This is a genomic window from Oceanospirillum multiglobuliferum (assembly GCF_900167095.1).
GTDB lineage: Bacteria > Pseudomonadota > Gammaproteobacteria > Pseudomonadales > Halomonadaceae > Oceanospirillum > Oceanospirillum multiglobuliferum.
Window position 1 is genome coordinate 57,672 of record NZ_FUXG01000001.1, and the last position, 57,671, is coordinate 115,342.

Here is a 57,671-nt window from a genome sequence, read left to right on the forward strand (position 1 = left end):
ACAACCGCAGCCTCCATAATCGCAGGGTGTGAAAACAGAGTATTCTCGACCTCTATCGTCGAGATATTTTCTCCCCCTGAGATAATGACATCTTTGAAGCGGTCTTTGACTTCGATATAACCATCTTCATGGCATACCGCGATATCCCCAGTATGAAACCACTCATTTTTGAAAGCTTCTTGGGTAGCTTCCGCATTTTTTAGGTAGCCTTTCATAACTGTGTTACTACGGATCAAAACCTCACCCTGAGCAACACCATCTTTTGCAACCGGCAACCCCGTATTCATGTCTGCCACCATCAGACTGGTCACTCCCGGAGCACGTACACCTTGACGCGCCATCTTGGCAGCCTTTTCCGCTAATGGAAGCGTAGCCCAAGCCTTTTGAGGATCACAAAATACACTCGGCCCATAGGTTTCAGTTAGACCATAAGCATGCACGACTTGAATACCTAGGTTTTCCATGCCCTCAATGATGCTAGCAGCGGGTGCCGCACCACCAGTTGTCACAGTCACCGAGTGCTCTGCTTTAATCTGCTGATCGGCTGGAGCGTTGATCATCATATTAAGTACAACTGGCGCGCCACAAAAGTGCGTCACTTGATAAGCAGAAATTGCAGAGAAAATTTGATCCGGCTTCACATGACGCAAACAAACATGAGTCCCTGCTACCGCAGTTACAGTGAAACATGGGCAAGGTCCAAAGGTAAACCGCATGCTGTGGCAAGCCTTGCCCCATGATATTACTGAGTGCATTCAAGTAAGCGCCGCGATGGTGATAAACCACCCCTTTAGGATTACCTGTAGTGCCAGAGGTGTAATTTAAACTGATCGCCTGCCACTCATCTTCTGGTAGCTGCCATGCAAAATCATCCGCCCCTGTCACCAACAGTTGATCGTAGGTCATGATGCCTAAAAGCTCGCCTTGTACATAAGCATCATCAATATCAATCACTATTGGCGGTGCAGAACATATTGCCAATGCAGCTTTAACTAAAGGGGCAAACTCTTTATCGGTAAACAACACCTTGGCTTGGCTATGCTCCAAAGTAAAAGCGATAGTTTCTGCGTCTAATCGGGTGTTTTGTGCATTCAGAACAGCACCAAGCATAGGAACAGCAAAGTGAAGCTCTAACATTTCAGGGATATTGGGCAGTATCGCGGCGACGGTATCACCCTTGCCGATACCGAGTTGCGCTAATGCTGATGCAACTTTTACACAACGCTGATAGGTCTCACGCCAGTTTCGGCGTACATCTTGATAAATAACCGCAAGATGCTCTGGATAAATATCTGCGGTTCTAGCAATAAAATTAACTGGGCTTAAAGCGATGTGGTTAGCACCGTTAGTTTCTAAATTCAGGTCATAAGGACTATTGTTGTTATTGTTTGTCATGCTGTGCTCCTCAGTTTAGGCTTTCTTTGAACCTCTGCTTGCAGGGGATTAGCGTAAAAAGTTCAAACTAAAGGTTTTAAACTGCGGGGCATCTGAACGACGAACCCACTCAAATCCAACCATTTCACGGGTCACAATACGTACCCCTTCATCTCGTAGGCGTGCTAATGCATACTCTGTATCCACCGGATTACGTGCTGAAACAGCATCTGCTACGACATACACTTGAAAGCCTTCTTCTTTAAGGCGTAGTGCCGTTTGCAACACACAGACATGAGCCTCCATACCGCAAATCACGATTGATTTACGATCCATCGACTGAATACGTGAATAACAAGCATCTGAATCAACACAAGAGAACTCCGTTTTAGCGACAAAGTCATCTGCGGCTAATAGCTGACTTAAACGTTCTGTTGTTGGCCCTACACCTTTTGGATATTGCTCAGAACCTAAAACAGGTACACCCATTAACTGAGCCACTTCGATAAGCCAGTGACAGTTGTCTACCAGCTTCTCATTTTCATACACGCCAGACAGTAATTTTGCCTGCACATCAATCACCAGCAGGGCAGAGTTATCAGCACTGATCAACATAAGCTTTCATCCTAAATCTTTAATAGTTTCAAACAGTTAAAAGAGAGTTAAAAAGCAGGTGCGTGATGAGCTAACGCAAGCCTGCTTTTTAGTTCATAGATAACCCTGAGTTACTCTGCTGGGCGACGGTCGACCATATTCGTAGCAACACCTTGGGCAACAATTTTGTCTTTAACGCGACAGACTGTTTCTAACTTGACTCGACGACGCTGACTGTCAATTTCAAGCACAGTAGCAGTAGCAACAACGGTGTCACCAATATGTACCGGAGCTTTAAACGACAGTTGCTGGTCAATATAAATGGCACCCGGCCCAGGTAGGCGAGTTCCTAGTACGGCTGAAATCAAACCCGCGCTGAACATGCCATGAACAATGCGCTGTTCAAACATAGTTGAAGCAGCATATTCGGCGTTGATATGCACAGGGTTGTCATCCCCAGTGACGCCTGCAAACAACACAACATCCGCATCTGTAATGGTTTTGGCATAGCTGGCGCACATGCCCACTTCCAAATCCTCTAAGTAATAGCCGTGTAAATCTTTTAAGTAATCGTTAGCCATGCTAATTCCTCTTGGTTTTTATAATCATTAACAGGTTGCAGCCTCATAAATATAGATATAAACACTCAAAAAGCCAAGTAAAAACCCTTGGTTTTTTAAAAAAGCTTTGCTAACCTTGATCACAACATAGGCTTACAAGTGATTTTCACAGCCCTCATCTGGAGAACGTAGAGATGTCAGAACAAAGCAACAGCATCTTGGATAAAACCATCCGGAGACTGCTACCTCTGTGGCGTGATGTGACAAGCGGACGTCGATCAATTGACAAGCTGCCCCTACACCCAGAACTGAATGCTCAAGACAGTACTGAACTCAAAAACTGGATGGATGCCTGTCTATCTGATCAAGGTGGAGAAATAGCGGCAAGAGCTAGAGCGGCTACTCTGGGCAGAAGCTTTTTAGAGCTGAATGAAGAGGGACGTATTCGTTTTTTATCTTTACTGTCTGATCACTACGGCACAGATGACGACCATGTATCAGAGATCATTCAGCACTGGAAGATCTGCAAAGGCGCTGAGCGCATTTCATGTGCCAATGCACTGCGTTCAGCATTAGAACCTGCCAGAATGAAACTGCTAACACAGTTTAATGAGTTACCAGAGGGGATAAAGTTTTTGGTGGATATGCGAGCAGAGCTTTTAGGGCTGCTCAGTAAAAATCCCAACCTAAAACCCCTTGAACACGACCTAAAACGCTTACTGTCCTCATGGTTCGATATCGGTTTACTACAGTTAGAGCGCATCACTTGGCAATCCAGCGCAGAGCTACTTGAGAAGCTGATCGCCTACGAAGCGGTACATGAAATCAAAAGTTGGAACGACTTAAAAAACCGCTTAGATTCAGATCGTAGATGTTTTGCCTTCTTTCACCCCAGTATGCCAAACGAACCCCTTATCTTCGTAGAGGTCGCACTGGTAAATGGGTTGTCTGACAACGTGCAACATCTATTAGATGAGAACGCGCCAGTACAAGATATCAGCCAAGCTGACACCGCTATTTTTTACTCTATATCTAATGCTCAGAAGGGTTTAGCTGGCATTAGCTTTGGTAACTTTCTGATTAAACGCGTCGTTAAATTATTACAAGCAGAGTTCCCTCAGCTGACGCAGTTTTCAACCTTGTCACCTATTCCAGGCTTCTGTCGCTGGCTTAAAAACAGTACTCAAGACCCACTGGTTACCCAGCTATTAGCCCCTGAGCGTGAATGGCTTGAGCCCGCTATTGCTTCTGGCTTTAACAATATCAAATTGAAACAAGCTCACAAAGACAGCCTACAGAACCTAGCACTGTACTACTTAGCCAAAGCTCATAAAGAGAACAAAAAGAATCCAAATGCGGCAATCGCGCTTGATCCCGTCGCACACTTTCACCTGAGTAATGGTGCAAAAATTGAGCGTCTTAACTGGATGGCTGATAGCTCAGTCAATGGCCTTAAGCAGTCGGCAGGCATGATGGTGAACTACCTGTACGAGCTTCCCAAAATTGAATCTAACAGCCGACAGTACAGTGAGAAAGGTGAAAGAAGCTTATCAATAGGCGTGAAGAAGCAACTGAAGTCAAACCGCATTAAGCAAGCGATACCTAGCGAAGCCTAACCGTTTCGTTAAAAGCAAACATTAAACAGCCATTGTGCAAATAAGACGTAAAGGAGACTCAAAATGAGCAAAAGAATCGCTGTAGTAACAGGTGGTACAGGTGGTTTAGGCATCGCAATGTGCGAGGCACTCTGCGATCAAGGCCACACGGTTATTGCCACTTACTATCCTTCGCCAGAAACCGAAGCTCAAGCCAAAGAGTGTCAAGAATCAATGAAAGCGTGGGGAGCAGAAGTACTACTTTACCCGCTTGATGTATCAAGTTTTGAAAGCTGCCAAAACTTCATCACTACCGTTGAAGCGGAACATGGCCCTGTCGATATTTTAGTTAACAATGCAGGCATTACCCGAGATGCACCATTGAAGCGTATGGAGCATCAGCAGTGGCAAGATGTCATCGACACTAACCTAAGCTCAATGTTCAACATGAGCAAACTCGTATTCAACAGCATGTGCGAACGTGGTTGGGGACGCATCATTAACATCTCCTCTCTCAATGGCGAAAAAGGCCAGTTCGGCCAAGCCAACTATGCCGCTGCTAAAGCAGGTATTTATGGTTTTACTCGCTCAATCGCCCTTGAAGGTGCTCGTAAAGGCGTCACTGTAAACGCAGTTTCTCCAGGTTATATCGACACACCAATGGTACGCCAAGTACCAGAAAAAGTACTGAACAGCATTGTTGAAGGCATTCCTGTTGGCCGCTTAGGCAAACCTGTTGAAATTGCTCGTGCTGTGGCGTTCCTAGCAGCAGAAGACAGTGGCTTTATTACAGGCACCAACCTATCCGTTAACGGTGGCCAATATATGAGCTAAAGATAGTTTCATTAAAACTGAATCTAAATTCCAAAACATATCCCCCAATGGAGGTTGCTCACTATGACAGATTATATTGCTCCGCTTGATGATATGAATTTTGTGCTAAATACGCTGGTCGATTTTGAGCACTTAGCAGAACTTACAGATAACACTGATGCTAGCTCTGATTTAGTCGCCGCTATTTTAGAAGAGGCTGGCAAACTCTCAAGCTCAGTTATTGCACCTTTAAATCGAACAGGTGACCTTGCAGGGGTGCAGCTCACTGAACAGAATGAAGTCGTTGTACCCACAGGATTCAAAGAAGCCTACCAAGCCTATGTTGAGGGTGGCTGGGGATCTTTACAATTTAACCCTCAATACGGCGGACAAGGCCTACCCTTTGTTTTGGCAATCGCTGTGCAGGAGATGTGGCACTCTGCCAATATGGCATGGGGATTATGCCCATTACTCTCACAAGGTGCGGTTGAAGCCATTGCAGCCAATGCCAGTCCTGTTCTATGCGAACGCTTCTTACCCAAAATGATCAGTGGTGAGTGGAGCGGCACAATGAACTTAACAGAGCCACAAGCGGGCTCTGATTTAGCGGCTATCAACACAAAAGCCATACCTGAAAGCGAACACTATCGCATTACTGGCCAGAAAATTTTTATCACTTGGGGTGAACACCCCATGGCAGACAACATTGTACACCTCGTACTGGCACGCTTACCGGATGCCCCCGCTGGTGTAAAAGGCATCTCTCTATTTTTAGTGCCTAAGTTCTTAGTCAATGCTGATGGTTCGTTAGGTGCACGCAATGCCTGTAAAGCAATATCACTGGAACATAAGTTAGGTATTCATGCCAGTCCAACCTGCGTAATGAGCTACGGAGACAATGAGGGCGCCATTGGTTATTTAGTTGGAGAGGAAAACCGTGGTCTAGCCTGCATGTTTACAATGATGAACAATGCGCGTCTTACCGTAGGTTTACAGGGTGTCTCTATTGCAGAGCGGGCTTATCAGCAAGCCAAAGAGTATGCCCTAGAGCGAGTTCAAGGCGTTGCCATTGGCCGTGATAAAGCAGGGCCAATTATTGAGCACCCAGACGTGCGTAGAATGTTAATGACCATGACCAGCCTAACACAGGCGGCAAGGGCGCTGGCTTATACCGCTTGTAAAGAGGTTGACCTTGTTGAAGCTGAACTGCCTGATGCAGAGAAACAGCGCCATCAACGTCGGCTGGGCTTATTAACACCACTGGTGAAAGGCTGGTGTACTGAAATTGCTCAAGAAGTCACATCGCTAGCTGTTCAAGTACATGGTGGCATGGGCTTTATTGAAGAAACTGGCATTGCCCAGCATTTTAGAGATGCTCGTATTTTACCTATTTATGAAGGTACTAACGGCATTCAGGCTATGGATTTGGTGGGTCGTAAGCTGAGTTTTGATCAAGGACAAGCCGTTACTGAACTGTTAGAAGAGATTGATTCATCAATAGCGCAAATTCAGCCTTATGGCGCGCTAACCGCTGGACATATTCAACGTTTTTCTAGTGCGGCGAATGCACTGCGCCAAGCCTCACAAACGCTACTCAACAGTACGGATAAAGCAACCCCTGCTGCTTTAGCTTTTAACTACTTAATGCTGTCGTCTTACGTAGTTGCAGGCTGGCAGATGCTAATAGCTGCCGATAAAGCCAATAACCAACTTAAGCTAGAAGCCAATCAGCCCTTCTATCAAGCCAAAGTGCTGAGCGGTGCTTTCTTCTTAGATCAGCTTTTACCACGTTACCATGGCTACTTTGAGTCTATTAACAATGGTGCTGTCAGCACACTTGAACTACCGATTGACTGGTTTTAAATACAAAAAAATAAAATAACAACAACACAGGGTTAAACATAATGTATATCAATGGTAATTGGATAGAAAACACAGCACTTTCCCATTTTGCGGTAACCAATCCCGCTAACGGTGAGGTTATAGGTGAAGCACTGGAGTGTCAGGAAGCGGAAGTTGAGCAGGCAATACAAGCGGCTCAACAAGCTTTTAAAACTTGGTCTAAAACCACTGCTTATCAACGCTCAAAATGTTTATATCGAGCTTATGAATTAATGCTAGAGCAAAAAGATGCACTGGCTGAGCTGATGACTTTAGAGCAAGGTAAACCTCTAAAAGCAGCGCTTAATGAAGTGATTTACGGCGCAGACTTCCTACTTTGGTATGCAGAAGAAGCCAAACGCGTGTATGGCGAAACCATCCCTTCAGCACGTAGTGATCAAAGATTTTGGGTTAATCACAAACCCGTTGGCGTGGTTGCGGCCATTACACCGTGGAACTACCCAATCTCAATGATTGCCCGCAAGATTGCCCCTGCCGTAGCGGCAGGTTGTACTGTTGTATTAAAGCCCGCAGAAAGCACCCCTTTGTGTGCCATTGCTATGTTCAAAATTTTTGAGCAAGCAGGGTTTCCTGCTGGGGTTGTTAATCTTGTTACGGCGTCAAACCCTGCACCTATTGGCACAATATTTTGCGCTCACCCTGCTGTACGAAAGCTGACGTTTACCGGTTCTACTGCCGTAGGTAAACATCTAGCCACCTTAGCAGCCCCTCATTTAAAGCGGGTTTCAATGGAGTTGGGCGGCCATGCACCCGCTATTGTGTTTGAGGATGCCGATCCGGTGCATGCAGCAAAAGGCCTATCTTTGGTGAAGTTCCTCAATACTGGTCAAGCCTGCATCAGCCCAAATCGTATTTTTGTTCATCGCAGTATTGCAGATCCCTTCCTAGCAGAATTCAGCAAACGTGTTGATGCGATGCCAGTCGGTGATGGTATGAATCCTAGTGTCCGTATTGGGCCTTTGATTAATCAAGCTGCTATAGACAAGGTCGACACGCAGGTTAAAGACGCCATAAGCAAGGGGGCAACATTACTTAATGGTGGTGAGGCTGTGATCTTAGAGGGCTGTGAAAAAGGCCACTTTTATCGGCCAACATTACTGAGCAACGTAACGCCAGAAATGAAAATCTATCGAGAGGAAACGTTTGGCCCCGTTGCTGCGGTGATTATTTTTGATACTGAAGATGAAGTATTAGAGATGGCCAATGATACACATTATGGTCTTGCCGCTTACCTATATACCAACAATCTATCGCGTGCCATGCGGGTTTTTGAGGCTTTGGAGTTTGGCATTATTGGTATCAATGACATTAACCCAACCAGTGCTGCGGCACCATTTGGAGGTATGCAAGAAAGTGGTTTAGGCCGAGAAGGCGCTAAAGAAGGTATTTTTGAATATCTTGAAACCAAACTTGGTGGCGTTGCTATTTAAGGGGATTACTTAAATAGCAACCTGCTCAGTCACCCTGCTATCAGTCACTGATAGTAGGGTGTCGGCTACTCATACCGCGAATCAGTCGTGCAAGAATGTGGTATGGGTGTCGACAAAAGATAGGTGTCTTTAAGGCACCCTTCTTTCTGTATGTCACCCTGTCTTTGGGGGGGAGTTGGGAGCGATACCCTATCCCCCTCTTTTTTACCGCTAAAGGTCGCTCGATAATGCATTGCGCATCATTTCTTCGATAACCTTTTAATCGCATCGGTAATGCCGGTAATGGTTAAAGGATACATACGATTGCCAACCAGTTGCTTGGTCATTTCAATCGACTGTGTATAACCCCAATATTTTTCATCAACAGGGTTTAACCACACCACATTATCCCAAGTCTCCGTGACCCGTTGCATCCATTGTGCGCCACTTTCTTCGTTCCAGTGCTCAACACTACCGCCTGCAATGGCAATTTCATAAGGTGCCATAGAGGCATCGCCAATGAAGATCACCTTATAGTCAGCACCATATTTATGCATTACATCTAAGGTTGAAATGCGCTCGTTGTGACGCCGTAGATTGTCTTTCCAGACCGACTCATAAATAAAGTTATGAAAGTAATAATGCTCCAGATGTTTGAACTCTGTGCGGCAAGCTGAGAATAGCTCTTCACACATCCGAATGTAGCCATCCATCGAGCCGCCAATATCTAAGAACAACAGCACTTTTACACTATTATGACGCTCTGGCACCATTTTAATATCTAGCATACCGCCGTTATGAGCGGTCGCACGAATGGTGTCATCTAAATCCAGCTCAGACTCAGCCCCTGAGCGGGCAAACTGACGTAACCGTTTCAACGCCACTTTGATATTACGTGTGCCTAACTCAACACTGTCATCAAGATTCTTAAACTGGCGCTTATCCCACACCTTTACGGCGCTGAAGTTACGGTTACCCTCCTGACCAATGCGAATCCCTTCAGGGTTATAACCGTAGGCACCAAAGGGAGAGGTACCACCTGTACCAATCCATTTATTGCCGCCTGCGTGGCGCTTTTGCTGTTCTGCTAGACGTTCTTTAAAGGCATCCATCAGCTCTTTTAGGCCACCGAGCGATTTGATTTTTTCACGCTCTTCTGGCGTTAAAAACTTTTCAAACTCTTTGCGTAACCACTCCTCTGGAATCAAAGTATCCAAAAGGTCATCCAAGCCTTCAAGACCATTAAAATAAGCACCAAAGGCTAGATCAAAACGGTCATAATACTTTTCATCTTTCACCAAGCAGGTGCGCGCCAACAGATAAAAATCATTGATATCGGCAAAGGCTAAACCTTGCTCTAAAGCGGCTAACAGGTCTAACAACTCACGTAATGTGGTGGGCACGCCCGCCTTACGGAGGTCAGAAAAAAAATCGATCAACATAGATAAACTCCTGTAGACCGATGGTTAGCGGGTTTGTCGACGGTGCATAAACGCCAGTTTTTCAAGTAAAGAAACGTCTTGTTCGTTTTTCACCAATGCGCCATGCAGTGGCGGAATCGCTTTGCTAGCATCACGATTTTGCAGCATTTCTAAGCTCATTTGATCAGCCATCAGCAGCTTTAGCCAATCAATCAATTCAGAGGTAGACGGCTTTTTCTTTAAACCGCGCACTTCTCGCAAATCAAAGAACACCTCTAAAGCTTGCTGCACTAAATTCTGCTGAATATCAGGGTAATGCACATCAATAATGCGCAGCATGGTGTCTTTATCAGGAAAGCTGATGTAGTGGAAGAAGCAGCGGCGCAAAAACGCATCCGGCAGTTCTTTTTCGTTATTACTGGTGATGATCACAATAGGACGCTTGACTGCTTTGATGGTTTCTTGCGTTTCGTAAACAAAAAACTCCATCTTATCCAGCTCTTGCAGCAGGTCATTTGGAAACTCAATATCGGCTTTATCCACCTCATCAATCAGCAACACCACTTGCTCTTCTGACTCAAACGCCTCCCAAAGCTTGCCTTTGTTGATGTAGTTTTTAATGTCATGCACACGGTCATCACCCAGTTGTGAGTCACGCAGGCGCGACACCGCATCATACTCATACAAACCTTGATGCGCTTTGGTCGTTGATTTCACATGCCATTGAATCAAGCGTAAACCCAGTGCCTCAGCCAACTGTTCCGCCAGCATGGTTTTACCCGTGCCCGGCTCACCTTTAATCAACAAAGGGCGTTGTAGTGTAATACAAGCGTTAACCGCCATTTGTAACTCAGGCGTGGCGACGTATTGTTCTGTACCTTGGAATTTCATAAGACGCTCTTTTATTAATCTATTGTTATGCATCAGTAATTGCAGCTGCGAGCAGTTTACCTGCTCGCACTGACAACCAAAACCTGCAAGAACGTATTTTCGTGACCTTAAAGTCATTGACATTATTTCTAAAGAAACGCGTTAACCTGCCGATTTTTGTACGCAAGCCTAGTTTTAACTCGCTTAGGGAGAGCGTTGCCACATGCTATTCGTGAATACCAATGTAAGTGCACTAAAAGGAATGAACTATCTGTCTAATGTGACAGAGCGGATGAATCGTTCTTTTCAGGAGCTCTCCTCTGGATCACGAATTAACTCTGCACGAGACGATGCTGCTGGCCTACAAATTTCAGATCGCTTAGACACGCAAGTAATTGGTACTCAACAAGCCTCCCGTAATATCCAAGATGGTATTTCCGCGATTCAAGTTGCCGATGGCGCAATGGCAGAAATCACCAACATTGCTTTTCGGATGCGGGAAGTTGCCACGCAAATGTCGAACAACACTTGGAGCCAAGAGGACAGAGATGGCGCTCAAGCTGAGATGGAGAAGCTCATCAGTGCTGCCACTCAGATTGCTGAAAGTGCCAGTTTGGGGGGAACACCTCTACTTGAGGGGCCTACCGTCAATGAAAACTCCCCACCGGTTACAGATGAAGATATTTTAATCAAATTGGCAGGGGCAATGGAGCAGTCTGAAGCCAACATCAAAGCTTATTTCGGGCTGAAAGGAGACGGCGAGGATCAGTTTGTCATCAATCTTGGAGCAATTGGAGGAGCCGTTGCTTCCGTATCATTTAGCGGAGGCACTCACGACGTTACTGCGCTGAATATTGATCGAGCAGCCTTTTTAGCTGGATGGAACGGCGACACCACTCAAAATGATCGGGTTATTCAACACGAAATGGCTCATGCTGTTATGGTAAACCAGCTATCTACAGGCGTTCAGTCATCTCTATGGTTTATGGAGGGTACCGCAGAACTTATACATGGTGCTGATGACCGTTTAATCGTCGACTTAGGTGCCGCCTCACCAGATACTTTTATGAGCAGCTTCTCCAACGCAGCAGGCTCTAGCGCAAATTACTCAAGAGCCTATGTAGCGACACGTATGCTTCATGATGAAATGAAGAGCCTAGGCTACGGAAACGGTATTTCAAGTTTCATGGACTATTTGAAAGTAGATGGACGAACTGTAAGCAACGCCCTCGAGCACTTCCTTGGTATGACGGAGGCAGAGTACATTACCTACGTGCAGAATAGCGGCGGTAGCTACATCACAAATCGAATGGACTTGAACAATGCCGATGTTGGCGCTATTGGCGGCTTAGACGCTGATGGAATGGGTGTAAAAGATGCCCACGACTCTGTCGGTGATACCAACAGCTACTCCGATCAGCCATTAGATGGCTTTAAAATCAGCGCTTGGCCCACTGGCTTCACTCCCCCACATGATAAAATATTTCAACTGCAAACAGGCTCTAACGCTGGCGAACGCAGCGATTTCACAATCCGCGGCGGCACCGCAGAACGCATAGGCTTATCGGGCGTAAACGTATCTGCCAATGCACGCGGCTCTATGGAAATCATTGATAAAGTGATTGGCAATATCCACGAAATCAGAACCGAGCTAGGTGCCACCCTCAATGAACTCAGTTCTCACTTACGCAATAACACCAATACTATTGTGAATGTATCTGCCGCTAAGTCGCGAATCACAGACACCGATTTTGCCGTTGCCACCGCTGAGCTAACTCGCAACCAAATCATTCAACAAGCCTCTAGTAGCATATTGGCACAAGCCAATCAAAACCCAAACATCGCGCTCACTCTCTTAGGCCGCTAGGCACATCGGATTGTTATGAACTTAAAACCTTTTGGCATTAAGTTCCGATAGATTTTTCTCTCAACACTCCCTACTCTTATTGGCAATCCGCTACCCTCAAATGACGCTTGTTTTCCACAGCACTTAGCGGTCTAACCATTAGAATTATCAGGGATTTCTTATGAGCAAGGTTTTTGACGATAACTCGCTAACAATCGGTAATACACCTCTAGTTAAAATTAACCGCCTAAGCCAACATCCAAACCTATACGCCAAACTGGAAAGCCGTAATCCTGCCTTTTCAGTAAAATGCCGTATTGGTGCCAATATGATCTGGGATGCTGAAAAACGTGGTGTTTTAAAACCGGGCATGGAGATTGTAGAGCCCACCAGTGGTAACACAGGGATTGCACTCTGCTTTGTGGCGGCCTCTCGTGGCTATAAAATTACCCTGACCATGCCATCCAGCATGAGCTTAGAGCGTCGAAAAATGATGAAGGCACTGGGTGCAAACTTAGAGCTGACAGAGCCTGCTAAAGGTATGAAAGGCGCAATTGCAAAAGCAGAAGAGTTGGTCGCCTCCAACCCAGAGCACTACTTTATGCCACAGCAATTTGAAAACCCTGCCAACCCTGAGATCCATGAAAAAACCACTGGTCCAGAGATTTGGCAAGATACCGACGGTGAAATTGATGTCCTGGTTGCAGGTGTTGGCACAGGCGGCACTATCACAGGTATTTCACGCTATATCAAAAACACACAGGGCAAAGCCATTACCTCTGTTGCCGTTGAGCCTGTTGACTCCCCCGTGATCACTCAAACCATGCAGGGCGATGAAGTTAAACCTGCACCACACAAAATCCAAGGTATTGGCGCAGGCTTTGTACCTAAAAATCTAGACTTATCACTGATCGACCGCGTTGAACAAATCAGCAATGACGATGCAATTCAGATGGCAAGAGAGCTGATGCTCAAAGAGGGCATTATTGGTGGTATCTCTTGTGGCGCAGCGATGGCAGCCGCTATTCGACTAGCGGAACAACCTGAGTTTGCAGATAAAACCATCGTGGTAATTTTACCCGACTCAGGTGAGCGCTATCTGTCTACAGCGCTATTTGAGGGCGTATTCAGCGAAAAAGAGATGGTACAGTAAGTCAACATCAACCCTCTCTGCCTGAGTGTAGAGGGGGTTATTCTGGATTGTCTCAAGGATTGCCAAACAGCAGAAACAAAAAAACCGCAATTAAGCGGTTTCTTGTTTTAACTTGTTAAGTTCAAACAAGTTAAATAAATAGTGGCGTCCCATAGGGGGTTCGAACCCCTGTTACCGCCGTGAAAGGGCGGTGTCCTAGGCCACTAGACGAATGGGACACTGGCCACTTGAGATTTGGTGGAGCCTAGCGGGATCGAACCGCTGACCTCAACACTGCCAGTGTTGCGCTCTCCCAGCTGAGCTAAGGCCCCTCTCAAGTACGGGACGAATTATAGGGAGGCTTTTTTCTTGGGTCAACTCATTTTTTGAATTTTTTTATCTTTTTTACAAAATAAAGTTCAAATGAACCAATGAGTTAGCGAAAAGCCCCCCTCTAGCTAGGCCCTAAGACCTAGCCATTTAAATCCGCAAACTCTTTTTCCAGCTTCTTCGTTTGCTTCTTAGACACACCACCTAACAAGTTCACCGCATGACGCAAACGTGCGCGGGTCAAGTCTGGGCCAATAATCGCCATCGAGTCCAACACAGAAGACGAGGTAGGTGAGCCTGCAATCGCAATAAAGATAGGCTGTAAGAAATCTTTAATTTTCACACCAAAGTGCTCAGACAATTTCTTAACATCTGCAAAAATATTGTCTTTATTCCAGCTACGCTGTGCCTCCATCTGCCATAGCGTAAACTGTAGCTGTTTAACCAGCTCTTCTTTCTCTAGCTTGATATGGCTGAAATCACTTTCTGTGATTGGCAACATACCTGAGAAGAAGAAGCCAGCCAGCGGTGCAATATCACTGAACTTTTCAACACGGTTCTTGATTTGCGGTACGATTTGCGCCAAATACTCAGGTTGGAACGCCCACTGCTGCACCGCTTGAATAAACTGCTGATCATTCAGATCTTCACGAATATATAGACCGTTTAGCCAAGACAGTTTTTCAACGTCAAACACTGGGCCACCCAGAGAAACACGTTGAATATCAAAATGCTCAATCATCGTCGCCAAAGAGAACTTCTCGCGCTCATCCGGCATTGACCAACCCATACGCCCCAAATAGTTGATTACCGCTTCAGGCATAAAGCCCATTTTGCGATAGTAGTTAATTGAGGTCGGGTTTTTACGCTTCGATAATTTGGTTTTATCGGGGTTACGCAACAGTGGGAAGTGGCATAGCACAGGCATTTGCCAACCGAAGTATTCGTACAGCAGTTTGTGCTTAGGTGCAGAGTTAATCCACTCTTCACCACGCAGCACATGAGTAATCTGCATCAGATGGTCATCGACAACGTTTGCCAAGTGATAAGTCGGCATACCGTCTGCTTTTAGCAGAATCTGGCAGTCGATCTGCCCCCAATCAATCTCAATTTTGCCACGCAGCAAATCATCAACTTCACACACGCCCTCTTCAGGTACGCACATGCGGATCACGTAAGGTGCATCAGCGGCTTCACGCGCAGCTTGCTCCTCAGCAGGCAGCGCCAAATCACTTTGTTTTAAAGCCGTATGTTTGCCCTCTGCTTTACGACTCTCACGTAGCTCGTCTAGCTCTTCTGTGGTGCGATAGCAGCGGAATGCTTTACCTGCTTTTTCAAGCTGATAAGCATAGTCAGCGTACATATGCTTACGCTCGCTCTGGCGGTAAGGGCCAAACTCACCACCTACATCAGGGCCTTCATCCCAATCTAGGCCTAACCAACGTAGAGAGTCTAAAATCATCTGCTCAGATTCATTGGTGCTACGGGTCTGATCCGTATCCTCAATGCGTAAAATAAACTTGCCGCCATGTTTACGGGCAAAAGCCAAGTTAAAAAGTGCAATGTAAGCAGTACCAACGTGAGGGTCACCTGTTGGTGAAGGCGCAATTCGGGTGCGAACAGTCATAATAATCCGTTCAATCCTATGAGAATGATAAGTACAAAAAATAGTTCATCTGCACAAAGGCAATGGCGCAAGATTATAGTCGAGCCGACAAAGGACAAACAGCCTTTGTTCATCTCCATCGGTCGTCAAAGTTAAAGAGGCGCCTTCTGTGTGACCAATCGCCTACCTCTCAGCACTTCAGAGCCTACGATGTAACCATGCAGGTAATTGACGACGAACCTCATCAAAACGCTGTTTCGACAGTGTGCCAGTGACAATCCCCTCACCAAGATCCTGCTGACCGAGAATCTCCCCCCAAGGATCAACAATCATACTGTGTCCCCAAGTCACTCGACCGCTATCGTGTTGGCCACCTTGTGCAGGCGCCATTAGATAGCATTGGTTTTCAACCGCACGCGCTCTTAATAGCAACTCCCAGTGTGAACGACCTGTGGGTACTGTAAACGCTGCGGGAATCACCAGCAGATCCACATCATCTAAACCACGAAACAACTCTGGAAAACGCAAGTCATAACAGATCCCTAGCCCAACACGCGCCCAAGGTGTGTCAAAGCATACGGGCTGCTGACCCGCCTCAATACTGGCGGACTCTTGATAGCACTCATCACCCTTTTGAAAATCAAAGAGATGAATCTTGTCATAACGCGCAGCCACCGCACCGGAAGGGTCAAAAACCAAACTGGTATTGGTGACTTTATCAGCTTGCTTGCCTTTTAACGGTAACGAGCCTGCAACTAACCAAATACCCAGTTTTTGAGCCAACTGTGCTAAACGATCCTGCATCATGCCACTGCCAAAGTGTTCTGCCAGCGCAAACTTGGCCCGTTCATCTCGATTCAGCATTGGGAAATACTCTGGCAATGCAATAATCTGCGCGCCTTGACTGGCCGCCTCAGTAACCCAATATTCAGCTCGGGCCAAATTCTGTTCTGGATCTTCGCCCGAAACCATTTGAATCGCCGAAACTTTTACATCTGCTAACATTTTGCGGTTCTCATATTGGATTTTATTGTCATCATTGCGCTTGAAGCTGTGGATTATAGTCAATAAAGACCAAGGCTCGCATCGCAATCGCCTCCACGCCCTTAATTAATCAATCAATAAGCCTTGTACTTTTTGCTCAATGTCAGGGTATCGAAGTAACTCACAACTACCAAAACCTGCCAGTTGTCGCGCCTTGATCTGGGTGAACAAGGGTTGGGTTAAACCCGCTAAGAAACGGGCGCATAGGGTCTGTTTTTCTTGCCTTTGCAGCCTAATGACCTGTTCACTGTTCAGACGCTCTAACAGGGCCTCTAGGTTTTGTTTCAGCACCGCGTCTTCAGGCCAAATTGGCGGTTGCACATAGCTTAGATGTGCCACCTGTCCACGACAAACAGAGCAATGACCACAGGCTGTTGGGCTACTGCCTTCGTCAAAGTAGCGGGAGAGGTTGTGAGTGAGGCAGCGGTCGAGCTGGAAAAAACGAATTAACGCGCCAATACGTTCGATCTCTTTTTGCTCTTTCTCGACAACGTAATGATAGAGTTTAGCCACTGGCTCATCGTGGTTAAGAGCGGTCATGTTAACTCGAAACACTTCAGTCATTTTGGACGCCGACAGTTCGATTAACCCCTGCTCATGTAAGTAATCCAGTGCCGCAATAGCACGATGGCGCTCAGCACCATAGGTTTGATAAAGGTTGTCAAAGTGAGGGACACCCCAAGTTCTTTTAAACTCGGTCTGCTCAAACAGGCTATTTAAAAAGGCGGCACGCTCGCCCGAAAAACGCGCCAAAATGTCGGATCTCTCAGCAACCAATTTATATTTATACTCGGCGAAATAGCTGCGTAGGGGTTCTAAAATGCCCATCAGTTCTAATTGCACTAACAAGGTTTTCAGCGGCAGTTGGCGAATATTGCATTGATTTGACAGGCTGTTCAGTTGTAACTCCCACTGGTGCTGGTCATGCCCCTGCACAAAACTGTCTTGCTGTATGACCTCGATTAAACGGGCAATATCTGAGCGCTGCGGGGTATCACCATAGACAAAGTTTTCCAGTACCGGAATACCATCAAGGCTGGCAAGCGTGATGCAATCTGACGCCAAGCCATCACGCCCCGCTCGCCCAATCTCTTGGCTGTAATTTTCGATCGACTTGGGCAGATCATAATGAATCACAAACCGGATATTGGGTTTATCAATACCCATCCCAAAGGCGATGGTGGCCACCACAACGCGCACTCGACCCGCCATAAAGTCAGCCTGCACTTTTTGTCGTTGCTCGTCAGGCAAACCTGCATGATAAGCTTCGGCTTGAATACCTTGCTGGCACAGGTCACGGGCCACCTCTTCTGCCGTATGCTGTAAGGTGACGTAGACTATACCATCGCCTGTTTTGTGTTGAATCAGCGTTCGCAAAACCTGCTTCGGGTTTTGGTCTGCCTGTAACGGCTGCACACTCAGATCAAGGTTGGCGCGATAAAATCCCGTTTGCACAATATGCTCTGGGGCAATGTTGAATTTTTGCGCCATATCTTTTTTCACCCGACGGGTGGCGGTAGCGGTGAGTAATAACACCAACGGAATGTTCAGCTGCTGACGGTACTCGGGCAGTTTGAGATAGTCAGGGCGAAAGTTGTGCCCCCATTCGGAAATGCAGTGCGCTTCATCCACCACTAACATCGACAGCGGAATAGATTCGATAAACTGGCGAAAACGCTCATTCTTAAAGCGCTCAACCGAGACCATTAGAATCTTGAGTTTGCCCGACCGCGCCTCTTGAATCACCTGCTGATGCTGTTCAGTGCTGAGGGTGGAGTCGATACTGGCAGCCGCTATGCCTTTACTGGCCAGAAAGGCGAGTTGGTCTTTCATCAAAGCCAACAGCGGTGAAACCACCAAGGTTAAATGGGGGAGCTGCAAGGCGGTGAACTGATAACAGAGTGATTTGCCCGATCCCGTTGGGAATATTGCCAAAGACGATTGCCCAGCCAACAGCTGCATCACGGTTTGCTGCTGCCCGCCCCTGAACTCAGAAAACCCAAATTGCTGTGCTAGCAATGTATTCAAATGGTCGGGAGTCAGGCCGTTGGCATCCATCATAAACTTTCCCTACTGAGGTAAAAATAAAAAGAGGGCTCAGTGCAAGTTAATCTGAGCTGAATTTAATTGTGCCATAAAACGCCTCTGCACTGCTGTTGGAATTGTCTGCGTCCGTCATAATCGCAATGGCTTTGATCCGATCAATCTCTTTACCAAAGAACTGCTGAATGTCGGCTTTTAAATTGCGCTTTTCTTCATGCCAACCTTGCTCTAATGCACCCTCTCGCATCGATACCATCATCGCGCTTTTACCCACAAAGGGATTGGGCCAATGTTGTCCAACAGGGGTTTGGCCTGACCAAACATAGCTGATCACTTTGGTGCTTAAAAACGTCCAACCATCATTAAAAATAATGTACACACGGGCGCCAAAGTCATCCCCTGCTCGGGTTTGTTCATTGGTTAAGTTGGGCAGTTGTGTCACTTTCCAGCGCCAGCTCAGGTAAGGGGTTTGGTTCAGGTCGATATCCGCCTCATAAAACAAGCCTGAGGCGGCTGAGTTACTTTTTGCATATAGGGCGAGCTGTCCTTCGTGTTCAACCAATTGATATTGGGTGAGGCCATTAAAGCTTTTGCTTTTCCATTCGCTGATCTGCTTTGGAGTTAAAATTAAAGCGCTTGTCGCCACCGACTGCTCTGAGTTTGCAAATACAGCGCCTGAAAAAAACAGGCTGATGAAAACCCAGAGAGTGAATCGAGTGCTGATCATGCTCCGTAAATCATGCTGAATGTGCCCGCTGCAAGTCATCTCCATGCCCCCTCTTGTTTAGAAATGTCTATATTTAGACCTATACGCAGATAAAACGATTTTGTATCTGTTTTGCGCTGACTTATTCCGATTCGAATAAGCGCAATAGAGGAGAAAAACGGACGGTAATTCTGTGCGTTATCAGGTAAGCTGCCTGCCTTTTTAGCCTAGGGCTACGATTTTTCACTTAGAATTGTTGAACAGAGTCCTACTACGTCGTGATCTACTGCCGGAGAAGATAAATGTCACAAGAAACACGAGGCCGTTTAACCACTCGCACTATGGCAATGCCTGCGGATACCAACCCGTCTGGTGATATTTTTGGTGGCTGGGTTTTATCGCAAATGGATATCGCCGCAGGGATCTGTGCCAGCCAGCGTGCACAACAGCGCGTGGTCACCGTATCGCTAGAGGGCATGAGCTTTATTCGCCCTGTTAAAGTGGGTGATATTTTGGGGGTTTATACCGAAGTGATAGAGGTGGGGAAAACCTCTATGCGGATTCATGTGGAAGCTTGGGTACGCCGCGGACAGATTGGACTGCGTGAGAAAGTAACTGAAGCGGTTTTCAAATTTGTGGCCTTAGATGCTGAAGGTTATCCAACCCCTGTACCTGCAAAAAGCTCGCTGCCTGATTATGCGATGGAAGAGTTCACCGTCTGATTGAGAATCAGCTGAATCGGTCATCAAAAAGCCCCATCAGGTTAAACCGATGGAGCTTTTTTGCGCTGTTGGCTTTTGCTAAAAGCGCGCTATCTACGGCGAGGTTTTTGAGGTTTGCGTGTGTTACCGCTTTGTCCTAAGGCTTTGGCTCGTAGCGCTTTTTTAGAGGGTTTACGCTTGGCGTTCACCTCATCTAGCTGCATCAGGTTAGGCTCGAAGCCCTCCATCCATTGCAACACAGAATATTCACCTGTGAGTTTTTCGATCTCTTCCAGCAAATATTTCTCTTTTTGCGACACTAAGGATATGGCTAACCCCTCTTGCCCGGCACGACCTGTTCGGCCAATACGATGAATATAATCTTCTGCGTTGTAGGGTAGCTCATAGTTCACCACATATTGCAGTTGGTGAATGTCTAACCCACGGGCGGCTACGTCGGTGGCCACAAGGACGCGTACTTTTCCGATTTTAAAGTCTTCCAGTCCACGATCTCGTGCGCCTTGAGATTTGTCACCATGTACCCCCGCTGCGCTAATGCCGTCTTTTCCAAGTTCTTGAACCAGCTCATCCACTGCTTGTTTGGTGCGCGTGAAGACCAACACTTGTTGCCAGTTTTTAGATCCAATCAGATAGGCCAGTAACGCTGCTTTTTTTGACTGATCCACTTCATAAAAGCGCTGCTCAATTTGTGCCACGGTTGCATTACGTTCAGCAACTTCAATCAGTACAGGATCACGCAATAAAGTTTTGCTGAGTGCAAAAACCTCATCGTTAAAAGTGGCTGAAAAAAACAGCGTTTGCCGCTGCTCAGGCAAACGCTTTAAGATGCGTTTGATCTCACCAATAAAGCCCATATCGAGCATTCGGTCGGCTTCATCTAGCACCAAGGTTTCTAAGTTACTTAGGTCGATCAACCCTTTCATGGCCAGCTCTAACAACCGTCCGGGTGTTGCCACCAGTATCTCGCAACCTTGGTTGAGCGCTTCAATTTGCGGATTAATACTGGCACCACCGTAGGCCACCACTGAGTTAACCCCCAGTCCTTGGCTATAGGTGATCACGCTGCGGTGAACTTGCTGTGCTAACTCTCGGGTGGGTGTTAGCACCAACACGCGAATCGCCTTGCTAGGCTCCACCTGTGCTAATTCACGCTGAATTAGGGGCAACATAAAAGCAGCCGTTTTTCCGGTTCCGGTTTGCGCCCCCGCCATCACATCATGGCCTTCTAGCACTTTCGGAATAGCTGCCTGTTGAATCGGTGTTGGGGTGAGATAATGAAGAGAGGATAAAACCGACAACAATTCGGGATTAAGGCCTAGGGCTGAGAAACTCATGAACAATACCGTGAATAGATCAAAACAGAGGAGTATCTAGTGTATCACTTCTGCCTTTGGCACGATGAGGTAAATACAATCGGTAGGATAAAACAGCAGTCGAAATAGAGGGGAATCTTGGCGCTGCACTCACAGCGCCAAAAAGTTAGCGCACTGTTAACACAGCACGCTCATCAACCTAACAAGCGGCATCCAATCCTTGATGCCCACTAGTCAGTTTATTGAATTGCATTAACCCCTTTAAATTGTGCGATTAAAGCATCTGGACGCTTTTTCTTGTTATGTTTATTCAATACATAAACAACTGTTTCACCTTTAGGGCCAGAGCCAATATCGGTAAAACGCAAAGCCGCTTCGCCTGTTGCACGTACTTCATTCATATCTTCAATGCGGTTGAAGACATAAATGCGACCTTCATGACGCAGCTCACCATAAAACATTTCAGGTACTAACTTGCCATCAATCATATCCACGCTGGCAATACCTGAGGTTTTCTTTTTGTCTTTACTGGTTAAACCAAATACCAGCGTTTCACCCTTGGCACCTGCGGCAATACGCTTGTAAGTGTACGGGGTTTCGTCATGCTCTAAGAAGTGCTGATAAGCAGAATAGTCGTCAAAGTAGTACAAACGGCCATCCTCATGGCGTACTTCATACAACGAAACCAATTGCTGAGTGGCTTCTTGCGATTGAGGGGCTTTTTCTGCACTTTGCATCGACGAACATGCCGCAGTACCGCCAACAACACCTACAATCAAGAGCGCTTGCAAAATAGATTTCAGTTTCATTGTTCATTCCTTAATCGGTCATTATCAATAAGCTAACGGAAAGATTAAGAAATGAATGTTGCACAGCCGTGACAGTTTTTTGACACATTTTTTACGCAAGCAGTAGGGTACTCTTTATACCACCACAAGCTGTGGTAGAATCGCGCGCTTTCTTGAATCGTGTGCAGTGCGCGTTATCTTCAAAAGGTGTATTTGGCCTGCAACCAGACACCGAAGAGGTTTTTATGTTTAAGCCTGAATTGCTTTCCCCTGCGGGTACTTTTAAAAATATGCGTTATGCCTTTGCCTATGGTGCTGATGCCGTTTATGCAGGGCAGCCGCGTTATAGCTTACGCGTACGTAACAATGATTTTAAGCTAGACAACTTAGAGCAGGGAATTCGCTACGCACACGAGCGCGGTAAGCAGTTCTATGTCGCCAGTAACATTGCCCCGCACAATGCCAAAGTCCGTACCTATATGAAGGATATGGAACCGATCATTGAGATGAAGCCAGATGCGCTGATCATGTCAGACCCAGGTCTCATTATGATGGTGCGTGAGCGTTGGCCAGATCAAGTGGTTCATCTGTCGGTACAGTCTAACGTGGTGAACTATGCAGCGGCGAAGTTCTGGCATCAGCAAGGCATTAAACGCATTATTCTTTCACGCGAACTCTCATTAGAAGAGATCGAAGAGATTCGCAATGAATGCCCAGAGATGGAGCTGGAAACCTTTGTGCATGGTGCGCTCTGTATCGCTTACTCTGGCCGTTGCTTGCTGTCTGGCTACTTCAACCACCGCGACCCCAACCAAGGCACTTGCACCAACGCCTGTCGTTGGAACTACAACACCCTTAAAACCACAACCGATGACAACGGTGACCTGATTCCGCTGACACAGGTGGAATCCTCCTCTGGTGTTTGGGACCCTTCCCAAGGCCAGTCTCACTCACCTGCGGCTGATCACCATACTGAAGACAGTCAAGGCTTAGCCGCACTGATTGAAGAAGCCTCTCGCCCAGGTGAGCTGATGCCAATCTATGAAGATGAGCATGGCACCTATATCATGAACTCTAAAGATCTGCGTGCCGTTCAACACGTTGAGCGCCTGACCAAAATGGGCATTCACTCCCTAAAGATTGAAGGTCGCACCAAATCGCACTATTACGTGGCGCGCACAGCTCAAGTTTACCGTAAGGCCATTGACGATGCGGTTGCAGGTCGCCCATTTGATATGAAGTTGATGGACGCCCTAGAAAACATGGCCAACCGCGGTTACACCGAAGGTTTCTATCGCCGCCATGTGCATGATGAATACCAAAACTACGAAACCGGTAACTCAATTGGCGTTAACCAGCAGTTCGTAGGTGAAGTGCTGAGCTACGACAACCAGCGCAACCTGCTGGAGATCGATGTGAAAAATCGCTTTGAAACCGGTGACACACTCGAGCTGATGCTACCCGGTGGTAACCGTCGTTTTGTGCTGAACACCTTAGAAAGCCGCAAAGGTGAGGCACTGAACGTCGCACCAGGGAATGGTCACATTGTACAGATTCCATTGGATGGTGCGACACTGAGTCAGGCTGATCTTGAATATGCCTTGCTGATGCGCGACCTAAAATAATCTCCACTGAAGAGGTAAGGATGACAACTGTAAGTCAGGTCATGCAATCGGTTCAGGGCTGGGAAAAGTATCAGTTGATATGCGCCGCTCGCCCTTTTTCACTCACCGTGGCACTGATGTCATGCTTACAAGGGATTATGCTCGGCTGGGCGCAAAGCGCTCAGCCCCTCTTGCTGGGTTTGCTCATACTGGCAGGCGGTATTTTATTACAGTTTGGCGTGAACTTAATTAATGATCACTCCGATCTCAAAACCTTAGACCAGCGCTTTGCAGGACTAACGGCCGCCCAAAAATATTGGCTTCAGCAAGCGATTATTCGTAACTACCGCTTGGGCTTAGTGTGTTTTGCTATTGCAGGATTAATCGGCCTTTGGCTAATTCAACTGCGGGGCTTGCCACTATTAGCCCTTTGCATCACAGGTTTAGCAGGCGCTTATTACTACACTCAAGAACCCATTAACTATAAGTGCCGAGGGCTGGGCGTGCCCTTGGTGTTTTTGCTGATGGGCGTGATGATGATTGGCGGAGCCAGCTATGTGATGTCCGGCAGCTATGATTGGACTGTCTTTTATCTCTCACTTCCCTTAAGCCTATTAACGGCCTTGCTCTTACTCAGCAATGAGCTACGGGATTACGAAGCCGATCAACAAGTTGGGCAAACTACCCTTACCGTGCGTATCGGATATGACTTCGCCTGTAAGCTATACAAAGGCATGGTATACCTGAGCTTTATCTTGGTCGCTTTATTGACATGGCAAGGTTTAGTGCCCTCGCCTTGGTGGTTGCTATTGTCATTACCCGCGTTGCGCCAACCTTTTACCTTATTGAAACAACCCGCTGAACAGCGCCAAGCCTTAACACCCCTTACAGGACGTTTTCACACCCTGTTTGGAGCACTTTTACTGCTCGCCAGTTTTGAAATACTTTAGTTTTCACAAAAGGATACGCCACCATGTCAACAAGTCCTGATGCCTTGTCTCAGCTGCTGCCAAAAGTAAAACAACTGGCACAGAACGCAGGCGAAGCGATTTTAGAGATTTATCAACAGGACGATTTAGGCGTTTCCGTCAAATCAGACGACAGCCCACTCACACTGGCAGATTTAGCGGCGCATCGCTGCATTGTTGCAGGGCTAACACAGCTTACCCCCGAGTGGCCGATACTATCAGAAGAAAGCGCTGAGATTGATTGGGCAGCTCGTCAACAGTGGCAAACCTATTGGCTGGTTGACCCCTTAGATGGCACCAAGGAATTTGTAAAACGTAATGGCGAGTTTACCGTCAATATCGCTCTAATTCATCAAGGTCAGTCCATTTTAGGTGTGGTGTATGCCCCTGTCTTGAATCGCTTCTATTATGCTGCGCAAGGGGTTGGTGCATTCGAGCACAACATAGGGCAAACCGAAAAAACATTGCTGTTAACCCCTAATGTTGAACCTGCTATCTGGCGCTTAGTGGGCAGTCGCTCACATGCCGCTGATCGTGTGGCGGCTTTTTCTGAAGGTTTTGCTCAATCTGAACTGGTTCCGATGGGCAGCTCACTCAAGATCTGTTTGGTTGCGGCCAATCAGGCCGATTTATACCCACGCTTTGGGCCAACCAGTGAGTGGGATACCGCTGCGGCACAAGCCGTTGTTGAATGTGCAGGCGGTCTGGTATTGGACGATCAACTACAACCTTTGCGCTACAATCAGAAAAGCAGCTTGCTGAACCCTGAATTTGTCGTGTGCCAACACATTGATTCGCAGTGGGCTGAGCGCTTTTCGCAACTGGCAACTCACCAAAGTTAGTCTAACAGGCTAGCTGCTTTTAGGTGTCATCTGTCCTTGTAAACGCTCAGCGCCAGATTGATAAACCGTTTGATTACGACCATTACGTTTGGCCTGATACAAAGCCTCGTCAGCACGTTTAATGGTCGCCTCTAAAGGCTCACTCCAGCGGTGTAAAGTAATACCTATCGACAAACTTAAGTGTAATCCTGGTGCGAGCTGCTCAAAATGATACTCGGCAAAGGCTTGTCGAATACGCTCAGACACTTTTACGCCACTGTCTTGATTCGTTTGTGGTAATAGCAAGATAAACTCTTCTCCACCATAACGACCAAATAGATCACTGGTTCTTAAACAGTTGGCTGCGATTTGACAAAAGCGTTCTAACACCACATCGCCTGCTTGATGACCAAAGCGGTCATTTATACTCTTGAAATGGTCTATATCAATCATACAAAGTGCTGTCGCACAATATCGTTCAGAATCACCTAAGCGTTGCTCTGCTTCTTCAAAAAAACGGCGGCGATTTAAAATGCCCGTTAAGTCATCTGTACCTGCCACCTCATCAAGTTGCTGCATTGCTTGCTCTAAAGCATCGTGGGCATGTTGCATCTTTTGATTACTACTTTTGAGCACATCTTTTTGCTTTTTCAAACGCTCGCTAAGCCGTCTAACATAGCTACTAAACAACGCAATCCATGCCTGAGCACTGGCTAAAATCAACCATTGCATGACACTAATATTTAATGCAGGTGCTTGAATCGTCATGCCTGAATTAATACGAACTACATCAAATAAAATAACCGCACCAAAACAGACCAAGCTTAGTAAACCTGCGCATACAAACTCCAATGTATCCAGTTGGAAAATACCAAACAACATCACCATTACATAAAGTAAGAGTAGTGAACCTCTAATATCAGGTAGTTGGCTGATCATCAAACTAAACCAGACAATCGCAGTGGCCATTTGCAGTAAGGTAAGGGAAGGGTCGTTAAAACGCAGATTAAGATTAGTTTTGAATACTAACCAAAAACAGCTCTGTGTAATTACAGCGGTAAACATTAAAAATAGATATTGGGTAGGCGAGACATTATCAAGCAAATTAAAAACCAGTGCAGTAGCCAACAGCAGCAAAATTAAGCCCTGTGACAAAACTGATATCATAAGCCGCTTGATACGCAAGCGTTGTTCATGCCGTTCCTTGAGCGCTGACAAATTAGACATCTCACACCTTCACTGCAAAATATATCACCTATTAAAAATCACTTATCTAAAGCAACTGCTAAAACTCGTTTCAGAATAATTCAGTTTAAATGTATCTTTAGAATTGCAGTGTGGAATATTCACTCTAATAGGTCTGTAGGTAAGCTGTTATTCCTTGTGACGCTTTGTAACTTTAGTCTAGTTCTCATCTATTTCAATTCGATTACTTTGCCTAAAGTTGGTGACTTTGCCGTCAGTAAAGCCACAAAAATGGTGTATACTCGGCCAACCTGATCTGGGGCTTTTTCTTCTATTTCAAGCCCTAATCAATCCCAAGCTATCTATGAAGTATCTATCTGCAGCCGCTATATTTTTCTGTAGATAACGATAACAAAACCGTTTCCGGTGCTACCGCTGGAAATTAGCACTGACCGTGATAGGAGATACTCCGAAAATGACGACCGTTATCCGTCAACAAGATATGATCGACAGCGTTGCGGACGCGCTGCAATATATTTCCTACTACCATCCGGTAGATTTCATTCAGGCGGTTCACGAAGCCTACCTGCGTGAGGAAAACCCAGCAGCAAAAGATGCAATGGCGCAAATTCTGATCAACTCACGTATGTGTGCTGAGGGCAAGCGCCCAATCTGTCAGGATACTGGCATCGTAACCGTCTTTGTAAAAGTCGGTATGCAGGTACAGTGGGAAGGCGACATGAGCCTAACTGACATGATCAATGAAGGTGTACGTCGCGCTTATACTCACCCAGACAACGTACTACGTGCGTCTATTCTGGCTGATCCAGCAGGTGCACGTAAAAACACCAAAGACAACACGCCAGCGGTCATCCACTACGAAATCGTTCCAGGCAACACAGTTGATGTTCAGGTTGCAGCCAAAGGCGGCGGCTCAGAAAACAAATCTAAGATGGTAATGTTGAACCCATCAGACTCAATCGTTGAGTGGGTGAAAAAAACCGTTCCAACAATGGGTGCAGGTTGGTGCCCACCGGGTATGTTGGGTATCGGTATTGGTGGCACCGCAGAAAAAGCGGCACTGATGGCGAAAGAATCCTTGATGGACCCAATCGACATTCATGAGCTGCGTAAGCGTGGTCCACAGAATCGCGTTGAAGAACTGCGTCTGGAAATTATGGATGCAGTAAACGAGCTGGGCATTGGTGCACAAGGTCTAGGCGGTTTAACCACCGTACTGGATGTAAAAATCATGGACTACCCAACACACGCTGCGTCTCTGCCTGTGTGCATGATTCCAAACTGTGCCGCGACTCGTCACGCTCATTTCGTACTGGATGGTTCAGGCGCATCGCTACAAACACCACCGGATCTGAACGATTGGCCAGAAGTAACGTTTGAGGTGGGCGCAAGTACACGTCGCGTCGATCTGAACACCGTAACCCCAGAAGACGTATTAAGCTGGCAGCCGGGTGAAACCATCCTGCTCAACGGCAAAATGCTGACAGGTCGTGATGCCGCTCACAAGAAAATGGTCGAGATGCTGAACGCAGGTGAAGAACTGCCAGTAGATCTAAAAGGCCGCTTTATCTACTACGTTGGCCCGGTTGATCCAGTACGCGACGAAGTGGTTGGCCCAGCAGGCCCAACAACAGCAACTCGTATGGACAAGTTCACACGCCAAGTGATCGAAAGCACAGGCTTACTGGGTATGATCGGTAAATCTGAACGTGGCCCAATCGCCATTGAAGCGATTAAAGACAACAAAGCGGTTTACCTAATGGCCGTGGGTGGCGCTGCTTACCTAGTGTCTAAAGCGATCACTCATGCTGAAGTACTAGCCTTCCCAGAGCTGGGTATGGAAGCGATTTACGAGTTTGAAGTGAAAGATATGCCTGTCACCGTTGCAGTAGACGCTAACGGTATCTCTGTTCACAACACTGGCCCTGCCAAGTGGAAAGAGATTATTGCAGCGAAAAACGTTCCTGCATAATCCGCTATAAAAAAGGAGAGCAGATCCCACGCTCTCCCTCTAAATAACCGCGACTCCGTTCGCGGTTATTTTTTTGTGATGCTCTGGTTAAACTCTAAAATCACTTAGGTTGAGACAGCGCTGGAGCTATAAACAAACACAACATAAGGTAATGAGTATTTCTATTAAACCAATATTAATTCTTTGATCGGCTTACATTACTGGGTAGTCTAATACCCTAGTTTTTGCTCACTGAGGTTTATATGAAAGATGATCAGGCCAGCGCTACCGCTTACACGGTGCTACAAGGCGTATTATTCAGTGCTTCCAAGCCTGAACTTAGGGGGTTAGTGGCACCTGAAATGAAAGAGGCCTGCGAGCAAATATTGTCGGCTTCTTATGAAGGACAAAAACGTTTGCAGCAGCTGAAAAGCCCTCTTTTTAGGGCGATGGCACCAGCCATAGAAAGCCTTATGATGCCGGGTATTACGCTGCATTATGTACTCAGAAAACGCTATATTCGCGATGCAGTTGAGCAGGCAATTGCAGAGGGCGTAACACAGGTTATAAATCTTGGTGCAGGCTTTGACACTTTGGCTTGGGAGTTACATGTTCGCTATCCTCAAGTCAACTTCATCGAACTTGATCACCCTGCTACTGGTGCCCAAAAGAAAAAGGCACTGTTTGACAAGTCCCCTAGCAATCTTCACTTATTAGCCGTAGATTTTAGCCAAACCGATGCACGCACAGCACTTTCTGAGTACTCTGGGTTTGATGCAGGTCGCAACACCTTTTATATCTGTGAAGGAGTGTTGATGTATCTTGATCGTGCGGATGTAGACCGCTTGTTTTCAGGATTAAAGCAATTAACGGGCGCAGGATCACGTTTTGTTTATACCTGTGTCGTACCGATGAATAGTGCAGATAATAACTGTGGCGCACTATTGAAGCTTTATCTCAAGTTTAAAAATGAGCCTTTAAACTGGATGATTGAGCAGCAAGAGCAAGCTGACTTTGTTGAACAACAAGGCTATCAACTGAACGAAATAGCCAACACTAATGTGCTGCGCGAGCGCTATTTAAAAGGTATCAGCCATAGCACACTGCACCAAGGCGAGTATCTTGTTTCCACAACAGCATTGGCTGATTAGGTAAAACAGTTATGTCCGTTAAAATAACATTAGCGCGTGAACCAGCTACAACAGATGCAATTCTAAAGCTACGCCATAAAGTTTTTAGCGAAGAGGAGTCACTATTTCCTGCGACAGCAGATGGTCGCGTATTAGATCGCTTCGATGCTTTTTCTACAACTTACAACTTAGCAGCTGTTAGCAATGGAGATGTCATTGGCAGTATGCGCCTGACGTTAGATTCAAGCATGGGTATTCCTGCCGATGAGTACTATGATTTTAGGCCGTATCTACCCAAAGATGCGGTAGTAATGAATTGCGGAATGTACTGTGTGACCAAACCCTTTAGGGGCGCACGTATTGCAATGGGTTTAATGCTTATGGCGTCATATTTTGCCATTACTCGCAAGGTAACGCATGTAGTGGCACCCATTAATCCCACTATTGCGAAACTAATTCAGCGTGTAGGCTTTAAGCCATTGGATGAAGAGCTATTTGAGCCTCATTTGGGCTTAAGCTTTATTCCTATGCTGTTAGATGTCAAAGAGCTGAATGACTTTTTCTATACCTTTGCAGAGAACAATCGGCTTTACAACTTTATGGAATCCTATGAGTGCATATTCTACGACAAAGGCGAATATGTAGTTCGAGCAGGAGAACAAGGTGACTCTGCCTTTGTTATCATTGAGGGTGAAATAGAGGTACGTACCCCAGATGGCGTGTTATTGGCGGTTATGGGGCGAGGTGAAGTGTTTGGTGAGCTTGCACTACTCACTGACGATATACGCACGGCAGATGTCGTTGCAGGTTCAGATTTACGTATTATGTCACTGCCTAAAGACGCTTTTTTAGATCATTTAATGAAGAGCCCTGATCATGCCATGTGGATGCTCAAAAGCATCGGTAAGCGCATGAAAAATATGCTAGAGAAAAACAGCTAAATCCAAAAAAATAGGCCTAGACGATATTCGTATAGGCCTAATAATAGAGAGCGTTTCAGCTGTAAAGACTATTCGCCGTCAATAGCGCCACCAATCCACGATTGAGATAGTGTATCTTTTGTGATGCGCTCAACTGTATCAACAATGGCTTGCGTCTGTGGGTCAATTTCAATATTTACTCGACTGCCAATATAACGCTGCTTGATGACCGTTCGCTCAAGGGTTTCAGGTATTAAGTTAACACAGAAGTTATTTCGCTCAATCTTGCCAATGGTTAGGCTAATGCCATCAATACCAACATAACCTTTTTCAAACAAATACTTCTCATAACCTTGGGGTAGCGCCATCCAAATCTGATAGTTGTTTTCACTTTCGATGATATTTACAACTTCGGTCGTACACATAACATGTCCAGACATGGCGTGACCTCCGATTTCATCACCAAAACGTGCGGCACGCTCTATGTTCACCTCGTCACCATCACTTAATAACCCGAGATTGGTTAAGCGCAAGGTTTCAACCATAAGGTCAAAGCTTACAGTCTCACCCTCGATTTTAGTAACCGTTAAACAGCAGCCGTTGTGAGCTACGCTAGCACCAAGAGTTAAGCCTTCAACCAGTGCATCCGGAAACTGAAGCACGTGTGTACGAAAATCTTCCTTATCTATCACGGCTACGACAGTTGCAGTCCCTTGTACAATTCCAGTAAACATAATTAACCTAATCCTAAAAACGGAAGAACCCAAACAAAAGCACTGAAAGTCAGCACAGTTTATTTAGGAATAATAGTTTGCCTAAAGCGCTAGCAGTTATGCATCTTTGCATAGTTTCAAATAGTGCTTTAACTGTAAAACCCTGTCGCAGCCAAAGAACATTTGGTCATCAACAAATAGTGTTGGAGCACCGTATGCCCCTCGATTAGTTGCCTCTTGGGTACTCTCAATCAGTGCTTGTTTCCCTTCTGGGCTTTGTGCAAAATTCATAGCCTCTTCACCTAGCAGGCTTAACATCACCTCTTCAGTTGTTACCGACTGCCCCTCTCCCCAATATAACTCGTATAACGCTAAACTTTTTTCCGCTCTTAAACGACCATCTGTAATAGATAACAAAGCCCGCATTAATGTGGCCGTATTGTCTGGAAAAGTTTCAGGCTTTGTATAAGGTACTTGCAGATAGCTTGCCATACGAGGCAAGTCTTGCTCAAAGAAATAATGCTTACGCGCAGGCAACTCTTGAGGAGGCTGGTTTCCTGTATTACGCATCAACCCAGCTAAAAAAATTGGTCGCCAAATTACCTCAGCACCAGTTGATTTTTCTAAGTCTTCCATCTGCACTGCTGCTAGATAGCTATATGGGCTAACAATATCGTAAAAAAAATCGATCTGCTTTTTGCTCATTTAATCACCTACATTTGATCGGCCAAACGGCATCGCACTTCCCTCAAAGCAATTTACCACAAAGGTTTCGCAGAGTGTGCCATTTTGGTTTAGAAGAGTTGTGATTGATCAGCTTATCGCTAGATAGCACTGCAAACAGAATTAAATATCAAAAATATCAGCAAAACTTACCATTAATTCTAAAAATTACAGACCCATCAACCATGTAAACCTTTCTATACAGAAAATAGAACTACCTTGAATTGACAGTTTTTCCATTAGTCTTTAGTATTAAATGCATAGGGTCGCGCCATATTTACCAGTGTTTGCGGGCGCGTAATAAATTTGCAAACGGGTTTGTCCAGTTCATGTTTGCTTCATTGAGGCAATACTGTTATTGGGCACTTTCGATGAAGGTCAACGAAAGCCTCTCTTCGGAGAGAACCCTCTGTTAGCTCTTGCATTTTGTGCCCCACTCTGTGGGGCATTTTTTTGTCTGGAACTTGAACAGATCATCAGTGTAATCAATTTTAGAATCATGCGTAATGCAATGGCGTGATAGATATAGTGATAAGGCCTAAGACAATAGGTCGACCACCAAGCCTTTAATTTGTATCAGCTTAGCGGTAATTTTCATTCGGTCACTATTCTCATTTAAAATTAGCTGCAACAACTCAGCCGCTTCTTCATCAATAAGTTGAATCACATGGTGCTTTTCTGTTGGAGACCAGCCAGAGCCAACACCTTGTACTTTGTAAGCTCCCTGAGTTGTCTTGGATATCAAGTTACTCAACAAAGCCTTATAAACCTCAAGGTTACCTAAAGAAGGGTTACGCTCTAAAGTATCACCAGCATTTTCCAGTGCACTGCGTAGTGCTCCAAGCTCCTCGTTTAAAGATACCTTACTCACTTCGTCAACTTGTTGAATAAGGTGTTCTGTAAAGCTTTTTCGCCCTGTAACCTTGCTAACCTCTTTGGCTTTGGTACGACGCGCACTATCACCTGAGCGTAAAGACTTTAATTTGTCGTTAATATTAATCATGTAACAGCCCTAAGGTTGCAACTGCAACAAGTTGCGAGCAGTGGTTAAAACAGCTTCTCTATATTCACCTTCTAAGGCGATTCGCTCAAAATCCTGCTTCATACGCGCTTGCTTACTCAGTTCTTTACGCGCTTGATGGGTGGCAAAATGCTGACCCCGCCGAGTGATTTCTAGTAACACGCTAAACTCTGGCTGTTGCAATAAGTCCGCATCAAAAATATCCAATAGTACGCGCAGGCGAATGCTCGCCTCCATAATCTCAACCTGATCATCTAAGGCACACTGGGCTATAATATGAATGCTTTCTAAAGTTTTTGTGCGCGCTTCTAACTGGCGGGCTTGTTGAGCTTCGCGCTCTGCTTGCTCTTTTTGGGCAACTTGTTGGCGCAAACAATAGGCATAAAAAGCCAAGCCTGTTATTAGCAACAGACCAACAAGTAGTAAACCTGTTGCAACCTCGGTAGACACATCTTTCTCCTATTTTGTTGCAAGGACGCTTACTTTAAGTGCAAAGGTAAAGCGTCTTGCCAAACTTCTCTTGTGAATGAAGGGTTACTTTTTACGGACTTTATTTTTCTGCCCTTGAGCTTTTTTACGCAAAGCTTCTAGCCGCAGTTGAATTTTTCCATACAGCGTGTTGATTGCAAAGTACCCTTTTTCATTGGCCTGCCCCGCATTTACACCGGTCATCAACTTAATCGCTTGATCAACGTGCTCAACCGCATAAATCGCAAACTGTCCCTGTTTACAAGCCTCGATTACCTCATCTTTCAACATTAAGTTATTGATATTCTGAATTGGGATAATTGCGGCTTGATCCCCTGTTAAACCACGGCTTTGACAGGTATCAAAGAAGCCTTCAATTTTTTCATTCACCCCGCCAATAGGCTGCACCTCGCCAAACTGGTTAATAGAGCCTGTGACCGCAATCGACTGTTTAACAGGACAACCGGACATCGCTGACAGCAAGCACACCAGCTCACCCAACGAGGCGCTGTCGCCATCCACACCATGATAAGACTGCTCAAACACCAAGCTTGCCGCCAAAGGCATCACTTCACTATGACCAAACAGTGCGTTCAAAAATGAGGTCAAAATCATAATGCCTTTAGAGTGCAAAGCCCCACCGAGCTGAACACTACGTTCAATATCCAGCACTTCGCCCGTACCGTAATGCACCGTTGCCGTGATTCGACTCGGTTGGCCAAACTCACTGTCACCAATATGCAGCACCGTTAGACCATTCACCTGTCCTACTTTCTCACCTTGGGTGTCAATTAAAATCACGCCCTCTTTGATGGAGTCAAACATCCGCTCTTTGATATGGCCTGAGCGATACTGTCGACTTGAGATCGCCTGATCCAACGCTTCAATATCAATTAAGGTTTTGCCTAAGCTACGTGCCCAGTAATCCGACTCGCGTAATAGATGGTTCAAGTCTGCTGCATTTAATGACAGACGATCTTGGTGCCCCGCGTTACGCGCCCCTTGTTCAATCACCCGCATAATGGCGTCTCGGCTCAAATCTAAAAGGCCATCTTGCTGTACCATTGAGCTGATTAAACGCGCATACAACCACTGATTCTCATCTGTGCGCGGCATGTCACTTTCGAATTCAGCCAATACTTTAAAGAGTTCGTTAAAGTCTGGATCGTATTGCTGCAATAAATAATACTGCTCCGCATCCCCTAACAGCGCTACGGTTACCTCTAATGCAATCGGCTCTGGCTCTAAGCTAACACTCCCTGATAAAGTCAGCTGCTTTTCCAAGGTATCAATACGCAAGCAGCCTGTACGAAGCGCAAGCTTTAAGCCGTCCCAAGCATAGGGCTGCTGTAGTAGCTTGCCAGCATCCAAAACCAAGAAGCCACCGTTGGCTCTATGCAGGCAGCCTGGTCGAATTAAAGAGAAGTCAGTTGCCACCGTGCCCATATAGGTCACATTTTCAACATGCCCCACCAAATTGTTATGGGTTGGCATATCTTCAATCACTAAAGGTGCGCCACCTTCAGGATCATGACTGACCATAATATTCACTTGATAGCGAGCCGGCACTTTGTGATCTAAGGAGGCTCGGGTCACCGCATCGGTGTTTTCATCTTCTTCCAAAAAGATTTCAACATTCTCAACCAAATCTTTTTGTACAGCATTTAGGTAAGCGACAACTCGCTCTTGAGAGGCATATTTATCCCTTAATTCATCCAACCAATGCTGAATTGCAGTTAAGGTGATTTTTTCATTTAAAGCCTGCTGCTTTTCACGGCTATTTTTTTCTAAATAAGCCAGATCACGCAAGGCGGCACGCAGCTCTTTTTCCATCAGCTCAATGCCAACTTTGAAAGGCTCACGCTGCTCTTCTGATAAGGCATTAAACTCTTTTACGGGGATAGGTTCACCTTCTGTATCAACGGGAACAAAAGAGTATCCACCTGGATTTTGTAAAATCAGTTTTAAATGATGCTCGCCAGCTTTTTCAGCGATCGCTCTCAGCATCTGCTCTTGCTCTTCTGAGAAGTCATCGCGGATCAGCTCAGCTTTTTCAATAAAGCTTTCTTGATCAAAAGCTGAAGGAATGGCATGGCGCACCTCACGAATGAGCGCCTCCATATCTTTTTTCAGTTCAGACGCCATTCCGCAAGGAAGCTTTAAAGCCCAAGGGTGCCGAGGAGATTCATAGTTATTAACATAACACCAGTCTGATGGCGCAGGTAGTTGCTCTGCGTGTTGCGAAAGGAATCGCTTAAGCATTGTGCGCTTACCTAAACCATTTTCCCCCACTGCAAATAAGTTGTAGCCCTTGTTAACTACAGCTATCGCAAAGCGTACCGCTTGCTCTGCACGTTGCTGACCAATGAAGCGATCGAGTGGTTCAATGACCTGAGTATTGTCACGAGGAAACGTTTTTTTGGTGCAACGTTTTTTTAACCTTGTAATTGCTAACGGCTTAGGTGCCTGCATAACGCTCTCCTAAAAAGCAAGCTGTATCAATGTATTATGCTACACATAGCCTAATTGATCATTAGTTCTCTATTCAGAAAGCGCCTCCCAAGAGGTAGAATATCCGCAACCTGCATAAAATAGCTAAAGACCGAAATCTTTAGCGCAAGATCAATGCAGACATTTTAAATTAGACTAAAATGAAAAATATAAAGTTAAACTTATTGATAGTGCTGATGCCAACTCATAAGTTTTCGATAATTAGAACATTTCCCTTGAGCTAGATGTGGATACTTCAATGATACAATCACTCCGAGCAATCGGTATCAAGTCGCGCATGTTATTGGTATTAGCCGTTACGGTTGCGAGTATTATCGCATTGATGAGTTTTTCCTTATCAAATACCTATAATATGCAGATCCGAGAAAAGCAGGTTAAAACCCAGCACCTTGTAGAATCTGTCATAGGCTTAGTGGATCATTATTATCAGATGTCCCAGCAAGGCGTTATGACGGAAACCGAGGCCAAAACCGCAGCAATGAAGGCGGTGGAAAAGCTGCGTTATAACAAAGATGACTATTTCTGGATCAATGATCTTAATGCCATCATGCTAATGCACCCAATTAAGCCAGCATTAAACGGCAAAAATCTATATGGTTTGCAAGACAAATCTGGGAAACAGTTCTTCAAATCTTTTGTCGACATCGTAAAAGCTAAAGGGGCGGGTAACGAAGAGTATTTATGGCCAAAACCGGGGCACGAAGCACCTGTACCTAAAATCTCTTACGTAGAAGGCTTCAAACCTTGGGGCTGGGTTATTGGTACAGGCATCTATATTGATGATGTTAAAGCCGACTTCTGGACCAATGCCACATTAGAAATCATCATTGCAGGTTTGGGTTTGGCTTTCACCATTCTGTTTTTATACGTGATCTCTGCCAGTATTGTTAAACCACTAGATGAAGCCAATCGTGCGATGCACAATATTAGCCAAGGGGATGGCGATTTAACACAACGCCTGAATACTAAAGGCAATGACGAAATGAGCCACTTGGCACGATCATTTAATCACTTTGTTGATCAGATCCATACGGTTATTCGTGAGGTTGATAACTCAACCAATCGCGTTGCAGCAGCAGCTGAACAACTTTCCAGTACCACACAACAAACCAGCCGAGTCATTACTCAGCAAACCATGGAAACCGATCAAGTGGCCACTGCAATTAATGAGATGGCTGCAACCGTTCACGAAGTCGCACAAAATGCGATTGCCGCAGCCTCTGCCACCCATGACGCCGAAGAACATGCACAAGCTGGTAAACGCAATATTCACCAAACAACAGCCGATGTAGCTGCGTTGGCAGATGAGGTTGGCCGTGCAACAGAGGTGATCCATCAACTGGAATCTCAGGCTGAAAATATCTCCTCTGTTCTGGATGTAATTGGCGGTATTGCAGAACAAACGAACCTATTAGCGTTAAACGCTGCAATCGAAGCCGCACGTGCAGGCGAGCAAGGCCGTGGCTTTGCCGTAGTGGCTGACGAGGTTCGTACCTTAGCAAGCCGAACTCAGCAGAGCACGCATGAAATTGAGAAGATGATTGAGCAACTACAAGAAGGGGCTAAGCAGGCTGTAACCGTTATGGAAGCCAGCCAGAAGAGTACTCAAAAAACTGTAGAGAAGGCACAATCGACCCAAGAAGCACTAGACACTATTACTGGGTCTATGCAACAAGTGAACGATATGATTAATCAGATTGCCAGCGCAGCAGAAGAGCAATCATCTGTGGCGGAAGAGATTAATCGCAATATCGTCAATATTGTGGATCTATCTGGCGATACTGCAAATGCCTCAAATCAAACTACAGAGGCAAGCACAGAGCTGAACAACCTTGCTGAACAATTAAAACAACTGGTACATCGCTTTAAGATTTAACAGCCTAATGGCAAATGATGATGTAAAAAAAACGGAGCCATCGGCTCCGTTATTTTATCGTGGCACCGATTTTGTGGTCATCGGTGGTACTACGATTACTTACTGATTAGCGCGCTTTATTATTAAAGCTACGGCTACCAGTTCTAGGACGCGGTTTACTTTCAGCAATGCTGACACGTAAATCACGACCGTTTAAATCTTTGCCATCTTGTGCAAGCGCAGCACTCGCAGCAGCATCTGTTGTAAAAGTAACAAAGCCAAAACCACGCGAACGCCCCGTTTCACGATCTTGAACAACTTTAACTTCTTCCAATTCACCGTAACTGGCAAAACTACTTTCTAAATCGGCTTCAGTTACAGTAAATGATAAATTACCGATAAACAGCTTGTTATTCTGCATTGCACAATCTCCCTATGACTTAAGCTTTGCTTCCCACTACATATTCCATTACAAAATCTGTTATTGGAATAATACAAAGCCCCTATCTTTTTTATTAAGTTTTTGGACTCTAGCACAGAGGTTATATGAATACTATTAAATAAAAAGTCTAGATATTGACTATATTGAGTAAGTATATGTTACAGAACTATATTTTTTGCAGTGCAGAGAGCCTGTTCAAAATAATTGAATTGTGTCTTATCAAAAATGCACTACAATCTTGAAAAACATGCAAAAATTAATCGCGCTTCCTAATTAAACTTCGAGGCTTATGCCATGTTCAATTTCCTAGCCATCATCATTGACCGCTTTATGCGCTTGATTGGTGTAAAAACCCTTAATCAGCAATTTCTCTTCTCCTACGCTCTGATTTTTTTACTCGCGCTTTCCTCTGGTGTGGCACTTTACATGAGCATGGCGATTAACCCTCAAACAATCAATGTTGCGGGTCGCCAGCGTATGCTGAGCCAGAAAATTGCCAAAGAGGCACTGCTGGTTGCTGCAAAAATTGAGAACGAAGCCGTTTTAAGAAAGACCATGCAACTCTTCGAGCAATCTCACAGAGATATTGTGAATGGTAATGTGGAACAGGGCATGAACCCCATTACCAATCCAGCAGTATTAAGCCAGATGCAAAAGGTTGAAGGCTTATGGCGCGACTATAGTGCATTGGTCGAGCGCTATATTGCCAATCCTAACGCTGAGCTTACCCAAGCGTTACATAAAAGCTCCCCAGTTATTTTGGTGGAGATGAACAAAGCGGTCATCATGATGACAGAAGAAGCCAACAGCACCATTAAGGCGATGCTCATGACCGCCTTCATGTGTATTCTGGGTATTGTATTCCTAGTGATTATGGGCCGTATTTTTGGTTTACGTCTGTTGATGGACAACATCACGCGCCTGCAAAAGCGTTTGTCACATGTGGGACAAGGCGACTTTACTCACCGCTTTGAAGTGATGCACACAGACAACGAAGTCGGCAAGATGTTTGCTGCATATAACAACATGATCACGCAAGTTAGCTCATTAGTTGAAAATGCCCGTCAAGCGGCTGAGCGCACCTCAAGACATGCAAAAAGCGTGGTTAAAGCAACCGCTGACGCAGAAGCTGGGGTGACACGCCAGTACAATGATATTGATCAAGTGGCCACCGCCATGAATGAGATGAGCGCTACCGTGCATGAAGTTGCACAAAATGCCACCCAAGCGGCAGAAGCGGCACAAACAGCAGATGTTGAAGCCCGTAATGGCATCGCGGTTGTGCGTAACTCAGTGGATCAAATTCACGCAATGGCCAGCCAGCTTAACTCGACGGCTGCTGTTTTAGACACCTTAGAGCAAGAGTCTGACGAAATCGGTAAAGTGCTTGAAGTGATCACGGGTATAGCAGAGCAGACCAACCTATTAGCCCTAAACGCAGCCATTGAAGCCGCTCGTGCAGGTGAGCAGGGTCGAGGATTTGCAGTAGTTGCCGACGAAGTACGCACATTGGCACAAAGAACCCAAGCCTCAACGCTTGAGATCAAAGCCATTATCGAACGTCTACAAAGCCAAGCCCGTAAAGCAGTGTCCTCTATGGAAGAAAGCTCTAAATTGGCAGACAACAGTGTTGAACAAGCGGAGAAAGCCGCCGATGCGCTGGAGCATATCGCCAATGCTGTTGACACCATCAGCAGCATGAATACCCTGATCGCCACCGCAGCAGAAGAACAAAGTCAGGTGGCGGGTGAAATTGATCAGCGCATTGTGAATATATCAGATGTTGCAGAGCAAACTCAAAATGACTCTAAAGAGGTGGTAAAAGCCACTGAACAGATTCAGAATGAAATATCTGATTTGAACAAACTGATTGCACAGTTCAAAACAAGCTAACCGACACCTCAAGACACAAAAAGCACCTATTGGTTTTTTGTGTTTTATAGCACTCCATAAGCATAAAAAAAGCCCGCAAGATGCGGGCTGAAAGCACGGTGAGCCTAGCAGAGGGTCGGCACCGTCAGGACACAGAAAAGCACTAGCACGCTTTCCGACTTGAAATCACCCCTTGTGCATAAAGGGTTTGAATCTGTTCTGGGTTTAAACCTGCATCTTTCAGTATTTGTTCAGTGTGCTCGCCTAATAAAGGCGCGGTATTGCTGTATTCAATTGGCGTACCCGATAACTTCAACGGATTTGCCACCGCTGGCGCCTCACCTGACTCAGGATGAGACAAGCTCAGTTGCATACCACGCGCCTGAATTTGCGGATCTTGAAAAGCCTGACCAATGTCATTGATCGGCCCGCAAGGTACCGCTTGGTTCTCAAGCGCACCGACCCAACTGGCGGTACAACGGGTTAATATCACTTCGCTTAACAAAGGGATCAAACTTGCACGATTGGCCACCCTTGCCGCATTGGTTTGATATAACGGGTCATCAGCCAAATAAGCCACTTTTGCTTCAACACAAAAACGACGGAACTGATCATCGTTACCCACCGCCAAAATCATAAAACCATCTTCAGTGGCAAAACTTTGGTACGGCACAATATTAGGATGCGCGTTGCCCATCCGTTGTGGTGCGTTGCCTGAAACCAAATAGTTCATCGCTTGGTTCGCCAAACAGGCCACTTGCACATCTAATAACGCAAGGTCGATATGCTGACCTTCTCCGGTGCGCTCACGGGCGGCCAGTGCGGCCAATACACCCGTCGAGGCATACATACCGGTTAAAATATCGGTCAATGCCACACCTACTTTTTGTGGCCCTGCACCGGGCATACCGTCTTTCTCTCCGGTAATGCTCATCAAGCCACTCATGGCTTGAATCAAAAAATCATAACCTGCTCGCTTAGCATAAGGGCCTGTTTGCCCAAAACCTGTTATCGAACAGTAGATCAAACGCGGGTTGATCTGTTTTAAGCTGTCGTAATCTAGGCCATATTTTTTAAGGCCACCGACTTTGTAGTTTTCTAGCAAGATATCGCAGCTTGTCACTAAGTTACGAATCACTTCCTGCCCTTGAGGACTGGTAATATCCAGTGCCAGCGAGCGTTTATTGCGGTTCGCACAAAGATAGTAAGCCGCTTCACCACGATCACCCTGTGGTGTCGGTAACCAAGGTGGTCCCCAACTGCGGGTATCATCACCACGCTCAGGCCGTTCCACTTTAATCACTTCCGCACCCAAATCAGCCAATATTTGACCCGCCCAAGGGCCCGCCAAAATACGACTCATATCCAGTACACGAATATGGGATAACGCACCCATGATGATCTCCCGCAAATACATTAGGCTGGCATTGTGAAACAGGCTTGCGAGACTGTTAGTGCAGCCTCGCAAGAGCCTTAACTCAGCGTAGGCTTAACCGAACGCTTGAATACCGGTTTGTGCACGACCTAAGATCAGCGCATGAATATCATGCGTACCTTCATAAGTGTTCACCGCTTCAAGGTTCATCGCATGACGAATCACGTGGAACTCATCAGAGATACCGTTACCGCCGTGCATATCACGGGCAATACGCGCGATTTCAAGCGACTTACCGCAAGAGTTGCGTTTAATCAACGAGATCAGCTCAACAGGGCATTGATCGTTGTCCATCAAACGGCCTGCTTGTAAGCACCCTTGCAGACCTAAAGTGATCTCAGTTTGCATATCTGCCAGTTTCTTTTGCACCAACTGAGTTGCCGCCAATGGACGATTGAACTGAATACGATCCAATGAATACTGACGCGCCGCATGCCAGCAGAACTCAGCAGCGCCTAACGCACCCCAAGCGATACCGAAACGTGCTTTGTTCAAACAGCCGAATGGGCCTTTCAAACCTTTTACATTTGGTAGTAGGTTTTCCGCGGGCACAAACACGTTGTCCATCACGATCTCGCCTGTGATAGAGGCACGCAGTGAGAATTTGCCTTCGATTTTGGGTGTGCTCAGACCTTCCATGCCACGCTCTAAAATAAAGCCGTGAATTTCACCGTCTAATTTTGCCCACACCACCATCACATCGGAGATGGGTGAGTTGGTGATCCACATCTTGGCACCAGTCACACGGTAACCACCGTCAACTGCTACAGCACGAGTTTTCATGCCACCCGGATCAGAACCCACATCAGGCTCAGTCAAGCCAAAGCAGCCGACCCACTCGCCTGTTGCCAGCTTAGGTAGATACTTTTTTCGCTGTGCTTCAGAACCGTAAGCGTAGATTGGATGCATCACCAAAGAGGACTGCACGCTCATCGCTGAACGATAGCCACTGTCGACACGCTCCACTTCACGCGCGGCCAAACCGTAGCTGACGTAGTTTACGCCAGCACAGCCATACTCTTCCGGTAGCGTGCTACCCAGCAGACCCATTTCACCCATCTCATTCATGATTTCACGGTGAAAAATCTCATTACGGTTTGCTTCAAGTACCCGAGGCTGTAAACGTGATTGGCAATATTCACGTGCCATATCACGAATCATGCGCTCTTCTTCAGTCAGCTGTTGATCCAGATTGAACGGATCTTCCCAGTTAAATTGTGCTCGTTGGCTCACTACACACCTCGGTTATCAGTTGTAATAGGGTGATGGGTCTTCAAATTGTTGTGCTCAATCGCATGTATGAAACTTAACGGTCAGTGTTCAATAAGTACAATATATGATATTTATACTTTCAATAAACTAAATTGATACCAAGTTAGGCGGTATACAAGATGGATCTAAAGAAACTTAACTATTTCTGTGCCTTAGCAAGAATAGGCAACTTTACTCACACCGCCACACACCTCGGCATTGCCCAACCTGCACTGAGCATGGCAATCAAAAAGCTTGAAGAAGAGGTAGGTTTAAAGCTGGTCAACCGTGCCGAACGCAAAATGACCCTCACCTCAGATGGTGAAGTATTACTGCGTCATGCCCAGCATATTTTAGAGTCGGTCAATCAGGCAGAAAGAGAGATTCAAGAGTTGAAAGGCATTGAGACAGGCACCATTCAGTTTGGCGCTTCTAGCATGCTCAGCTCTTATTATTTGCCAACCGTATTGGCCAATTTTAAGAAACGCTATCCCAAGGTAAGGATCAACTTAATTGAAGCAGGCACCGCATCACTGCAACAGATGCTACTAGAGGGCGAACTAGATTTAGCAATGATTCGCTCTGACCGCACCCATGAACAGATCCGCTGCGTAAAACTGTTTGAAGAGGAGGTGGTAGCCTGCGTACCGAAAAACCACCCCTTCTCACAAAAAAACAGTCTGACCATTGCCGAATTTTGCCAAGAGCCTTTGGTGTTATTTCGAGAAGGGTATTTTCTAAGAGAAGCGGTCAGCCGTTACTCAAAACAACAGCATGTTGAACTGGATATTCGTTTTGAAACCAACTTGGTGAATTTACTGAAGGCTTTGGTGGTGAACGAAGTTGGCATCAGCACCGTGTTATCAGGCATTATTGCCGAAGAGGATCAACTAACCACCGTGCCATTCAACCCCAGCATACCGCTGTATATCGGCTTAGGGTGGAAGAGAAACCATTATCTCTCGAACGCTAGTCGTGCTTTTGTCAGCTTTATGCAGGAGCACGTGCCTGAAAGATTCAACTGAGCAAAGTCTAAGTGTCTTACGGTATTTAATTAGAATACTGCTTGATGATTTTATCTAGCTTACCTTCTTTTTTTAGTTCAACCATTGCTTGCTCTAAGGCCTCAGCCTGAGCTGGAGCTAGCAGCTTACTATAAATCAGCCAGTGCTGCTTTGAGGTAAACTTAATTGGCAAAACTTTTAACGGTAAAGAAGAGCGCTTAACAATATAGTGCAAACCTATATCGTGATAGTAAAAGTATTGCAGCCTATAGGGCGGTGTACCTAGCAGTTTCATCGCCATGTCAAGGTCTGTAAAACTGTCGTTGACGCGATGTTCTCCCAGCACTTGCTTCATCTCACCTGCAGATGAAGTGCCATAAAAGGCACCTATCGTATAATCCCCTTGTTGTATCTGCTCAAAAGAGTTTGGTGCAACAGTATTATCTCGATGGGTTGCTAAAACATAGTTCACTGGATAAGCCGGTATCGTCGTAAAATTAAAACGTAGCTCACGGCTGGCACTTTTGGCTGCACCACAAAATACCGCCTGAGGCTCTGTTTCAACCAAGCTGAATATGCGTTTAATTGGCATAAACTGAGTAGGGTATTCGACTTTAATTTGCTTCTTGGCAAGCTTTACTTCCAAAGCTCTATAAATATCTATACACAAACCTTCTAGCCGTTTTTTTGAGAAGAAATATTTAGGCTGTGAGTCTTGTGCCAAAAAGGTGATGGGAGCACCCGAGTTTGCATTCGAAGGCAACGACAATAAGCCACTCAAAAGCGCAACAGAGACAGTGATATAAAGTTTTTTGTTGCGAGTCGGCATACCACTCCCCTTTTAGAATAGATCTTTATTTAATATAAGTTAAAGACTTGTCTTTGTCTTTGTCCTTTCATATTCAGAGGTTTTGTGACTCCACACACATATTAAACACAAGCAATATACATACCAATCATAAGCATCAATAAATACGCCAGTTTGAAGGCGATTTTCCCGTCCAACGCTTAAAAGCACGGCAAAAAGCTGCCGTTTCAGAGAATCCGGTTTTCTCGCTGATTTCACTGATGCTGATATGTTCAGCAGTAAGCAGCTTAATGGCAAAATCTCGACGTAAACTCTCTTTGATCTGTCGTAAAGACCCACCCTCTTCATTCAGTTTGCGGCGTAAAGTGCGGGGCGTCAGGTGTAATTCAACGCTGATTTGCTCTAAATCAGGCATCTGTTCGAAGTCATATTGCTGCAATAACAACCGCACGCGAGTTTGTAAGCTGTCGTCTTGATCTGGCCTGTGCAAAATCAAAGCAGGAGAGGCTTTTAAAAAAGCCTGCACATCTGATTCAGAACGCACAATGGGCAACTGCAAATAACGAGGGTGTAGTGCAAAGCCACAACAAGGTTGCTGATAACAGAGCTGGCCTGAGTACATGGCACGATATTCTGCTGCATGGGCGGGGCGAGCATAACTGAAGCAGGTGGTGGCAAAGGGAATCTGTTGCCCCACTAACCAACTGCCAAAGCGTTGCCACATCAACAACAGAAACTCTTGCAAGAGGTGATCAGGATCAAGTGCATCATCTTGCAGGTGCAATCGGTAAAAAATGTGTGACGTATTAGCATGCGACAGGGCGGGTTCAAGCCCCAATTCGATACCTTCGTAAACCGCAGAATAAAAGCGTGCACTTTGTTGCAGCATCCCGCCAAAGGTTTTGCCTTGCTGTACAAACTCTGCCATCAACGCAAAGACCCCATTTTTACAGCGCCTGGAGGTTAATCCCATAAATTCATCACGGGTGCAGCGCCACACGGCCTGAATCAACTGGCTGAGCTGTTGCTCGGTAATCGCTTTATCCGGCTGGTTGAGCCAATCAAGCGGAATGCCTGCTGCCGCTAACAGTGTTTCGGCAGCAAAACCTTGGCGCTGCGCACCCGTAATACAGGCCTGAATATAGTGGTTGGCGATGTAGGCTTTTTGAGAATTTGAAGTGCGAACGCTTAAATTCAACATTGTGAAACATCCCTTGTAGCGCGCTTGATCAGATTTTTAATCTTGTAAAACCTTTGGCCGTTTCAGTCAATTAAATAGACCGTTTATATCATTCAAAGCCTTACTACAAAGCTTTTAAATGGCCGTTATTGTCAATTCTATATTTTGAGTGGCACCATCCCACTATAACAAGAGCGGTCTATTTTATGTCTCAGCCAATATCCGATACCACCGATCAAGAGCGCGCACTTTTTCAGGAAATGGTGCAACGCATTTTGCAGCAAGAGGTTGCGCCTCACTATGAAGACTGGGAAGCCAACCACCAAGTGCCACGCAGCATTTGGAATACCCTAGGCGAAGCAGGCTTGTTAGGGGTTGATCTGCCAGAAGCTTATGGTGGTTCTGGCGCGGGCTTTGAGATCTGCCAGATGATCTGTGAAGAGATCTCACGCCAAGGATTTGGCGGCTTGGGCAGTGGTTATAACATCCATGCCAATATCGTAATGCCTTACATTTTGCATATTGGCACAGAGCAACAAAAACAACAGTGGTTACCCCAAATGGCCTCGGGCGAAGTGTTGGGTGCCATTGCCATGACAGAACCCAATGCGGGCAGTGACTTGGCCGCCTTACGCACCCGTGCAGAACGTACGGATGCAGGTTGGAAAATTAACGGTTCCAAAATTTTCATCACCAATGGCCTGTTGGCCGATTTGGTGATTGTCTGCGCCAAAACTGATCCCAATGCGGGCGCTAAAGGGGTCTCGCTGTTTTTAGTGGACACCCGTTTGCCCGGCTTTTCGCGTGGCAAGGGCATTAAAAAGATAGGTCAGCACTCAAGTGACACCGCAGAGCTGTTTTTTGATGATTTGATCGTGCCCCATGACGCCCTGCTAGGTGAAGAGAATCAAGGCTTTATCTACCTGATGCAAGAGCTGCCCCGCGAGCGCTTGGGCGTGGCCTCTCAAGCCTTAGGTGCAATGGAAGGTGCACTGCAACTGACCTTAGATTACGTGCAAGAGCGTAAAGCTTTTAAACAGCGCATTGCCGACTTTCAAAATACCCGCTTCAAACTGGCCGAAGTGAAAGCGCAAATTGAAATGGGACGCGCCTATTTTAATCACTGCATGGCGCAATATGCACAAGGCAAGATGAGCGCGACAGAAGCGGCCATTCTCAAACTTCAACTCAGTGAAATGCAGTGCCAAACCATCGACCAGTGCCTACAGTTTTTTGGCGGTTATGGTTACACCACGGAATACCCTATTGCTCGCTTTTATGTCGACGCACGTATTCAAACCATCTACGCCGGAACCTCTGAAATTATGAAAGAAGTGATCGCCCGCTCCCTGCTTGGTAAATAGATCGGTGACTCAAACCTCTTAACGCAACACCCCATGATAACAATAACAAACAAGGAGTTTTCTCATGTCTCACACTATGCAAGCCGCTCAGTCTATTCCCTTAACCGACGTGGTGATTGTGTCAGGTGCGCGTACCGCCATTGGTGCGTTTGGTGGCAGTTTATCGGCATTTAGCCCCGCTGAACTGGGTACTTTTGCGGCACAAGAAGCGATTCAGCGCTCCGGTATTGCGGCCGGTGAGATCGACCACTCGATCTTTGGTCATATCATCACCACCGGACCGCAGGATGTGTACCTGTCTCGCCATATCGCGCGCAATGTAGGCTTGCCCGACAGTTCAGCGGCTCTCAATGTCAATCGCCTCTGTGGCTCCTCTGTGCAGTCGTTGATCTCTGCGGCACAGATGCTTATGGCTGGCGACAGTACCATCGCCCTTGCAGGCGGCGCAGAGAGCATGAGCCAAGGGGCTTATCTGCTGCCTAAAATGCGTTTTGGTCAACGCATGGGCGACGGCCAAACCTTGGATATGACCTTGGGGATTTTGAGCGACCCTTTTGGCAGCGGCCACATGGGCATTACCGCCGAGAATATCGCTGCGCAATATGGCTACACTCGGGAGCAGTTAGACACCTACGCGTATCAAAGCCATCAAAAAGCGGTGACGGCGATTAAAGAGGGCGTTTTTGCCGAACAAATCGTGCCCGTTATGGTGAAAAAGGGCCGTAGCACCGCCGAGTTTGCCACCGATGAGCATGTCCGTGCAGAGGTCAGTTTAGAGAGTCTTGCACAACTGAAACCCGCCTTTAAAAAAGAGGGCTTAGTCACCGCAGGTAATGCTTCAGGCTTAAACGATGGTGCTGCCGCTTTGGTGTTAACCACCGCACAAGAGGCCCGCAAACGCGGCCTAAAAGCCAAAGCCCGTTTTGTCAGTTATGCCTTTGCTGGTGTGGCGCCTGATGTGATGGGTTTAGGCCCTATTCCAGCCGTTAAAAAAGCGCTTGCGAATGCTGGATTAACCTTGGCTGATATTGATGTGATTGAGTCCAACGAAGCCTTCGCGGCACAAGCGATGGCGGTCAGTGAAAGTTTGGGTTTTGACGCCAACAAAGTGAATCCTAATGGTGGTGCAGTGGCGCATGGCCATCCTGTGGGGGCAACAGGCTCAATTATTACCCTAAAAACGCTCTATGAACTGGAGCGTCGCCAAGGGCGTTACGGCCTGATCACCATGTGTATTGGGGGCGGCCAAGGCATCGCTCTGATCATTGAACGTATCGATCACAAGGCGTAAAGGTGGACACCATGCAAATCAAAAAAGTGGCTGTGATTGGCGCTGGGGTGATGGGCGCGGGTATCGCAGCGCAAGCAGCCAATGGTGGAGCTGAGGTGCTGCTGTTGGATCAAGCCAGCGCTGAAGGCCATCGTAATCAAATTGCACAAAATGCCCTCGACCGATTTTTACAAGCGGGATCAAGCGGTGGCTTGATGCATTCGAGTGTTGCTGAGCGTATTCAGGTGGGCAACATTGAAGATGATTTGTCACGTTTGGCCGAAATGGACTGGGTGGTTGAAGCCATTGTTGAACGTTTAGAGGTTAAACAGCAGCTGTATCGGCAAATTGAACAAGTGCGCGGTGTGCACACTATTGTGTCGTCTAATACCTCAACGATTCCGCTGAAACATTTGTTAGAGGGCTTCTCTACTGAGTTTTGTCAGCACTTTGTGGTGACACATTACTTCAACCCGCCCCGTTATATGCGCTTAGTTGAGGTGGTGGCGGGCGACCATACCCTGCCGGAAGTGGTAGACGCTATTCAGGCGTTTAACGATCAGCAGATGGGTAAAACCGTGATTCACTGCGCAGATCGCCCAGGGTTTATTGCCAATCGCCTTGGGGTGTATTGGATGCAGGTAGCACTGCAAGAGGCGATTCACTTAGGCTTGAGTGTTGAAGACGCCGACGCCGTGATGCAGCAGTGCGGTTTTCCTAAAACGGGTATTTTTGGTTTATGGGATCTCTGTGGTATCGATCTGATGCCTGAAGTGACCAGTAGTCTCAGTCGCTTATTACCCCAAAACGATGCCTTACAAGCCTATGCCACTACAGTACCGCTGATTCACCAGATGTTAAATAACGGTTGGCGAGGACGAAAAGGCAAAGTGCTGCAAGGGTTTTATCGGCAATATATTGATGAACAAGGACAAAAACACCGAGAAGTATTGGACTTGGTGAACGTTTGCTATCGAGAGATCAAACCCTCTACCTCCGTTCCGGCAGGACAGCAGGCTGAATCGTTAACGGCACTGTTGGCGCAAGAGGACTCACTGGGGCGTTACGCGTGGCGCGTATTATCCAAAATACTGGCCTACGCGACACAATTGGTGCCTGACGTGGCGGAGAACATTCAGTCGGTCGATAGTGCCATGACCTTAGGTTACAACTGGAACCTAGGCCCCTTTGCGCTGTTGGATCAAATTGGCGTTAAGTCATTCTGCCAACGCTATCAGGCGGAGGGTGGTGAACTCAGTGCATTTTTAGCTCACGCAAAAGGTCGCGCCTGTTATCAACAGGGGACGAAGGGACTTCAGGCGTTAAATGCACAGGGTGACTATCAACTTTGTGTCAGCGGCGCAGGCATATTGACTTGGGCGCAAGTGCAACAGCATCCCCCTATTCAACGCTTGAGCCGATGCGCATTATGGTCATTAAGCGAACAGGTTTGGTGTGTAGAGCTAAACGCTAAGATCAATAGTTTAGGCTCTGTTTTGCTCGATGAGTTGAGCCAAGTGCTAGACCTTGCGATTCAAGCCAACAAGGCGTTGGTGCTGTATAGCAACACGGGCATTTTTGCCGCAGGTGCGGATTTAAAAGAGTTTCTGTTGTTAACTCAATCCCCTGATGGGGTTGACGCTTATATCCAAAAAGGTCAACGACTCTTTCAGCGTTTAGAGAATGCTCCGGTGCCAATTGTGGCAGCGGTGTCAGGTAAGGCACTTGGTGGAGGACTTGAGCTGTTGATGCATTGTCATCATGTGCAAGCCTATGCTGAAAGCCAATTGGGCTTGGTGGAAACCTCGGTGGGTATTGTGCCCGGTTGGGGCGGCTGTCGCGCCCTATTGAGAAACACCGCTCAGCGTTTTGGCGCTGATCAAGCGATTGCCCAAAGCTTTGCTTTATTGGCGGGAGCTAAAGTGTCGGCCTCTGCGCTAGAGGCGCAGCAGTGGGGATACCTACGTGCAGAAGATGGCATTAGCCTGAACTCTGAGCGAGTACTGTTTGATGCCCTGACCAAAGCTGAAATACTGTGGCATCACCCTGAGCACCTTGCACAAAAATCGGCGCTCAATACCGTACCGTCGTTAAGTCCCGCTGCGCCTACGCTCACTGCCTCTGGGTATCAGCACCGCTTAGAAACAGCGTTACTGGACTTGCTGAATCAAGCCTGTCATCCCAATTGGTATCCCACCTTTTATGAAAACGAACGTGCCTGTAATACCGCATTGGTACAGCAGCCTGAAACCTTGGCACGCATTGAACACCTGTTAACCACAGGTCGCTCATTGCGTAATTGATGGCTTGGCCGCTGGAATCAATAAAGATGACCGATACGGCCATTGTTTGCGCTACCAAGGCGCGTTTAACTGAGGCTCGTCTTGTCAGGGAGGACAAGATCATGCGCCGAATCAAAACAACAACAAAAATTGAGAGGTGTTTATGACGTATACCGCAACTCCGGCCAATCAAGCTCAAATTGCTCGGGCAACCCGCAACACCATAGGCGATGCGCTTAACCGCTCGGCGCAACGTCACGGCGATAAAATCGCGCTGCAATATGCCGATCGTCGCTGGTCTTTTCAGGGGTTAAATCAAGCCGCCAATCGTGTGGCTCATCAGCTATTGGCGTTGGGGTTAACGCAAGGTGATCGAGTGGCCGCTTACGGCAAAAACTCCGATGCCTATTTGATCCTTTGGCTTGCCTGTACCAAAGCGGGTCTGATTCATGTCCCAGTAAATTTCGCGCTGGTTAAAGAAGAGTTGATTTATGTTCTCAATCAATCCGGTGCCAAAGCTCTATTTTCTGACTTTAGTTTAAAAACCCATGTCGATGAGGTGTATCACCAAGTGGCCTTGCAAGTGCATGGTAGTTTGCATGCATCTGATTTAGCCGACGGCGCTGAGGCACTGGATATTCTCAGTTTGGCACAGGGGCAGGGCTGTGACACCGAGCCAGAATTAGCGTTAACCGATCAAGATGTGGTGCAAATTCTGTACACCTCTGGCACCACCTCTGATCCTAAAGGCGCCATGCATACCCATCGCTCTTTGATGGCAGAATATAACAGTTGTCTGCTTCACCTTGATATTCACTCACAAGATCGCAGCTTGGCCGCATTACCGCTGTATCACTCCGCGCAGATGCACGTCTTTACCATGCCATCTTTATTGGCAGGGGGTTTCAGCTATTTGATTGATACCCCGACACCTGAGCGTATTTTGCATTTGCTGAAAACCGAGCAGTTGGGCAGTTTTTTTGCACCGCCAACCGTTTGGATCGCGTTACTACGTCATGCAGATTTTGTGGATGCACAATTGCAACACCTGCAAAAACTCTATTACGGGGCTTCTATTATGCCGGAGCCTATTGTGCATGAGTTGGAGCAGCGTCTACCTCAATCAGGTTTGTACAACTGCTATGGTCAAAGTGAGATTGCACCTTTAGCAACCGTATTACGCCCAGAGGAGCATCGTACGCGCCCAAGCTCTTGCGGCAAGCCGATCATGAGCGTGTTAACCCGTATTGTTGACCCCGTTACAGGCGTGGCCTGTAAAACAGGCGAGCAAGGCGAGTTGGTGCACCAGTCGCCACAGCTGATGGTGGGGTATTGGAATAAACCTGACGAAACCTCTGAGGCTTTTCATGATGGTTGGTTTCATTCTGGCGACTTGGGTTATCAAGATGCCGAAGGGTTTATCTACATTGTGGATCGTATCAAAGATGTGGTGAATACGGGCGGGGTTTTAGTGGCCAGTCGTGATGTGGAAGAAGCGCTTTATCGTCACCCCTCGGTGGCAGAAGTGGCCGTCATCGCGGTGCCAGATGCCAAGTGGATTGAGGCTATTGCAGCGGTTGTCGTGCTAAAGCCCGATCTTAATCTTGCGGCAGATGAGCTGATTGCCCATGCCCGTGAACATTTGGCGGCCTTCAAAGTACCTAAGCAGATCTACTTTGTGGATCAGCTGCCTAAAAATACAGCAGGTAAGCTGCTTAAACGTAATCTGAGAGACCAGTTCTCTCACGCAAGTTGAGGATACTCGTCAACAGAAAATGCCCTTTGTTTCATCGTAAAACAACAACAAAAACGAAAAAAGGTAACACGTAATGACCTGTAAAATGACCTTCAAAAAAACGCTGTTGGCGGCAAGTCTTTCGACGTTGGCTATCACGGGCCTAGCTCAGGCAAAAGGGATTTCAGACAATGAAATTCGCATCGGCTATATCGCGGACATGTCCGGTACTTACAGCCCGTTGGCCGGCCCAAATGGCTTGATTGCAGCCGAAATGGCGATTGCTGACTTTGGCGGCAAAGTCAAAGGCAAAAACATCACGATTGTGGCGGCAGATGATCAGAACAAACCCGATATCGGTGCGAACAAAGTACGTGAGTGGATTGACACCAATAACATCGATTTAGTCGCGGGTATGGTGTCTTCCGCCGTCACTATCGCGGTGAATAAAGTTGTGGAAGCGAAAGACAAGTTATCCATTGTTTCTGGCTCGGCCTCCTCTTCGATTACCAACCAATATTGCACCGCCAACTCTGTGCATTATGTTTATGACACTTATGCGTTAGCGCATGGAACCGGTGAGGCGGTGGTGAAGGAAGGTGGCGACACTTGGTTCTTCTTAACGGCTGATTACGCATTTGGACATGCGATGGAAGGCGATGTCACCGCGGTTGTGAATCAAAGCGGTGGAAAGATCGTAGGTGGAGTGCGTCATCCACTGGCCACCAGTGACTTTTCCTCTTTTATCCTACAAGCACAAGCGTCAGGGGCTAAAATTGTGGGTTTAGCCAATGCGGGGGCCGATACGATCAACGCGCTTAAAACCGCCAAAGAGTTTGGTGTGGTGGCATCTGGTCAAAAAATCGCAGGCTTATTGGTGTTTCTGCATGACGTGAAGAGTTTAGGTCTGGAAACAACACAAGGCTTGCAATTGACCACTGGATTCTACTGGGATCGCACACCGGAAACTCGCGCGTGGTCTAAGCAGTTTTATGCCAAAACAGGTTCTATGCCCACAATGGTACATGCGGGCATCTACTCCTCTACGATGCACTACCTAAAAGCAGTTGAAGCGACGGGTACGGATGATGCCAAAACGGTATTGGCACAGATGAAGAAGACCCCTATTAATGACTTCTTTGCCACCAATGGCAGTATTCGTGACGATGGTCGCATGATCCACGACATGTATCTGGCTGAAGTGAAAAAACCATCAGAGTCGAAAGGTGAGTGGGATCTGTTTAAGATTTTACGCACCATTCCGGCTGATAAAGCCTTCCGTCCGCTGTCTGAATCTCAGTGCAAGTTGGTCGCAGCAAAGTAAACCGATGTTGCGCCTAAGGTAAAACCGAAAGTCCACCTTGTTATCTGGCTTCGGCTATTGATAAAGCCCTTACTCTGAAGATAAGGGCTTTTTTTTGAATAGAAATAATGTCAGGAAGGTTGGATTTCGCCACTTTTGATAAGGTCTGAAAACAGATCCGCAGCTTTCTCTTGGTCATCAAGCTGCAAAATGCGTTTCATACCACGGCTTTCTTGCACCGTGCCAATACTTTCCATTAAGGTGACGGCCTCATCATAAGATTCCATCAAGGAATGGGTGAGCCCACCAAACTGCGTCCCGATCTGTCCCCAAGCTTTGGTCAACAGCCAGTCACCGAACATATCTTGATGGATATGAACCAAACAGTAATCATGTTCGTTCTGCCAGCGAACAATCACTTGTGCAACTCCAAAGGACTGATATGATTCTACTAAAAGGAAATGGCAGCTTTCTGCCCGAACGAATTGAGCCTGAAAGATGCTCATTTGTAAAGTCTTGATATTACAAGTGCTTTCAGGTTTTAGCCAGAGGTTAACCCATGCATATCATCGCTGATGAAAATATTCCCCTTGTGCAGGAGTTCTTCTCCGAACTTGGTTCGATTGAAACACTGCCAGGCAGGGAGATGACGTCAGAGCAGATCAAGCAAGCAGACATTCTATTGGTGCGCTCCATTACAGAGGTGAATGCCAAATTACTGGAAGGCACTCAGGTTCGATTTGTGGCAACCGCCACCATCGGTTGTGATCATATTGACCAAGAGTACCTAAAAAGCAAAGAGATCGGTTTTGCTAATGCCCCCGGTTGCAATGCAAACTCTGTTGTCGAATATGTGCTGAGCGTCCTCACCCTGCTAGCCGATCAAGAAGGTTTCCAGCTACAAGATAAAACCATCGGCATTATTGGCGCAGGTAATGTTGGCGGCTTACTTCAGCAGCGTCTGGAGTCTTTAGGCATTAATGTCTTGGTGAACGACCCTCCTCGTGCTGAACGAGAGGGTGCAGAGGGTTTTGTCACTTTAGATGAACTACTGGCTCAGGCCGATGTGATCTCTATGCACACCCCGCTGATACGCACTGGTGAGCATCCGACCTTACACCTGCTGAATCAAACCAGAATTGAAGCATTAAAACCTGAAACAATCCTGATCAATACGGGACGTGGTGCGGCCATTGATACGGCGGCACTGAAAGAGCGCTTACAGGTCAAAAATGACCTTTTCACCGTGTTAGATGTTTGGGAATCAGAACCCAACATCGACCACGAACTTTTAGAGCTGGTCGATATCGCAACCCCTCATATTGCAGGTTATAGCCTGGATGGCAAATTAGGGGGCACTGAAATGGTGTATTTAGCGGTGTGTGATTACTTCGGCTTGCCTGTACGGAAAAAGCTGGGTCAGTTGATGCCAGAACCACCCTTACGCAAACTATCCTACTCTTCTCGGGCAGATCAGTGGTACGCCATTCTAACAGCCGTACGCGCTTGTTATGACGTCCGAAATGACGACATGGCGTTAAGAAGAGCCTTTAGCCGAGCCGCTCGTAACGGGCAAAGTACTGGAGAAGCATTTGACTTATTACGCCGTAACTACCCTGTACGCCGTGAGTTCGATACGCTGAAAATACAGTTAAAAACCAGTCAGAAGAAAATTGCTGCACAATTAGAAAAATATGGTTTTGGCACGAAGCTGGGTTAACCAGCTCAACCTGAGCTATTAGCTAACTACTTATGCCACAAAAAATCCCCAAGGCTGAAGCTCACTTGGGGATTATTAAATATATATCGTGCATTGTGTTCATTATAGAGGCTAGCTTCTATTTTTATCGCTCCACATCTCCTCTTCGCAATGCACTGTTTTATCTTCGTTTCCAAAAAATGATGCCCAAGACCACTCCCCAGGATTGAGTACAAAACCATAGCTTAGCGTTAAACCAGACTTAATTTTGATATCGCCCAAAGACGCTTCGCTTTGATCTGTTACTTTGTATGACTCACTAACGACCTCATCCCCCGCGCGCAGTTTACTGACAACTTCGTCAGAATAAATCAACAAGCGGATAGGTGTATTGGTATTAATGGCAATACTTGTCCCACCAAAGTCACCAGCTGCTAGCTTAATAGGACTTGCCATGCAACGCTCTGTATTTTGTTGACGAACGATCAGCAAGCCTTTACCTGCAATACCTCTAAGTTGCAATAGCGTGCCTACTTTAGGTGATGCTATATAGACCACTCCCTTTACATTGGTTGAGTCAGACAAATTCTGCTCTACCGCCGAGTCTGCACTCGTACATCCAGAGGTTGATAAAAGCACCAAAAAATAGCCTAGTAGACTGAATAAATAAAATTGCTTACTTTTAGATTTCATTTCACTCTTCCTCTAACCTTTACTGGCGCTGTGTGAGTAATCAGCAGAGGAACCCAAAGGTTTACTTGGTAATGCGAGCAACATCAGCAATATCAACATGCCAATAACAGGAATTAAAACCACGCTTAGCCACCAAGCGGTACGGTTGGTGTCATGAAGCCTACGCACGGCTAAAGACAATAGGGGCAGTAGTATAAGAGCACTGTAAACGGCCTCTATTTGCCATGCGATTTGGAATAAAATATCTAGTACAACAAAAGCGACCGATATCAGGGAGTTCACTAAGAAAAACATCCAAAATGCTTCTCGCGATGCTCTGCCTGAAAATTGTGCGTAGCGCTTCCACGCCTCAAAATACCAGCTCATACTTTTCTCCTTTCCTAATAAAGTTAAGAACATGAAAAGTATGCTTTTGTTAGGTAGTTGACGTCCTTAATCAGGTTTTAGGACGTACTGAATTAGCTTTTGAGACAGAATACCTGCCAATAACAAGGTTCAGTCGCCTTCAAAAATAGCACCTACATACCGGAGCCAAGATGATTGCTATTCCATTACCCTTTGTGATTGCACTGCTACTGTCTATTTTAGCCATCCTGTTATTCATTCGACGCGAGGAGGGTACTCAGTCTGCTTTTGTTTTTATCGCTTTATGTGCACTGACTACCACCATTGTTGGTTTACGCTGGAGCTTTGATTACCCCTTATTTCGCTTACTTCAGCCAGTATTAGCCTCCTGTATACCTGTTACGGCTTGGTACTGTTTTTCTAGCGCACACAATCGCCATAAGTTTTACCTCTGGCACCTATTACCACCAATATTGGTTATGCTTAGCGCCTTTACTTATCCTTTCTGGAGACCACCTTTAGATCCTATTCTAACGTTACTTTATATTGGCTATGGAGTGGCGCTGATTAATGCTTCTTTTAAAACATCTAGAATGCCTGAGCGAGTACGCTTTTCAGATATTGACAAGGCGTTAAAAGCAGAGCGCATAGCAGGTAGTATGTTGTTAATGTCAGCTTGCATAGATGGTGCATTAGCAATAGATTTCACCTTTTTTACAGGTACTCATGCACTCGTGATTCTTGCGATTGGTCACACGGTGCTCTTACCAGTACTCTCCATTGCAGTAATAATGGTTAGTCTTAGTATTGTACCCTCCGTGGATGAAGCCTCTAAGCAAGATGCAAAATACCCACCCGTTGAAACGTCAAAAGAAAAGCCTCATAACTCACTAACAGATGATGAAATTAAAGAAATCGTGAACAAAATAGATACTCTGATCACATCAAAAGAGATCTTTTTAGATCCAGATTTGACACTTGATAGACTTGCCCGAAAAGCCTGTATTCCAGCTCGCCAAATATCAGTCG

General features: G+C 46.3%; 48 protein-coding genes, 2 tRNA genes and 1 pseudogene (2 of these 51 cut by a window edge). 23 read left to right on the top strand and 28 right to left on the bottom strand.

Going from position 1 to position 57,671, the window contains the following annotated elements:
• The 4 genes and pseudogenes from B5D26_RS16570 to B5D26_RS00245 form a co-directional block, all read right to left on the bottom strand.
• Positions 1-287 carry the 5' portion of an AMP-binding enzyme gene (locus tag B5D26_RS16570; protein ID WP_327196239.1) on the bottom strand. 220 nt of this gene lie to the left of the window's left edge, so 287 of the gene's 507 nt are visible here — the first part of the coding sequence; its start codon is at positions 285-287; the stop codon falls past the left edge of the window.
• Positions 261-1,395, bottom strand: a pseudogene (locus B5D26_RS16580) (AMP-binding protein); the annotation flags it as partial. The gene B5D26_RS16570 and the pseudogene B5D26_RS16580, both read right to left, overlap by 27 nt.
• 48 nt (positions 1,396-1,443) lie before the next feature.
• Positions 1,444-1,989 carry a hydrolase gene (locus B5D26_RS00240; RefSeq protein WP_078743685.1) on the bottom strand — a complete coding sequence of 182 codons (546 nt, stop codon included), beginning with the start codon at positions 1,987-1,989 and terminating at the stop codon, positions 1,444-1,446.
• 110 nt (positions 1,990-2,099) lie between these two features.
• Positions 2,100-2,549 (bottom strand): MaoC family dehydratase, encoded by a 450-nt coding sequence (locus B5D26_RS00245; RefSeq protein WP_078743686.1) that lies wholly within the window; start codon positions 2,547-2,549, stop codon positions 2,100-2,102.
• 173 nt (positions 2,550-2,722) lie between these two features.
• Here B5D26_RS00245 and B5D26_RS00250 point away from each other — a divergent pair, with 173 nt between their 5' ends.
• From B5D26_RS00250 to B5D26_RS00265, 4 genes are all read left to right on the top strand, one after another.
• Complete coding sequence (locus tag B5D26_RS00250) at positions 2,723-4,144, top strand: malonyl-CoA decarboxylase (protein WP_078743687.1); 1,422 nt, start codon at positions 2,723-2,725, stop codon at positions 4,142-4,144.
• Positions 4,145-4,207: 63 nt separating this feature from the next.
• Positions 4,208-4,957: an acetoacetyl-CoA reductase gene (gene phbB / locus B5D26_RS00255; RefSeq protein WP_078743688.1), complete on the top strand. Its 750-nt coding sequence runs from the start codon at positions 4,208-4,210 to the stop codon at positions 4,955-4,957.
• 63 nt (positions 4,958-5,020) lie between these two features.
• Complete coding sequence (locus B5D26_RS00260; RefSeq protein ID WP_078743689.1) at positions 5,021-6,799, top strand: acyl-CoA dehydrogenase; 1,779 nt, start codon at positions 5,021-5,023, stop codon at positions 6,797-6,799.
• Between the two features lie 41 nt (positions 6,800-6,840).
• On the top strand, positions 6,841-8,268 hold the full coding sequence (locus B5D26_RS00265) for an NAD-dependent succinate-semialdehyde dehydrogenase (protein ID WP_078743690.1): 1,428 nt from the start codon (positions 6,841-6,843) through the stop codon (positions 8,266-8,268).
• 239 nt (positions 8,269-8,507) lie between these two features.
• Here the strand turns inward: B5D26_RS00265 and B5D26_RS00270 are convergent, their stop codons facing one another.
• Positions 8,508-9,689 carry a vWA domain-containing protein gene (locus B5D26_RS00270; protein WP_078743691.1) on the bottom strand — a complete coding sequence of 394 codons (1,182 nt, stop codon included), beginning with the start codon at positions 9,687-9,689 and terminating at the stop codon, positions 8,508-8,510.
• 24 nt (positions 9,690-9,713) lie between these two features.
• Entirely contained in the window at positions 9,714-10,559 is an 846-nt protein-coding gene (locus B5D26_RS00275; RefSeq protein ID WP_078743692.1) for an AAA family ATPase, read from the bottom strand.
• A gap of 202 nt (positions 10,560-10,761) precedes the next feature.
• Between B5D26_RS00275 and B5D26_RS00280 the strand changes: the two genes are divergently transcribed.
• Together B5D26_RS00280 and cysK are read left to right on the top strand one after the other, a co-directional pair.
• The gene (locus B5D26_RS00280; RefSeq protein ID WP_078743693.1) at positions 10,762-12,405 is read left to right on the top strand and encodes a flagellinolysin; all 1,644 of its coding nucleotides are present in this window, start codon (positions 10,762-10,764) and stop codon (positions 12,403-12,405) included.
• 160 nt (positions 12,406-12,565) lie between these two features.
• Positions 12,566-13,537 (top strand): cysteine synthase A, encoded by a 972-nt coding sequence (gene cysK, locus B5D26_RS00285; RefSeq protein WP_078743694.1) that lies wholly within the window; start codon positions 12,566-12,568, stop codon positions 13,535-13,537.
• Positions 13,538-13,679: 142 nt separating this feature from the next.
• On the opposite strand, the gene B5D26_RS00290 is transcribed toward cysK, so the two are convergent.
• From B5D26_RS00290 to B5D26_RS00315, 6 genes are all read right to left on the bottom strand, one after another.
• Positions 13,680-13,755: transfer RNA gene (locus tag B5D26_RS00290), tRNA-Glu, on the bottom strand.
• A gap of 17 nt (positions 13,756-13,772) precedes the next feature.
• Positions 13,773-13,848: transfer RNA gene (locus tag B5D26_RS00295), tRNA-Ala, on the bottom strand.
• A gap of 140 nt (positions 13,849-13,988) precedes the next feature.
• On the bottom strand, positions 13,989-15,473 hold the full coding sequence (gene gltX, locus B5D26_RS00300) for a glutamate--tRNA ligase (protein WP_078743695.1): 1,485 nt from the start codon (positions 15,471-15,473) through the stop codon (positions 13,989-13,991).
• 177 nt (positions 15,474-15,650) lie between these two features.
• The gene (locus tag B5D26_RS00305; RefSeq protein WP_078743696.1) at positions 15,651-16,457 is read right to left on the bottom strand and encodes a carbon-nitrogen hydrolase family protein; all 807 of its coding nucleotides are present in this window, start codon (positions 16,455-16,457) and stop codon (positions 15,651-15,653) included.
• A 105-nt stretch (positions 16,458-16,562) separates the two neighbouring features.
• Positions 16,563-18,557, bottom strand: coding sequence for a RecQ family ATP-dependent DNA helicase (locus tag B5D26_RS00310; protein ID WP_078743697.1), 1,995 nt, complete (start codon positions 18,555-18,557; stop codon positions 16,563-16,565).
• 46 nt (positions 18,558-18,603) lie between these two features.
• Positions 18,604-19,311: a DUF3047 domain-containing protein gene (locus B5D26_RS00315; RefSeq protein ID WP_078743698.1), complete on the bottom strand. Its 708-nt coding sequence runs from the start codon at positions 19,309-19,311 to the stop codon at positions 18,604-18,606.
• Positions 19,312-19,547: 236 nt separating this feature from the next.
• Here B5D26_RS00315 and B5D26_RS00320 point away from each other — a divergent pair, with 236 nt between their 5' ends.
• A complete protein-coding gene (locus B5D26_RS00320; protein ID WP_078743699.1) occupies positions 19,548-19,967 on the top strand; it encodes an acyl-CoA thioesterase in 420 nt (139 codons plus the stop codon).
• 89 nt (positions 19,968-20,056) lie between these two features.
• On the opposite strand, the gene B5D26_RS00325 is transcribed toward B5D26_RS00320, so the two are convergent.
• Both B5D26_RS00325 and B5D26_RS00330 read right to left on the bottom strand, forming a co-directional pair.
• Positions 20,057-21,301 (bottom strand): DEAD/DEAH box helicase, encoded by a 1,245-nt coding sequence (locus B5D26_RS00325; RefSeq protein WP_078743700.1) that lies wholly within the window; start codon positions 21,299-21,301, stop codon positions 20,057-20,059.
• A 218-nt stretch (positions 21,302-21,519) separates the two neighbouring features.
• Positions 21,520-22,089, bottom strand: coding sequence for a hypothetical protein (locus B5D26_RS00330; RefSeq protein WP_078743701.1), 570 nt, complete (start codon positions 22,087-22,089; stop codon positions 21,520-21,522).
• A 224-nt stretch (positions 22,090-22,313) separates the two neighbouring features.
• On the opposite strand from B5D26_RS00330, the gene trhP reads away from it, so the two are divergent.
• Genes trhP through cysQ form a run of 3 tightly spaced genes read left to right on the top strand, consistent with a single transcriptional unit; the run spans position 22,314 to position 25,482 of the window.
• A complete protein-coding gene (gene trhP / locus B5D26_RS00335) occupies positions 22,314-23,693 on the top strand; it encodes a prephenate-dependent tRNA uridine(34) hydroxylase TrhP (protein WP_078743879.1) in 1,380 nt (459 codons plus the stop codon).
• 20 nt (positions 23,694-23,713) lie between these two features.
• The gene (locus B5D26_RS00340; protein ID WP_078743702.1) at positions 23,714-24,622 is read left to right on the top strand and encodes a prenyltransferase; all 909 of its coding nucleotides are present in this window, start codon (positions 23,714-23,716) and stop codon (positions 24,620-24,622) included.
• 23 nt (positions 24,623-24,645) lie between these two features.
• Positions 24,646-25,482, top strand: coding sequence for a 3'(2'),5'-bisphosphate nucleotidase CysQ (gene cysQ / locus B5D26_RS00345; RefSeq protein WP_078743703.1), 837 nt, complete (start codon positions 24,646-24,648; stop codon positions 25,480-25,482).
• A 9-nt stretch (positions 25,483-25,491) separates the two neighbouring features.
• Here cysQ and B5D26_RS00350 read toward each other — a convergent pair whose 3' ends face one another.
• Positions 25,492-26,688, bottom strand: coding sequence for a GGDEF domain-containing protein (locus tag B5D26_RS00350; RefSeq protein WP_078743704.1), 1,197 nt, complete (start codon positions 26,686-26,688; stop codon positions 25,492-25,494).
• Positions 26,689-27,121: 433 nt separating this feature from the next.
• On the opposite strand from B5D26_RS00350, the gene B5D26_RS00355 reads away from it, so the two are divergent.
• The 3 genes from B5D26_RS00355 to B5D26_RS00365 all read left to right on the top strand — a co-directional run bounded on the left by B5D26_RS00355 (position 27,122) and on the right by B5D26_RS00365 (position 30,689).
• The gene (locus B5D26_RS00355) at positions 27,122-28,639 is read left to right on the top strand and encodes a fumarate hydratase (RefSeq protein ID WP_078743705.1); all 1,518 of its coding nucleotides are present in this window, start codon (positions 27,122-27,124) and stop codon (positions 28,637-28,639) included.
• A 242-nt stretch (positions 28,640-28,881) separates the two neighbouring features.
• Positions 28,882-29,769, top strand: a complete 888-nt coding sequence (locus B5D26_RS00360) for a class I SAM-dependent methyltransferase (protein WP_078743706.1) — start codon at positions 28,882-28,884, stop codon at positions 29,767-29,769.
• Between the two features lie 11 nt (positions 29,770-29,780).
• Positions 29,781-30,689 carry an N-acyl amino acid synthase FeeM domain-containing protein gene (locus B5D26_RS00365; protein WP_078743707.1) on the top strand — a complete coding sequence of 303 codons (909 nt, stop codon included), beginning with the start codon at positions 29,781-29,783 and terminating at the stop codon, positions 30,687-30,689.
• A 68-nt stretch (positions 30,690-30,757) separates the two neighbouring features.
• Here the strand turns inward: B5D26_RS00365 and B5D26_RS00370 are convergent, their stop codons facing one another.
• The 5 genes from B5D26_RS00370 to B5D26_RS00390 form a co-directional block, all read right to left on the bottom strand.
• Positions 30,758-31,402 carry a riboflavin synthase subunit alpha gene (locus B5D26_RS00370; RefSeq protein ID WP_078743708.1) on the bottom strand — a complete coding sequence of 215 codons (645 nt, stop codon included), beginning with the start codon at positions 31,400-31,402 and terminating at the stop codon, positions 30,758-30,760.
• A 96-nt stretch (positions 31,403-31,498) separates the two neighbouring features.
• Positions 31,499-32,086: a 2-hydroxychromene-2-carboxylate isomerase gene (locus tag B5D26_RS00375; protein ID WP_078743709.1), complete on the bottom strand. Its 588-nt coding sequence runs from the start codon at positions 32,084-32,086 to the stop codon at positions 31,499-31,501.
• 556 nt (positions 32,087-32,642) lie between these two features.
• Positions 32,643-33,107 (bottom strand): YaaR family protein, encoded by a 465-nt coding sequence (locus tag B5D26_RS00380; protein WP_078743710.1) that lies wholly within the window; start codon positions 33,105-33,107, stop codon positions 32,643-32,645.
• 9 nt (positions 33,108-33,116) lie between these two features.
• Positions 33,117-33,575 (bottom strand): DUF2489 domain-containing protein, encoded by a 459-nt coding sequence (locus B5D26_RS00385; protein WP_078743711.1) that lies wholly within the window; start codon positions 33,573-33,575, stop codon positions 33,117-33,119.
• A gap of 84 nt (positions 33,576-33,659) precedes the next feature.
• The gene (locus tag B5D26_RS00390) at positions 33,660-36,065 is read right to left on the bottom strand and encodes a Lon protease family protein (RefSeq protein WP_078743712.1); all 2,406 of its coding nucleotides are present in this window, start codon (positions 36,063-36,065) and stop codon (positions 33,660-33,662) included.
• A gap of 277 nt (positions 36,066-36,342) precedes the next feature.
• Here B5D26_RS00390 and B5D26_RS00395 point away from each other — a divergent pair, with 277 nt between their 5' ends.
• Positions 36,343-37,980 carry a methyl-accepting chemotaxis protein gene (locus tag B5D26_RS00395; RefSeq protein WP_078743713.1) on the top strand — a complete coding sequence of 546 codons (1,638 nt, stop codon included), beginning with the start codon at positions 36,343-36,345 and terminating at the stop codon, positions 37,978-37,980.
• Positions 37,981-38,086: 106 nt separating this feature from the next.
• Here the strand turns inward: B5D26_RS00395 and B5D26_RS00400 are convergent, their stop codons facing one another.
• Positions 38,087-38,380, bottom strand: a complete 294-nt coding sequence (locus tag B5D26_RS00400; RefSeq protein ID WP_078743714.1) for an RNA recognition motif domain-containing protein — start codon at positions 38,378-38,380, stop codon at positions 38,087-38,089.
• A 315-nt stretch (positions 38,381-38,695) separates the two neighbouring features.
• Here B5D26_RS00400 and B5D26_RS00405 point away from each other — a divergent pair, with 315 nt between their 5' ends.
• A complete protein-coding gene (locus B5D26_RS00405) occupies positions 38,696-40,294 on the top strand; it encodes a methyl-accepting chemotaxis protein (RefSeq protein WP_078743715.1) in 1,599 nt (532 codons plus the stop codon).
• Between the two features lie 142 nt (positions 40,295-40,436).
• On the opposite strand, the gene B5D26_RS00410 is transcribed toward B5D26_RS00405, so the two are convergent.
• On the bottom strand, positions 40,437-41,669 hold the full coding sequence (locus B5D26_RS00410) for a CaiB/BaiF CoA transferase family protein (protein ID WP_200810598.1): 1,233 nt from the start codon (positions 41,667-41,669) through the stop codon (positions 40,437-40,439).
• Between the two features lie 93 nt (positions 41,670-41,762).
• On the bottom strand, positions 41,763-42,941 hold the full coding sequence (locus tag B5D26_RS00415; protein WP_234985129.1) for an acyl-CoA dehydrogenase: 1,179 nt from the start codon (positions 42,939-42,941) through the stop codon (positions 41,763-41,765).
• Positions 42,942-43,099: 158 nt separating this feature from the next.
• Between B5D26_RS00415 and B5D26_RS00420 the strand changes: the two genes are divergently transcribed.
• Positions 43,100-43,984: a LysR family transcriptional regulator gene (locus B5D26_RS00420; protein WP_078743716.1), complete on the top strand. Its 885-nt coding sequence runs from the start codon at positions 43,100-43,102 to the stop codon at positions 43,982-43,984.
• 25 nt (positions 43,985-44,009) lie between these two features.
• Here B5D26_RS00420 and B5D26_RS00425 read toward each other — a convergent pair whose 3' ends face one another.
• Entirely contained in the window at positions 44,010-44,792 is a 783-nt protein-coding gene (locus B5D26_RS00425) for a substrate-binding periplasmic protein (RefSeq protein WP_078743717.1), read from the bottom strand.
• A 136-nt stretch (positions 44,793-44,928) separates the two neighbouring features.
• Entirely contained in the window at positions 44,929-45,972 is a 1,044-nt protein-coding gene (locus tag B5D26_RS00430) for an AraC family transcriptional regulator (protein ID WP_078743718.1), read from the bottom strand.
• Positions 45,973-46,157: 185 nt separating this feature from the next.
• On the opposite strand from B5D26_RS00430, the gene B5D26_RS00435 reads away from it, so the two are divergent.
• The 5 genes from B5D26_RS00435 to B5D26_RS00455 all read left to right on the top strand — a co-directional run bounded on the left by B5D26_RS00435 (position 46,158) and on the right by B5D26_RS00455 (position 53,926).
• Positions 46,158-47,315, top strand: a complete 1,158-nt coding sequence (locus B5D26_RS00435) for an acyl-CoA dehydrogenase family protein (RefSeq protein WP_078743719.1) — start codon at positions 46,158-46,160, stop codon at positions 47,313-47,315.
• Positions 47,316-47,379: 64 nt separating this feature from the next.
• On the top strand, positions 47,380-48,606 hold the full coding sequence (gene bktB, locus B5D26_RS00440; RefSeq protein WP_407668503.1) for a beta-ketothiolase BktB: 1,227 nt from the start codon (positions 47,380-47,382) through the stop codon (positions 48,604-48,606).
• Between the two features lie 11 nt (positions 48,607-48,617).
• Complete coding sequence (locus B5D26_RS00445) at positions 48,618-50,888, top strand: 3-hydroxyacyl-CoA dehydrogenase/enoyl-CoA hydratase family protein (protein WP_078743720.1); 2,271 nt, start codon at positions 48,618-48,620, stop codon at positions 50,886-50,888.
• Positions 50,889-51,030: 142 nt separating this feature from the next.
• The gene (locus B5D26_RS00450) at positions 51,031-52,623 is read left to right on the top strand and encodes a fatty acyl-CoA synthetase (protein ID WP_078743721.1); all 1,593 of its coding nucleotides are present in this window, start codon (positions 51,031-51,033) and stop codon (positions 52,621-52,623) included.
• An 85-nt stretch (positions 52,624-52,708) separates the two neighbouring features.
• Positions 52,709-53,926, top strand: coding sequence for an ABC transporter substrate-binding protein (locus tag B5D26_RS00455; RefSeq protein WP_078743883.1), 1,218 nt, complete (start codon positions 52,709-52,711; stop codon positions 53,924-53,926).
• Positions 53,927-54,036: 110 nt separating this feature from the next.
• Here B5D26_RS00455 and B5D26_RS00460 read toward each other — a convergent pair whose 3' ends face one another.
• Positions 54,037-54,411 (bottom strand): WGR domain-containing protein, encoded by a 375-nt coding sequence (locus tag B5D26_RS00460; protein WP_234985130.1) that lies wholly within the window; start codon positions 54,409-54,411, stop codon positions 54,037-54,039.
• A gap of 53 nt (positions 54,412-54,464) precedes the next feature.
• Between B5D26_RS00460 and pdxB the strand changes: the two genes are divergently transcribed.
• Positions 54,465-55,625, top strand: a complete 1,161-nt coding sequence (gene pdxB / locus B5D26_RS00465; protein WP_078743723.1) for a 4-phosphoerythronate dehydrogenase PdxB — start codon at positions 54,465-54,467, stop codon at positions 55,623-55,625.
• A gap of 111 nt (positions 55,626-55,736) precedes the next feature.
• Here pdxB and B5D26_RS00470 read toward each other — a convergent pair whose 3' ends face one another.
• Both B5D26_RS00470 and B5D26_RS00475 read right to left on the bottom strand, forming a co-directional pair.
• Entirely contained in the window at positions 55,737-56,297 is a 561-nt protein-coding gene (locus tag B5D26_RS00470) for a hypothetical protein (RefSeq protein ID WP_078743724.1), read from the bottom strand.
• A gap of 12 nt (positions 56,298-56,309) precedes the next feature.
• Positions 56,310-56,663 carry a DUF805 domain-containing protein gene (locus tag B5D26_RS00475; RefSeq protein ID WP_078743725.1) on the bottom strand — a complete coding sequence of 118 codons (354 nt, stop codon included), beginning with the start codon at positions 56,661-56,663 and terminating at the stop codon, positions 56,310-56,312.
• Between the two features lie 170 nt (positions 56,664-56,833).
• Between B5D26_RS00475 and B5D26_RS00480 the strand changes: the two genes are divergently transcribed.
• Positions 56,834-57,671: the 5' portion of a helix-turn-helix domain-containing protein gene (locus B5D26_RS00480; RefSeq protein ID WP_078743726.1), read on the top strand. Its footprint extends 215 nt past the window's final position; 838 of the gene's 1,053 nt are visible here — the first part of the coding sequence; it begins with the start codon at positions 56,834-56,836; the stop codon falls past the right edge of the window.

Coding starts and splice junctions, on each gene's coding strand:
- B5D26_RS00455 (WP_078743883.1), top strand. CDS start 52,709: ATGACCTTCAAAAAAACGCTGTTGGCGGCAAGTCTTTCGACGTTGGCT.
- B5D26_RS00390 (WP_078743712.1), bottom strand. CDS start 36,065: ATGCAGGCACCTAAGCCGTTAGCAATTACAAGGTTAAAAAAACGTTGC.
- B5D26_RS00400 (WP_078743714.1), bottom strand. CDS start 38,380: ATGCAGAATAACAAGCTGTTTATCGGTAATTTATCATTTACTGTAACT.
- B5D26_RS00240 (WP_078743685.1), bottom strand. CDS start 1,989: ATGTTGATCAGTGCTGATAACTCTGCCCTGCTGGTGATTGATGTGCAG.
- B5D26_RS00350 (WP_078743704.1), bottom strand. CDS start 26,688: ATGTCTAATTTGTCAGCGCTCAAGGAACGGCATGAACAACGCTTGCGT.
- B5D26_RS00430 (WP_078743718.1), bottom strand. CDS start 45,972: ATGTTGAATTTAAGCGTTCGCACTTCAAATTCTCAAAAAGCCTACATC.
- phbB (WP_078743688.1), top strand. CDS start 4,208: ATGAGCAAAAGAATCGCTGTAGTAACAGGTGGTACAGGTGGTTTAGGC.
- B5D26_RS00435 (WP_078743719.1), top strand. CDS start 46,158: ATGTCTCAGCCAATATCCGATACCACCGATCAAGAGCGCGCACTTTTT.
- B5D26_RS00410 (WP_200810598.1), bottom strand. CDS start 41,669: ATGGGTGCGTTATCCCATATTCGTGTACTGGATATGAGTCGTATTTTG.
- B5D26_RS00275 (WP_078743692.1), bottom strand. CDS start 10,559: ATGAAATTCCAAGGTACAGAACAATACGTCGCCACGCCTGAGTTACAA.
- B5D26_RS00250 (WP_078743687.1), top strand. CDS start 2,723: ATGTCAGAACAAAGCAACAGCATCTTGGATAAAACCATCCGGAGACTG.
- B5D26_RS00470 (WP_078743724.1), bottom strand. CDS start 56,297: ATGAAATCTAAAAGTAAGCAATTTTATTTATTCAGTCTACTAGGCTAT.
- B5D26_RS00420 (WP_078743716.1), top strand. CDS start 43,100: ATGGATCTAAAGAAACTTAACTATTTCTGTGCCTTAGCAAGAATAGGC.
- B5D26_RS00310 (WP_078743697.1), bottom strand. CDS start 18,557: ATGATGGATGCCAACGGCCTGACTCCCGACCATTTGAATACATTGCTA.
- B5D26_RS00260 (WP_078743689.1), top strand. CDS start 5,021: ATGACAGATTATATTGCTCCGCTTGATGATATGAATTTTGTGCTAAAT.
- bktB (WP_407668503.1), top strand. CDS start 47,380: ATGTCTCACACTATGCAAGCCGCTCAGTCTATTCCCTTAACCGACGTG.
- cysQ (WP_078743703.1), top strand. CDS start 24,646: ATGTCAACAAGTCCTGATGCCTTGTCTCAGCTGCTGCCAAAAGTAAAA.
- B5D26_RS00460 (WP_234985130.1), bottom strand. CDS start 54,411: ATGAGCATCTTTCAGGCTCAATTCGTTCGGGCAGAAAGCTGCCATTTC.
- B5D26_RS00355 (WP_078743705.1), top strand. CDS start 27,122: ATGACGACCGTTATCCGTCAACAAGATATGATCGACAGCGTTGCGGAC.
- B5D26_RS00365 (WP_078743707.1), top strand. CDS start 29,781: ATGTCCGTTAAAATAACATTAGCGCGTGAACCAGCTACAACAGATGCA.
- B5D26_RS00370 (WP_078743708.1), bottom strand. CDS start 31,402: ATGTTTACTGGAATTGTACAAGGGACTGCAACTGTCGTAGCCGTGATA.
- trhP (WP_078743879.1), top strand. CDS start 22,314: ATGTTTAAGCCTGAATTGCTTTCCCCTGCGGGTACTTTTAAAAATATG.
- B5D26_RS00315 (WP_078743698.1), bottom strand. CDS start 19,311: ATGGAGATGACTTGCAGCGGGCACATTCAGCATGATTTACGGAGCATG.
- pdxB (WP_078743723.1), top strand. CDS start 54,465: ATGCATATCATCGCTGATGAAAATATTCCCCTTGTGCAGGAGTTCTTC.
- B5D26_RS00445 (WP_078743720.1), top strand. CDS start 48,618: ATGCAAATCAAAAAAGTGGCTGTGATTGGCGCTGGGGTGATGGGCGCG.
- B5D26_RS00330 (WP_078743701.1), bottom strand. CDS start 22,089: ATGAAACTGAAATCTATTTTGCAAGCGCTCTTGATTGTAGGTGTTGTT.
- B5D26_RS00450 (WP_078743721.1), top strand. CDS start 51,031: ATGACGTATACCGCAACTCCGGCCAATCAAGCTCAAATTGCTCGGGCA.
- cysK (WP_078743694.1), top strand. CDS start 12,566: ATGAGCAAGGTTTTTGACGATAACTCGCTAACAATCGGTAATACACCT.
- B5D26_RS00475 (WP_078743725.1), bottom strand. CDS start 56,663: ATGAGCTGGTATTTTGAGGCGTGGAAGCGCTACGCACAATTTTCAGGC.
- B5D26_RS00340 (WP_078743702.1), top strand. CDS start 23,714: ATGACAACTGTAAGTCAGGTCATGCAATCGGTTCAGGGCTGGGAAAAG.
- B5D26_RS00280 (WP_078743693.1), top strand. CDS start 10,762: ATGCTATTCGTGAATACCAATGTAAGTGCACTAAAAGGAATGAACTAT.
- B5D26_RS00380 (WP_078743710.1), bottom strand. CDS start 33,107: ATGATTAATATTAACGACAAATTAAAGTCTTTACGCTCAGGTGATAGT.
- B5D26_RS00320 (WP_078743699.1), top strand. CDS start 19,548: ATGTCACAAGAAACACGAGGCCGTTTAACCACTCGCACTATGGCAATG.
- B5D26_RS00325 (WP_078743700.1), bottom strand. CDS start 21,301: ATGAGTTTCTCAGCCCTAGGCCTTAATCCCGAATTGTTGTCGGTTTTA.
- B5D26_RS00270 (WP_078743691.1), bottom strand. CDS start 9,689: ATGTTGATCGATTTTTTTTCTGACCTCCGTAAGGCGGGCGTGCCCACC.
- gltX (WP_078743695.1), bottom strand. CDS start 15,473: ATGACTGTTCGCACCCGAATTGCGCCTTCACCAACAGGTGACCCTCAC.
- B5D26_RS00375 (WP_078743709.1), bottom strand. CDS start 32,086: ATGAGCAAAAAGCAGATCGATTTTTTTTACGATATTGTTAGCCCATAT.
- B5D26_RS00245 (WP_078743686.1), bottom strand. CDS start 2,549: ATGGCTAACGATTACTTAAAAGATTTACACGGCTATTACTTAGAGGAT.
- B5D26_RS00395 (WP_078743713.1), top strand. CDS start 36,343: ATGATACAATCACTCCGAGCAATCGGTATCAAGTCGCGCATGTTATTG.
- B5D26_RS00305 (WP_078743696.1), bottom strand. CDS start 16,457: ATGTTAGCAGATGTAAAAGTTTCGGCGATTCAAATGGTTTCGGGCGAA.
- B5D26_RS00265 (WP_078743690.1), top strand. CDS start 6,841: ATGTATATCAATGGTAATTGGATAGAAAACACAGCACTTTCCCATTTT.
- B5D26_RS00360 (WP_078743706.1), top strand. CDS start 28,882: ATGAAAGATGATCAGGCCAGCGCTACCGCTTACACGGTGCTACAAGGC.
- B5D26_RS00405 (WP_078743715.1), top strand. CDS start 38,696: ATGTTCAATTTCCTAGCCATCATCATTGACCGCTTTATGCGCTTGATT.
- B5D26_RS00425 (WP_078743717.1), bottom strand. CDS start 44,792: ATGCCGACTCGCAACAAAAAACTTTATATCACTGTCTCTGTTGCGCTT.